Annotated in this window: 54 protein-coding genes and 3 pseudogenes (2 of these 57 cut by a window edge); 24 read left to right on the top strand and 33 right to left on the bottom strand. The window is 46.6% G+C overall.

Annotation, left to right across the window (positions count from 1 at the left end; translation table 11 throughout):
• Together FND36_00315 and FND36_00320 are read left to right on the top strand one after the other, a co-directional pair.
• Positions 1-578 carry the 3' portion of a DUF4367 domain-containing protein gene (locus FND36_00315; protein QDW72609.1) on the top strand. 280 nt of this gene lie to the left of the window's left edge, so the window shows 578 of its 858 coding nt (coding positions 281-858); its start codon lies off the left edge, out of view; the stop codon is at positions 576-578.
• Between the two features lie 69 nt (positions 579-647).
• Entirely contained in the window at positions 648-1151 is a 504-nt protein-coding gene (locus FND36_00320) for a hypothetical protein (protein QDW72610.1), read from the top strand.
• A gap of 296 nt (positions 1152-1447) precedes the next feature.
• Here the strand turns inward: FND36_00320 and FND36_00325 are convergent, their stop codons facing one another.
• Positions 1448-1693, bottom strand: a complete 246-nt coding sequence (locus FND36_00325; protein QDW72611.1) for a TIGR03905 family TSCPD domain-containing protein — start codon at positions 1691-1693, stop codon at positions 1448-1450.
• A gap of 153 nt (positions 1694-1846) precedes the next feature.
• Between FND36_00325 and FND36_00330 the strand changes: the two genes are divergently transcribed.
• From FND36_00330 to FND36_00410, 17 genes are all read left to right on the top strand, one after another.
• A complete protein-coding gene (locus FND36_00330; protein ID QDW72612.1) occupies positions 1847-2539 on the top strand; it encodes a 5'-methylthioadenosine/adenosylhomocysteine nucleosidase in 693 nt (230 codons plus the stop codon).
• A 130-nt stretch (positions 2540-2669) separates the two neighbouring features.
• A complete protein-coding gene (locus tag FND36_00335; protein QDW72613.1) occupies positions 2670-3593 on the top strand; it encodes a hypothetical protein in 924 nt (307 codons plus the stop codon).
• An 80-nt stretch (positions 3594-3673) separates the two neighbouring features.
• On the top strand, positions 3674-5023 hold the full coding sequence (locus FND36_00340; GenBank protein QDW72614.1) for a glucose-6-phosphate isomerase: 1350 nt from the start codon (positions 3674-3676) through the stop codon (positions 5021-5023).
• Positions 5023-6435 (top strand): aminotransferase class V-fold PLP-dependent enzyme, encoded by a 1413-nt coding sequence (locus tag FND36_00345; GenBank protein ID QDW72615.1) that lies wholly within the window; start codon positions 5023-5025, stop codon positions 6433-6435. Before FND36_00340 ends, FND36_00345 begins: the two co-directional genes overlap by 1 nt.
• Positions 6428-7015 carry a guanylate kinase gene (locus FND36_00350; GenBank protein QDW72616.1) on the top strand — a complete coding sequence of 196 codons (588 nt, stop codon included), beginning with the start codon at positions 6428-6430 and terminating at the stop codon, positions 7013-7015. The genes FND36_00345 and FND36_00350 overlap by 8 nt, the downstream gene beginning before the upstream one ends.
• On the top strand, positions 7002-7991 hold the full coding sequence (gene holB, locus FND36_00355) for a DNA polymerase III subunit delta' (GenBank protein QDW72617.1): 990 nt from the start codon (positions 7002-7004) through the stop codon (positions 7989-7991). Before FND36_00350 ends, holB begins: the two co-directional genes overlap by 14 nt.
• A 4-nt stretch (positions 7992-7995) precedes the next feature.
• Positions 7996-8907 (top strand): stage 0 sporulation family protein, encoded by a 912-nt coding sequence (locus tag FND36_00360; protein QDW72618.1) that lies wholly within the window; start codon positions 7996-7998, stop codon positions 8905-8907.
• On the top strand, positions 8879-9649 hold the full coding sequence (locus FND36_00365; GenBank protein QDW72619.1) for a tRNA1(Val) (adenine(37)-N6)-methyltransferase: 771 nt from the start codon (positions 8879-8881) through the stop codon (positions 9647-9649). Before FND36_00360 ends, FND36_00365 begins: the two co-directional genes overlap by 29 nt.
• A gap of 17 nt (positions 9650-9666) precedes the next feature.
• Entirely contained in the window at positions 9667-10503 is an 837-nt protein-coding gene (rsmI, locus tag FND36_00370) for a 16S rRNA (cytidine(1402)-2'-O)-methyltransferase (GenBank protein ID QDW72620.1), read from the top strand.
• A 138-nt stretch (positions 10504-10641) separates the two neighbouring features.
• Positions 10642-11754, top strand: coding sequence for a sn-glycerol-3-phosphate ABC transporter ATP-binding protein UgpC (gene ugpC, locus FND36_00375; protein QDW72621.1), 1113 nt, complete (start codon positions 10642-10644; stop codon positions 11752-11754).
• Positions 11755-12133: 379 nt separating this feature from the next.
• Complete coding sequence (locus FND36_00380; protein ID QDW72622.1) at positions 12134-12808, top strand: hypothetical protein; 675 nt, start codon at positions 12134-12136, stop codon at positions 12806-12808.
• Positions 12809-12968: 160 nt separating this feature from the next.
• Positions 12969-14057: a PucR family transcriptional regulator gene (locus FND36_00385; protein ID QDW72623.1), complete on the top strand. Its 1089-nt coding sequence runs from the start codon at positions 12969-12971 to the stop codon at positions 14055-14057.
• Between the two features lie 3 nt (positions 14058-14060).
• On the top strand, positions 14061-16340 hold the full coding sequence (locus FND36_00390) for a hydratase (protein ID QDW72624.1): 2280 nt from the start codon (positions 14061-14063) through the stop codon (positions 16338-16340).
• Positions 16341-16455: 115 nt separating this feature from the next.
• Complete coding sequence (locus FND36_00395; protein QDW72625.1) at positions 16456-16935, top strand: sigma-70 family RNA polymerase sigma factor; 480 nt, start codon at positions 16456-16458, stop codon at positions 16933-16935.
• A 15-nt stretch (positions 16936-16950) separates the two neighbouring features.
• Entirely contained in the window at positions 16951-18852 is a 1902-nt protein-coding gene (locus FND36_00400; protein QDW72626.1) for a hypothetical protein, read from the top strand.
• Between the two features lie 143 nt (positions 18853-18995).
• Positions 18996-19217 carry a hypothetical protein gene (locus FND36_00405; protein QDW75495.1) on the top strand — a complete coding sequence of 74 codons (222 nt, stop codon included), beginning with the start codon at positions 18996-18998 and terminating at the stop codon, positions 19215-19217.
• A 59-nt stretch (positions 19218-19276) separates the two neighbouring features.
• Positions 19277-24652 (top strand): hypothetical protein, encoded by a 5376-nt coding sequence (locus FND36_00410; protein ID QDW72627.1) that lies wholly within the window; start codon positions 19277-19279, stop codon positions 24650-24652.
• A 104-nt stretch (positions 24653-24756) separates the two neighbouring features.
• Here FND36_00410 and FND36_00415 read toward each other — a convergent pair whose 3' ends face one another.
• The 4 genes from FND36_00415 to FND36_00430 form a co-directional block, all read right to left on the bottom strand.
• Complete coding sequence (locus FND36_00415; protein ID QDW72628.1) at positions 24757-25305, bottom strand: biotin transporter BioY; 549 nt, start codon at positions 25303-25305, stop codon at positions 24757-24759.
• A 693-nt stretch (positions 25306-25998) separates the two neighbouring features.
• Positions 25999-26466 (bottom strand): hypothetical protein, encoded by a 468-nt coding sequence (locus tag FND36_00420; protein ID QDW72629.1) that lies wholly within the window; start codon positions 26464-26466, stop codon positions 25999-26001.
• Positions 26441-27637: a tyrosine-type recombinase/integrase gene (locus FND36_00425; protein QDW72630.1), complete on the bottom strand. Its 1197-nt coding sequence runs from the start codon at positions 27635-27637 to the stop codon at positions 26441-26443. Before FND36_00425 ends, FND36_00420 begins: the two co-directional genes overlap by 26 nt.
• A 79-nt stretch (positions 27638-27716) precedes the next feature.
• On the bottom strand, positions 27717-27920 hold the full coding sequence (locus tag FND36_00430) for an excisionase (GenBank protein ID QDW72631.1): 204 nt from the start codon (positions 27918-27920) through the stop codon (positions 27717-27719).
• A gap of 105 nt (positions 27921-28025) precedes the next feature.
• Between FND36_00430 and FND36_00435 the strand changes: the two genes are divergently transcribed.
• Both FND36_00435 and FND36_00440 read left to right on the top strand, forming a co-directional pair.
• The gene (locus FND36_00435; GenBank protein QDW72632.1) at positions 28026-28235 is read left to right on the top strand and encodes a hypothetical protein; all 210 of its coding nucleotides are present in this window, start codon (positions 28026-28028) and stop codon (positions 28233-28235) included.
• Positions 28151-28395: pseudogene (locus FND36_00440) on the top strand (hypothetical protein). Before FND36_00435 ends, FND36_00440 begins: the two are co-directional and overlap by 85 nt.
• On the opposite strand, the gene FND36_00445 reads toward FND36_00440, so the two are convergent.
• On the bottom strand, positions 28296-28544 hold the full coding sequence (locus FND36_00445) for a helix-turn-helix domain-containing protein (GenBank protein ID QDW72633.1): 249 nt from the start codon (positions 28542-28544) through the stop codon (positions 28296-28298). The pseudogene FND36_00440 and the gene FND36_00445 overlap by 100 nt on opposite strands.
• Positions 28545-28547: 3 nt before the next feature.
• On the bottom strand, positions 28548-28970 hold the full coding sequence (locus FND36_00450) for a sigma-70 family RNA polymerase sigma factor (protein QDW75496.1): 423 nt from the start codon (positions 28968-28970) through the stop codon (positions 28548-28550).
• A gap of 526 nt (positions 28971-29496) precedes the next feature.
• Between FND36_00450 and FND36_00455 the strand changes: the two genes are divergently transcribed.
• Positions 29497-29859 (top strand): helix-turn-helix transcriptional regulator, encoded by a 363-nt coding sequence (locus tag FND36_00455; GenBank protein QDW72634.1) that lies wholly within the window; start codon positions 29497-29499, stop codon positions 29857-29859.
• Between the two features lie 69 nt (positions 29860-29928).
• On the opposite strand, the gene FND36_00460 is transcribed toward FND36_00455, so the two are convergent.
• From FND36_00460 to FND36_00575, 24 genes and pseudogenes are all read right to left on the bottom strand, one after another.
• Complete coding sequence (locus FND36_00460) at positions 29929-30153, bottom strand: hypothetical protein (protein QDW72635.1); 225 nt, start codon at positions 30151-30153, stop codon at positions 29929-29931.
• 19 nt (positions 30154-30172) lie between these two features.
• On the bottom strand, positions 30173-30553 hold the full coding sequence (locus FND36_00465; protein ID QDW72636.1) for a hypothetical protein: 381 nt from the start codon (positions 30551-30553) through the stop codon (positions 30173-30175).
• A 2-nt stretch (positions 30554-30555) separates the two neighbouring features.
• On the bottom strand, positions 30556-31290 hold the full coding sequence (locus tag FND36_00470; protein ID QDW72637.1) for an ABC transporter permease: 735 nt from the start codon (positions 31288-31290) through the stop codon (positions 30556-30558).
• Positions 31287-32018: an ABC transporter ATP-binding protein gene (locus FND36_00475; GenBank protein ID QDW72638.1), complete on the bottom strand. Its 732-nt coding sequence runs from the start codon at positions 32016-32018 to the stop codon at positions 31287-31289. Before FND36_00475 ends, FND36_00470 begins: the two co-directional genes overlap by 4 nt.
• Positions 32015-32278, bottom strand: a complete 264-nt coding sequence (locus FND36_00480; GenBank protein ID QDW72639.1) for an AbrB/MazE/SpoVT family DNA-binding domain-containing protein — start codon at positions 32276-32278, stop codon at positions 32015-32017. Before FND36_00480 ends, FND36_00475 begins: the two co-directional genes overlap by 4 nt.
• Before the next feature lie 125 nt (positions 32279-32403).
• Positions 32404-32643, bottom strand: coding sequence for an AbrB/MazE/SpoVT family DNA-binding domain-containing protein (locus FND36_00485; protein ID QDW72640.1), 240 nt, complete (start codon positions 32641-32643; stop codon positions 32404-32406).
• Between the two features lie 78 nt (positions 32644-32721).
• Complete coding sequence (locus tag FND36_00490; protein QDW72641.1) at positions 32722-33615, bottom strand: conjugal transfer protein; 894 nt, start codon at positions 33613-33615, stop codon at positions 32722-32724.
• A 21-nt stretch (positions 33616-33636) separates the two neighbouring features.
• The gene (locus FND36_00495; GenBank protein QDW72642.1) at positions 33637-34644 is read right to left on the bottom strand and encodes a peptidase P60; all 1008 of its coding nucleotides are present in this window, start codon (positions 34642-34644) and stop codon (positions 33637-33639) included.
• Positions 34641-36782, bottom strand: a complete 2142-nt coding sequence (locus FND36_00500; protein QDW72643.1) for a YtxH domain-containing protein — start codon at positions 36780-36782, stop codon at positions 34641-34643. Before FND36_00500 ends, FND36_00495 begins: the two co-directional genes overlap by 4 nt.
• On the bottom strand, positions 36782-39229 hold the full coding sequence (locus FND36_00505) for an ATP-binding protein (GenBank protein QDW72644.1): 2448 nt from the start codon (positions 39227-39229) through the stop codon (positions 36782-36784). Before FND36_00505 ends, FND36_00500 begins: the two co-directional genes overlap by 1 nt.
• The gene (locus FND36_00510) at positions 39216-39605 is read right to left on the bottom strand and encodes a conjugal transfer protein (GenBank protein ID QDW72645.1); all 390 of its coding nucleotides are present in this window, start codon (positions 39603-39605) and stop codon (positions 39216-39218) included. Before FND36_00510 ends, FND36_00505 begins: the two co-directional genes overlap by 14 nt.
• A 108-nt stretch (positions 39606-39713) precedes the next feature.
• Positions 39714-40217, bottom strand: a complete 504-nt coding sequence (locus FND36_00515) for an antirestriction protein ArdA (GenBank protein QDW72646.1) — start codon at positions 40215-40217, stop codon at positions 39714-39716.
• A gap of 17 nt (positions 40218-40234) precedes the next feature.
• Positions 40235-40732: an antirestriction protein ArdA gene (locus tag FND36_00520; protein ID QDW72647.1), complete on the bottom strand. Its 498-nt coding sequence runs from the start codon at positions 40730-40732 to the stop codon at positions 40235-40237.
• A complete protein-coding gene (locus FND36_00525) occupies positions 40707-40943 on the bottom strand; it encodes a hypothetical protein (protein ID QDW72648.1) in 237 nt (78 codons plus the stop codon). Before FND36_00525 ends, FND36_00520 begins: the two co-directional genes overlap by 26 nt.
• A 98-nt stretch (positions 40944-41041) precedes the next feature.
• The gene (locus tag FND36_00530) at positions 41042-41479 is read right to left on the bottom strand and encodes a hypothetical protein (protein QDW75497.1); all 438 of its coding nucleotides are present in this window, start codon (positions 41477-41479) and stop codon (positions 41042-41044) included.
• A gap of 211 nt (positions 41480-41690) precedes the next feature.
• Positions 41691-41912, bottom strand: coding sequence for a hypothetical protein (locus tag FND36_00535; protein ID QDW72649.1), 222 nt, complete (start codon positions 41910-41912; stop codon positions 41691-41693).
• Positions 41909-42049: a DUF3789 domain-containing protein gene (locus tag FND36_00540; protein ID QDW72650.1), complete on the bottom strand. Its 141-nt coding sequence runs from the start codon at positions 42047-42049 to the stop codon at positions 41909-41911. Before FND36_00540 ends, FND36_00535 begins: the two co-directional genes overlap by 4 nt.
• 15 nt (positions 42050-42064) lie before the next feature.
• On the bottom strand, positions 42065-43255 hold the full coding sequence (locus FND36_00545; GenBank protein ID QDW75498.1) for an XRE family transcriptional regulator: 1191 nt from the start codon (positions 43253-43255) through the stop codon (positions 42065-42067).
• A gap of 85 nt (positions 43256-43340) precedes the next feature.
• Positions 43341-43486, bottom strand: a pseudogene (locus tag FND36_00550) (conjugal transfer protein).
• The gene (locus FND36_00555) at positions 43456-44850 is read right to left on the bottom strand and encodes an ATP-binding protein (protein QDW72651.1); all 1395 of its coding nucleotides are present in this window, start codon (positions 44848-44850) and stop codon (positions 43456-43458) included. Before FND36_00555 ends, FND36_00550 begins: the two are co-directional and overlap by 31 nt.
• Positions 44851-44912: 62 nt before the next feature.
• On the bottom strand, positions 44913-45518 hold the full coding sequence (locus FND36_00560) for a VanZ family protein (GenBank protein QDW72652.1): 606 nt from the start codon (positions 45516-45518) through the stop codon (positions 44913-44915).
• 113 nt (positions 45519-45631) lie between these two features.
• The gene (locus FND36_00565; protein ID QDW72653.1) at positions 45632-46018 is read right to left on the bottom strand and encodes a DUF961 domain-containing protein; all 387 of its coding nucleotides are present in this window, start codon (positions 46016-46018) and stop codon (positions 45632-45634) included.
• A gap of 16 nt (positions 46019-46034) precedes the next feature.
• The gene (locus FND36_00570) at positions 46035-46361 is read right to left on the bottom strand and encodes a DUF961 domain-containing protein (protein QDW72654.1); all 327 of its coding nucleotides are present in this window, start codon (positions 46359-46361) and stop codon (positions 46035-46037) included.
• 188 nt (positions 46362-46549) lie between these two features.
• Positions 46550-49594 carry an SrtB-anchored collagen-binding adhesin gene (locus tag FND36_00575; protein QDW72655.1) on the bottom strand — a complete coding sequence of 1015 codons (3045 nt, stop codon included), beginning with the start codon at positions 49592-49594 and terminating at the stop codon, positions 46550-46552.
• 443 nt (positions 49595-50037) lie between these two features.
• Here FND36_00575 and FND36_00580 point away from each other — a divergent pair, with 443 nt between their 5' ends.
• Together FND36_00580 and glgB are read left to right on the top strand one after the other, a co-directional pair.
• The gene (locus tag FND36_00580) at positions 50038-52908 is read left to right on the top strand and encodes a hypothetical protein (GenBank protein ID QDW75499.1); all 2871 of its coding nucleotides are present in this window, start codon (positions 50038-50040) and stop codon (positions 52906-52908) included.
• Between the two features lie 110 nt (positions 52909-53018).
• Positions 53019-54930: pseudogene (gene glgB, locus FND36_00585) on the top strand (1,4-alpha-glucan branching protein GlgB).
• Positions 54931-55155: 225 nt separating this feature from the next.
• Here the strand turns inward: glgB and FND36_00590 are convergent.
• Together FND36_00590 and FND36_00595 are read right to left on the bottom strand one after the other, a co-directional pair.
• Positions 55156-56403, bottom strand: coding sequence for an IS256 family transposase (locus tag FND36_00590; GenBank protein ID QDW72656.1), 1248 nt, complete (start codon positions 56401-56403; stop codon positions 55156-55158).
• Between the two features lie 100 nt (positions 56404-56503).
• Positions 56504-57671, bottom strand: partial view of a DUF1002 domain-containing protein gene (locus FND36_00595; protein ID QDW72657.1) — the 3' portion only. Its footprint extends 65 nt past the window's final position; 1168 of the gene's 1233 nt are visible here — the last part of the coding sequence; its start codon lies beyond the right edge, outside the window — the gene reads right to left on this strand; it ends in the stop codon at positions 56504-56506.

The following is a 57671-nucleotide window of genomic DNA, read 5'->3' on the forward strand; positions in this document are numbered from 1 at the left end:
GGCTGAGCAGAATGGGGTTGAATCTGGCGGCTGTCCTGGCTTTGGTCTTGATCCTTGGGATCACCAGTGTGGGCGGACCGGAGAGAATTGTGGAGATGGTTCGGACCATGGTCGGAGACCGAGAGGTAGTAAAGGTAAATTCAAACGAGGATAATTTAAAAATAGCTGAAGAGAAGGAGGAAGAAGCGTATCAGGAGATTAAGGATGCGTTTGGCGTAGATCCGGTAAAGATTATTATTCGTCCAAATGAAATGAAATTTTCTAGACTAGAGATGGATGAGATAATTCAGACAGCAGAACTGTTTTATCAATATAAAGGAGAAAACATAGTATATTTTGTAAATGCCTCTTATGCAGATGCTTCTTGGGGGATGGATGCAGAAGATGAAGTGACAGACACTTATTATAAAGAGCGCAAGGGACAGCGTATTGAAATTAAAGAATATCAAATAGCAGATACGGGAGGAAAGAGATACTCTGCTAGTTTTACGTATAATGGAGTAGAATATTTTTTAATTGGAGCCATGTCTAAAAACGAATTTGAAACAATTATCGATAATTTGCATTTTAATTTGTAAAAATGCGTCAGTTTTTATCGAGTTGTGTGTCTCACTATATGAGGGCGGGGGTAAGTATGGAGGTAATGGATGAAAAAGAAGATTTTATCATTGTGCTGTGCCCTTCTGCTGATGGCTGGGTTGTTCGGAGTTTCTTTTAATGAGGTCAAAGCGGAAGAGGGACGGCCGATGATAGACGGTTCCTATCTGACCCATGAGGACGAGTCGATTGGTTACGATACCAAGATAACCAAGGGCGCAGACTTGTTGGCCGGATATTCGAAATCCGTGCGGCTGGGGCCAGGAGTGCTGTATGCAGGCGGAAGCACCATTGCGGCTCACGTGGTAAAGGAAGTGGGAATCAGCGTGATAGTAGAACGGGCCCAGGAAGGCGATGAGGAATGGGAGTTCTACGATGGCTGGCAGAAATTCAATCAGAATATTGATAAAGTTTCTGATAACCGGAGACTGGAAGTAGAAGGCGGATATTACTACCGGGTACGGTGTACTCACTCGGCAAATAGTGATATGAGCAGCAGCTTTACCGATGGAGTCTTTATCGAAGAGCCAGAGATTATACCAGGCATTGACTAAAACATTTCATGACCCATATTTTACTCGGAAGTCCCGATAAGAAGCATTATGTCAGGGGACCTGCAGCGGACATCACAGTCGGTGCGAAGTAGAAACTATTAACAAATAATTTCGACCTTACATTGAGAAAATTGAGAAACCACGTAGGTCCACGTTACGGGCCAGAGACATCGCGGTGATGTCCGCTGCAGGTCCTCTGACGCCAAAAAATGAGAACGAATAAGCAGGGAAAGGATACCAGGCCGACAGGCTTAGTATCCTTTTTCCCTTCTATACAATCTTATAAACCGAGATCCTTATACCTGGCTAATGGCTTGTTTCAGCGCCCAGGCAAGCTGGTCGGGACAGGAAGTGGGCTTGTTCCCGCAGGTGATCCCCTCCAGGCGGGAAATCGCCTCGTGTACATCCATACCCTGGACCAGGCGGGACACGCCCTGGGTATTGCCGCTGCATCCGCCTACAAATTCTACATTTTTAATGATATTATCTTCTACGTCTACCCGGATAAGCTGGGAACAGACGCCGTGGGGTCTATAATCCATATTGTACCTCCTGAAAAAATTATGTTTTTGTTCGTATCCAATACATAACGGAACTGCCATAGCGGTATTATATCAAACTTGACGGGTAGTGGCAAATTGATTTTTCCTGTGGTAAAATCAGGGAAGAGACACAGGAAAGGACGTGAAAACGATATGATAGGTATTATTGGAGCAATGGAAGAGGAAGTACAGGCGTTAAAGGAAGCCATGACGGTGGAAGAGATACGGGAAAAGGCATCCATGACCTTCTGCAGGGGAAATCTGTGCGGCCAGGATGTGGTAATCGTTAGAAGCGGAATCGGGAAGGTAAACGCAGGTATCTGCGCGCAGATCTTGATCGATGATTTTCGGGTAGATGCGCTGATCAATACAGGGATCGCTGGATCGCTGGATGCGCGGATCGATATTGGAGATATGGTGATTTCTACCGATGCCCTACACCATGATATGGACGCCACTATTTTTGGAGATCCGGCAGGACAGATTCCCCGGATGGACGTATTGGCGTTTCCGGCGGACGCGGAGCTTGTGGAGAAGGCGCGCCAGGCGAATGAGAGGGCAAATCCGGAGATCCATACATTTCTGGGAAGAGTGGTGAGCGGAGATCAGTTTATCTCATCCCAGGAAGCAAAAGACCGGATACACAGCCAGTTCCAGCCGCTCTGCACAGAGATGGAGGGAGCCGGAATTGCCCAGGCGGCATACCTGAACAAAGTTTCGTATGTCATAATTCGGGCTATTTCTGACAAAGCTGACAACAGCGCCCAGATGGATTATCCGGAGTTTGAGCGCCGGGCGATCACCCACAGCGTGCGGCTGGTCAAGGAACTGCTGAGCAGTATGTAGCCGGAAACCATGATCATGACAGGTTAAAACAAGACAGAAACTGACAATGCCAGGTCGATTCCTGGAGAACGGTTTTTAAGCCCTCTTTGCGGATTTCCAGTATAATGCTAAGCAAAAGGAGGGCTTTTTTATGTTAGAGACAATACTGGACAAGCAGATTTTATTTGTGCTGATGGGGATTCTGACGGCGGTTGGGATCGCCAGCAAATGTGTGGCCAGCACATCTTTGAAACGGATGGCGCGGGCGGCGGGCAATATGGGGAAGAGCACCCATCCCCTGATGCGGCTGGTGAGAGCCAAATTCGAACATGCCTGCATGGTCAGCGAACGGGTGGAAAATGTGCGGGTTTTTGTGGACAAGTACCTGTACGAGTACAAAGTAGCCGGAGTGAAGCTCCATACCTGGAGACGGCTGGAGAAGGTCACAGCGGGATTGTGTCTGCTGCTTGGTCTTTTGGGAGCGGCCGCGTGGTACAGCGCAGGCGGAATGAGCGAGATGGTCCTGCGGACGGGAGCGGCAGGAGTCGGACTGGCAGTGCTGATCTACCTTGCGCATGTGTCCACCGATGAGGATTACCGGTTGGAGGCGGCAGGCAATTATATGGTGGATTACCTGGAAAACGTGTGTCTCCATCGATACGAGAAGGCGTATCAGAAGGAGATCCAAGTAATGGCGCCGGAAGCGCCGTCTGCCGGCGCGGCGGAGACCAGAGGGACTCAGCTATACCAAGAAAAGGAGATACCCGGAATCCAGGCGGAGCCGGAGCGTCCGGCAGGGCCGGAGGTACAGCCTCAGCCGATGCGGCCGGAAATCCGTCCAAATGCAGAACCGCAGCCGGAGAAAATACCGCGGCAGACGCCTCAGCCGGAAACGGTGATCCCAATCCGGGGAACCGCTCCGGAGAAAGACCTTTCGGAACCAGACCTGAATAAAGGGAGGGCGGCTGCACAGGCGAAGCGGCAGAATCCAGAGAGAAACCGGAAGGAAGAAGAGGAAGTACAGACTCCGAAAGACGTGCTGATCCGGCAGATCCTGGAAGAGTTTATGGCTTGATTAAAACATAGCGATTTGCTAAAATATAAGAGATATCTGGTAAATTTTACATTCAGCCATAGATGTGGAAAGGAGTCGTTATGGGAAACAGAGTGACATTCGATTATTCGAAGGCAGAGAAGTTCATTGGAAGCCATGAAGTTGAGGCTATGGAGCGGATCGCCCAGCAGGCGAAGGAAGTACTGGTGGAAAGAAGCGGGGCGGGAAATGATTTCCTGGGCTGGATCGATCTTCCGGTAGACTACGATAAAGAGGAATTCGCCCGGATCAAGGCGGCGGCGGAGAAGATCAAATCTGATTCAGAGGTGCTGATCGTGATCGGAATCGGCGGATCTTATCTGGGGGCAAGAGCCGCGATCGAATTTCTGCGTCACAGTTTTTACAATTCTGTTTCAAAGGAAGTCCGCAAAACCCCGGAGATCTATTACGCTGGGAACAGCATCAGCAGTACCTATCTGAAGGATCTGATCCAAGTAGTAGGAGACAGGGACTTTTCAGTAAATATTATTTCTAAATCAGGGACAACCACAGAACCAGCGATTGCTTTCCGCGTGTTTAAAGAACTTCTGGAGAAGAAGTACGGCAAAGAAGCGGCGGCAAAGAGGATTTACGCCACAACGGATAAAGAGAAAGGCGCCCTTAAGAATCTGGCGGATGAGGAAGGCTATGAGACCTTTGTAGTGCCGGATGATGTAGGCGGAAGATTTTCCGTGCTGACGGCAGTAGGTTTGCTGCCGATCGCGGTGAGCGGCGCGGATATCGACCGGTTGATGGAAGGCGCGGCCAGCGGAAGGAAGCAGGCGTTGGAGAATGGATTTGCCGACAACCCGGCGCTCCAGTACGCGGCTGTCAGAAATATCCTTCACAGAAAAGGGAAATCTGTAGAGATCCTGGCTAATTATGAGCCAAGCCTCCATTATGTATCTGAATGGTGGAAGCAGCTCTATGGAGAAAGCGAAGGAAAAGATCAGAAGGGAATCTTCCCGGCATCGGTGGATCTTACGACAGATCTTCACTCCATGGGACAGTTCATCCAGGACGGAAGCCGGATCATGTTTGAGACGGTGATGTGTGTGGAAGAGTCGAAAGAAGAAGTGGTGCTCCAGGAAGAACCGGTGGACCTGGACGGATTGAATTACCTTGCGGGGAAAACGGTGGACTTTGTAAATAAAAGCGCTATGAACGGGACGATCCTGGCCCATACGGATGGAAACGTGCCGAATCTGCGGGTAAATATCCCGGCCCAGGATGAATTCTCTCTGGGAGAGCTTTTCTACTTCTTTGAGTTTGCCTGCGGAGTCAGCGGCTATATTTCCGGGGTCAATCCATTTAACCAGCCGGGAGTTGAGAGCTATAAGAAGAACATGTTTGCTCTGCTTGGCAAACCGGGATATGAAAAAGAAAGAGAAGAATTGTTAAAAAGATTGTAATGGATACACTATACGATAAGCTGAGAAAATACGGAGAATCTGATCATTATGGGTTCCATATGCCCGGCCACAAAAGGCGGCCGGGCATAGCGGGCCTGGAGAAACTGTATCAGATCGACATTACAGAGATCGAGGGATTTGACGATCTGCATCATGCGAAAGGTATCCTAAAGGAGGCCCAGGAGCGGGCGGCAGAAGTCTTTCACGCGGAGGAGACCCATTTCCTGATCAATGGAAGTACGGTGGGGATTTTAAGCGCCCTCGCCGGAGTAACGAAAAAAGGTGATACTGTACTTGTGGCAAGAAACTGTCATAAGTCTGTATATCACGCGGTCTATATGAAAGAATTGAAGCCCATCTATCTATATCCGAGCTTTGATCAAAAAGCTGGGGTGAATACGCAGATTGCCGCAAAAGATGTGAGGGCGGCTCTGAAAAGGCATCCGGAGATCCGGGCAGTGGTGATCGTATCCCCCACTTATGAGGGCGTCGTTTCTGATGTGGCGGACATCGCCAGAGAAGTCCATGAGAAGGGGATTCCGCTGATCGTAGATGAGGCTCACGGAGCCCACTTTGGCTTCCACCCTTATTTTCCTGAGAATTCTAACACGAAAGGCGCCGATCTTGTGGTGCACAGTCTTCATAAAACTCTCCCCTCTTTAACTCAGACAGCCCTTCTGCATATCAATGGACCGATCGTGGACCGGGCAGAGGTCAGACGTTATCTGGATATGCTGCAGACCAGCAGTCCTTCCTATGTTCTGATGGCCAGTATCGATTACTGTATCCATCAGCTGGAAACCTGCGGCGGAAAGCTGTGGCCGCCTTATGTGGAGCGACTGGAACGTCTGCGAAAAGAACTGGCAGGACTGCGGCGGCTTAAGCTGGTCCAGCGGCCGGATCAAGACCCTTCTAAACTGGTGATCCAGGGGACAGGAGCAGGGATGAATGGGCGGGAGCTATATAAGCTTTTGCTGGACAAATACCAGCTTCAAATGGAGATGGCGGCCGGCGGCTACGTGCTGGCCATGACTTCGCCAGGTGATACAGATGAGGGGATGGAACGGCTTTCCAGGGCATTATTTGACATTGATGAAATGTCTGGTTTGATGTATAATGCTAGCAAGCCTTATAGTGAAGTACAGTATCCGAGGCTGGAGCAGGTGTTTACCAGCGCGGAGGCTGCCAGAAGGCGGGAAGGCGGCCATGGGCGGAGCATCTCCTGGGAAGAGAGCGAGGGCGCTGTTTCGATGGAGTACGCCTACTTGTATCCTCCCGGAATTCCGCTGATCGTGCCGGGAGAGAGGATCAATGCCGAGGCGGTGGAAATCCTGAAACGCCGCCGGGAGCAGGGCTTCTTCGTGGAAGGTCTGGAACAAGACGGACGGATCGAGGTTTGGACAAATGGGTAAAATATACTATATCATGGGGAAAAGTTCTTCTGGAAAGGACACCATGTATAAAGAACTGCAAAAACGTTTTCCGGCTCTGAAACGGGTGGTTCTATATACCACGCGGCCGGTCCGGGAAGGAGAGCGGGATGGCGTAGAGTATTTCTTTGTTTCACAGGAACGGCTGGAGCAGTTCCAGAGAGAAGGCAGGCTGATCGAGCTGCGCACGTATCATACGGTGTGCGGAGACTGGAAATATGCTACTGTGGATGACGGACAGATACGGCTTGATGAGGCGGATTACCTGATGATCGGGACATTGGAATCTTATCAGAAGATGAAGGAATATTTTGGTGAAACGGTTTTGGTTCCTATCTATATAGAAGTAGAGGATGGGGAGCGGCTAAGCCGGGCGCTGGATCGTGAGAGGCGCCAGATGGTCCCAAGATATGACGAACTGTGCAGACGGTTTCTGGCGGACAAGGAAGATTTCTCCGAAGAGAATCTGAGAAAGGCCGGGATCACCAGAAGATACAGAAATCAAGATCAGTTACAATGTTTAGAAGAAATTGCAGAGGGAATACAGTATGGGAAGTTTTAAAAATGTGGTGGGCCATAAGGACATCATCAAGTATATCCAAAACGCGGTGACAGAAGATAAGGTATCACACGCTTATATTTTGAATGGAGAGAGGGGATCCGGGAAAAAGATGCTGGCCAATCTTTTTGCCGCCACTCTTCTGTGTGAAAGAAAGGGGCCGGATCCGTGCAATGAATGCCATTCCTGTATCCAGGCGGAGAGCGGCAATCATCCGGATATTATCCGGGTGGTCCATGAGAAGCCTGGAAGCATCAGTGTGGACGATATCCGTGAACAGGTGAATCAGACGGTTTCCGTGAAACCTTACCAGGGTCCGTATAAGGTCTACATCATTCCAGAAGCAGATCTCATGACGGTCCAGGCTCAGAACGCGCTTCTGAAGACCATTGAAGAGCCGCCGGAGTATGTGGTGATCCTGTTGCTTACGGAGAACGCGGATCTGCTGCTTCCTACCATTACCTCTCGCTGTGTGATGTTAAAGCTTAGGAATATCAAGGATACATTGATCAAAAAGTATCTGATGGAAAAGCTGGAGGTGCCGGACTATAAAGCAGATATCTGTACAGCATTTGCCCAGGGGAATATGGGACGGGCGATCATGCTGGCTGGTTCCGAGCATTTTAATGAGATTCGGGAGGAGGCGCTCCAGCTTCTGAAATATATCCATGAGATGGAGATGGACGAGATCATCGAAGCGGTAAACCATATTACCACATATAAGCTGGAGATCAATGATTATCTGGATATCCTGATGGTATGGTACCGGGATGTGCTGATGTATAAGGCCACCAAGGACGTAGAGAAAGTGGTGTTTAAGGACCAGATCAATGTGATCAAGGAACAGGTGAAGAAAAGCTCTTACGAAGGGATCGAGCTGATCCTGGAAAGCCTTGAGAAGGCAAAGACCAGGCTGAAGGCAAATGTGAATTTTGAACTGACCATGGAGCTTTTGTTCCTGACGATAAAGGAGAATTAACGGTATGACAAATATAATAGGAGTAAGATTCCGCACAGCCGGGAAGATCTATTACTTCTCGCCGGGGAAATTCAATCCCAAGCTTGGCGATAAGGTGATCGTAGAGACCGCAAGAGGCGTAGAGTTTGGATCCGTGGTACTGGGGCCAAAAGAGGTGGAGGACAGTAAGATCACCCAGCCATTGAAATCGGTGATCCGGCTGGCCACAGCGGAAGATGTGAAAAAAGAGGAGAAAAACCGGGAGAAGGAAAAAGAAGCGTTTGGAATCTGCCTGGAGAAGATCCGTAAACACGGACTGGAGATGAAGCTGATCGATGCGGAATATACCTTCGACAACAATAAGGTGTTATTCTATTTCACCGCGGACGGGCGGATCGATTTCCGTGAGCTGGTCAAAGATCTGGCCAGTGTATTCCGCACCAGGATCGAGCTGCGGCAGATTGGCGTCCGGGATGAAACGAAGATCAGGGGCGGGATCGGTATCTGCGGACGGCCTCTTTGCTGCCACACTTATCTGACAGAATTTGCCCCTGTATCTATCAAAATGGCGAAAGAGCAGAATCTTTCCCTGAACCCGACGAAGATCTCAGGGGTCTGCGGGCGGCTGATGTGCTGTCTGACTAACGAGGAAGAGACCTACGAAGAACTGAACAGCCACCTTCCATCCAACGGCGACCATGTGATCACGCCGGAAGGCCTGAAAGGGGACGTGCAGGCAGTCAATGTGCTGCGGCAGTTGGTAAAAGTGGTAGTAAACCTGGACAACGACGAGAAAGAAATCCGGGAATATAAGGCGTCTGAACTGAAATTTAAGCCGAGGCGGAAGAAAAAGGACGCTAAGCTGTCAAAAGAAGAGATGGCACAGTTAAAAGGGCTGGAAGAGAAAAATGGAAAATCAAAACTGGACGACGCCTGATCTAAAAGACGGAGAACGTGTGGACGACCTGCAGATCAAAGGATATAAGATCATTCAGAATCCTGGGAGATTCTGTTTTGGAATGGATGCGGTACTGCTTTCTTCTTTCGCGAAGGTGCGCAAGGGAGAGCGGGCGCTGGACCTGGGGACAGGGACAGGAATCCTGCCTATCCTGCTGGAAGCAAAGAACGAAGGCGGTTCTTATGTAGGTTTGGAAATACAGAAGGAAAGCGCGGATATGGCAAAAAGAAGCGTCCGGCTTAACCATTTGGAGGATCGGATCCAGATCGTGACAGGAGATATCAAAGAGGCGGCAGCAGTATTCGGCGCGGCCTCTTTTGCCGTTATTACAGTCAATCCGCCTTATATGATCGGAGATCACGGATTAAAAAATGAGAAGGAAGCGCTGTATATTGCCCGGCATGAAGTCCTGTGCACGCTGGATGACATTTTAAGACAGAGCAGTAAAGTCCTGAAGGATAAAGGAAGATTTTACATGGTGCACCGCCCGTTCCGGCTGCCGGAGATACTGAGAAAGATGTGGGAGTATAAGCTTGAGCCAAAGCGGATGCAGCTTGTCCACCCGCAGATCGGCAAGGAACCCAATATGGTGCTTTTGGAAGGCGTGAAAGGCGGGAATCCCCGACTGAAGGTGGAACCGCCGCTGATCGTTTACCAGGAGGATGGAAACTATACGCCGAAGCTTTTGGAGATTTATTCCCAGGGAATTAAAAACGGGTAGGAGAAAGGGAGAAAAAGATGGCAGGTACGCTGTATTTATGCGCGACACCAATTGGAAATCTGGAAGATATCAGTTTCCGCGCTCTTCGGATCTTAAAAGAAGCAGATCTGATCGCGGCGGAAGACACCCGCAACAGCATCAAACTGCTGAATCATTTTGAGATCAAGACGCCAATGACCAGCTATCATGAATACAATAAGATCGAGAAGGGAAGAAAGCTGGTAGAAAGACTCCAGAAAGGAGAGAATATTGCCTTGATCACGGATGCGGGGACGCCGGGGATCTCGGATCCAGGGGAGGAATTGACTGCTATGTGCCACGAGGCGGGAATCCAGGTAACGGCAGTTCCCGGCCCGGCTGCTTGCGTGACGGCCCTTACCATATCCGGTCTGCCAACGAAGCGGTTTGCCTTTGAAGCGTTCCTTCCCGCAGAGAAGAAACCGCGCCAGAATATTTTGGAAGAATTAAAAGAAGAAACCCGGACGATCGTACTCTATGAGGCGCCTCATCGCTTGGTGAAAACGCTGGAAGCGCTTCGGGATGCGCTGGGCGACCGGCGGATGAGCCTCTGCCGGGAATTGACGAAAAAGCATGAAGAAGTGTTCCAGACCACACTGGAAGCAGCAATAGAAAGATACCGGGAACAGCAGCCCAAGGGAGAATATGTTCTGGTGATCCAGGGAAAAGATCAAAAAGAGATCCAGCGAGAACGGGAAGAGAGTTGGAAAGAAATGGACTTAAAGGAGCATATGGACTATTATCTGCGGCAGGGGATGGAAAAGAAGGAAGCCATGAAGCAGGTGGCCAAAGACAGGGGAGTAAGTAAAAGAGAGATTTACCGGGAGCTTTTATAGATTTCGTCAACTTGTATAGAAAATAAAAAAAAGATTGTTCAACTTGGGCATGGCTCAGGTTGGACTTTTTTTATATACTTTTTACCAGAGTGATCGATAGCAAAGAGATTCTTAGAAACGATTAGGAGGAAAATTGAAATGGCAAGTTTATCATTGAAGCACATCAATAAAGTCTATCCAAACGGATTTGAGGCGGTAAAAGATTTTAATCTTGAGATCGAAGATAAAGAATTTATCATCTTCGTAGGACCTTCAGGATGTGGAAAATCAACGACGCTCCGTATGGTAGCCGGCCTTGAGGATATTTCTTCCGGTGAACTGAAGATTGGGGATAAGGTTGTAAATGATGTAGAGCCAAAGGATAGAGATATCGCCATGGTATTCCAGAACTATGCGCTGTATCCACATATGACCGTATATGATAACATGGCTTTTGGTCTGAAATTGAGAAAAGTACCAAAAGATGAGATTGATAAGATGGTTCGTGAAGCCGCAAGGATCCTGGATCTGGAAGCTCTTCTGGACCGTAAGCCGAAGGCGTTGTCCGGCGGACAGAGACAGCGTGTTGCTATGGGACGCGCGATCGTTCGTAATCCTAAGGTATTCCTGATGGATGAGCCTCTTTCCAACCTGGACGCAAAACTGCGCGGCCAGATGCGTATTGAGATTTCCAAGCTGCATCAGAGACTGGGAACTACGATCATCTACGTAACACATGACCAGACAGAAGCTATGACGCTTGGTACCAGAATCGTTGTTATGAACGCCGGTGTTGTTCAGCAGGTAGACACGCCGCAGACACTGTACGATTATCCATGCAACCTGTTTGTGGCTGGATTTATCGGATCTCCGCAGATGAACTTTGTAGACGCGACCTGTAAAGTACAGGGCGATAAGGTATATCTGGTGGCTGGACCTTCCGAGATCGAACTGCCGGCAGCGAAGGCAAAGAAACTGATCGACGGCGGTTATGATGGAAAGACAGTCGTACTTGGAATCCGTCCGGAAGACGTACATGACGAGCCGGCATTCCTTCAAGCTTCTCCGAATACCGTAATTGAGGCGAAGATCCGTGTATATGAGATGCTTGGAGCAGAAGTATTCCTGTACTTTGACTATGAAGGCTCCAGCATGACGGCAAGAGTTGATCCAAGAACAACCGCAAGAACAGGCGACACCGTGAAATTTGCTCTGGATGCAGAGAAGATCCACGTATTCGACAAAGAGACAGAGCAGACGATCACAAACTAGGAAAGAGTTTAAGACAGAAAAGACAGCTCCCGGCAGAAATGCCGGGGGCTTTTTTCGTACATGGCGCTGCCAAAGGGCAATGACTGCCGCCCGCTTGCGGTATACGCGGAAACCGCTTGCCAGTAAACGGAATGTATGTTATACTCAGACCACTCAGATGACGATTCGAGTCATCCCTTATTTCAACCTGTGAAAGACAGGTCAGGCGGTTCTGCCAAATAAATCACATGAGTAGTAAAAAGGAAAAGAGGTGCTGCCCTTGAATGAATAAAACCATACAAATTTTGCGGACAAAGTTTGTATAGAAATACATAGATTTTCATCTTGTGAACCTAGGAATAAAAAGCTATAATAGGAAAACACAAAAGGAGACAGTGCCATGACAGAGGAAAGATTTATAGGAATTCTGGAAGAAAAACTAGATCAAAAACTAGAAGAAAAGCTGGAAAAAGTACTAGAGGAAAAGCTAGAAAAGGTATTAGAAGAAAAGTTAGAAAAGGTATTAGAGGAAAAGCTGGAAGAAAAATTAGAGCAAAAATTGGATCAGAAATTGGATCAGAAATTGGATCAGAAATTGGATGAAAAATTGTCCGGCTTGAAGGCAGACGTAGCAGATCTGAAGACGGACGTGTCCGGCTTGAAGGCAGACGTGGCAGGCCTGAAGACGGATGTGGCAGTTTTAAAGGCGGATGTAGCAGTGCTAAAGACGGATGTGGCGGAGTTGAAGACAGATGTGGCGGCACTAAAGACAGACGTGACGGTACTAAAGACGGACGTGGCGGAGTTGAAGACAGATATGGCGGATGTAAAAGCCCGTGTTACGGTACTTGAGGATGGTCAGGAGCATCTGCGGCGGGATCTCCATGATTTCCAGGTAATGGCGGAAAATGATATTCGGCATCCGGTCGCATTGCTGTGTGAAAATTTATATCCTACGTCGCAGGGATGGATCAAAAATGAAAAACGGCTGGCAAGTCTGGAAGACGATATGAAAGTAGTTAAACTGACGGTTCAGGAACATAGCCGCCAGCTGCAGGAAATAAGAGAAGGTTGATGTTATTATAGTGAGAAGCGGGACAGTTTCTGTAAAAAGAAAAGTCCCGCTCTTTTACTCTTTTGCGGCAATTCTAAACATGGACAGACTTTAGATCCTATGATAAAATGATTAAATGATACCGGAATTAAAAGGTATATGCCGGATGGGAGGAGTTCCAGTGCTGTCAAATCAGATATTGCACAAAACGGTGCAGGATATACGAGAGATCACGGGATTTGAGTGTTCCGTCTGGGATGTCCAGGGAAGCTGTCTTGTAAGGACCAATGAGAAAGCGATCGAAATGGAGAAATCAGTCAAAGATTTCTGCGCGGCTGGAAAAGAACAGCAGATCAGCGAAGAAGAGGGACTGTTTCTCATATGTGATGATCAAGAGCCGGCGTATGTTCTGGCGCTGCGGGGAGAAGGAACGCAGCTTTCTCTTTCTGGCAGGATGGGAGCAAGCCAGTTGGCGAATCTGATCCTGGCCAATAAGGAACGAATGGACAAAAATCGTTTTATTCAGAATCTGCTGTTGGACAATCTGCTGTTAGTAGATGTATATAATCAAGCCAGAAAGATGAAGATACCGGTGGAACTAAAGAGAGCAGTCTTTCTGATCGAGGCAAAAAACGAGGGCGACAACCTGATCATGGATACGCTGAAGGGACTGTACGCCACAGGAACAAAAGATTTTGTGACGGCAGTGGATGAGAAAAATATCATTCTTGTAAAAGCCCTGGAAGAAACGGAAGACTATCAAACACTGGCCCAGACAGCCAGAATTCTTGTGGACACCCTAAATATGGAAGCAATGGTGAGTGTGCGTGTTTCTTATGGGACGATCGTGAAAGAACTCCGGGAGGTGTCCAGATCTTATAAAGAGGCCGGTATGGCCATGGAGGTAGGAAAAGTATTTTATGTAGATAAAAATATTTTTGCTTACAATGAGCTGGGAATCGGCCGGCTGATCCATCAGCTTCCGCCATCTTTATGTGAAATGTTTCTAAGCGAAGTCCTTGAGGCTGATGAACGAGAGACTTTTGGAGAAGAAGAGCTGACAACGGTATTTACATTTTTTGATAATAACCTGAATATATCGGAAACAGCCCGGCAGCTGCATGTACACCGGAACACGCTGGTGTACCGGCTGGAGAAGATTGAAAAGAAAACAGGGCTGGACGTCCGGATTTTCGAAGATGCGCTGACCTTTAAAATTGCGATTATGGTGGCAGATCATATGAAAGATATAGAAAATAGGAGGAGATAAGACATGATCAAATTGTATGACAAGGGAGTATATCTCTTAAATGGCAGGGAGATCGCAGAAAGCACAGAAGCAGCAAAGGCAAAGACTGGCAGAGAGATTTCCCAGGAAGAAGCGGCGAAACAGACGATGGCTTACAATATATTGAAGGATCATAATACGTCTGGAAATATGGAGCAGCTTCAGATCAAGTTCGACAAGCTGACTTCCCACGATATTACATTTGTAGGTATCATCCAAACAGCGAGAGCCTCCGGCCTTGAGAAGTTCCCCATCCCATATGTTCTGACCAACTGCCACAATTCTTTGTGCGCGGTAGGCGGGACAATCAACGAAGATGACCATATGTTTGGACTGACCTGCGCGAAAAAATACGGCGGCGTATATGTTCCGCCTCATCAGGCAGTCATCCATCAGTATGCGAGAGAAATGCTGGCTGGCGGCGGAAAGATGATCCTTGGTTCTGACAGCCATACCAGATACGGCGCCTTGGGCACAATGGCAGTGGGAGAAGGAGGACCAGAGCTGGTAAAACAGCTGCTGAATAAAACCTACGACATTAAAATGCCGCGGGTGATCGGCATTTATCTGGATGGAGAACCGGCCAAAGGAGTAGGTCCTCAGGACGTGGCCCTGGCGATCATCGGGGCAACCTTCGCAAATGGATATGTAAACAACAAGGTTATGGAATTTGTCGGCCCAGGTGTTGAGAAGCTGAGCGCGGATTTCAGGATCGGAATCGATGTTATGACTACAGAGACAACCTGTCTGTCATCTATTTGGAAGACAGATGAAAAGATCCGGGAATTCTATGAGATCCATGGAAGAGAAGAAGAATATAAAGAATTGAATCCGGGAGAGACTGCTTATTATGACGGCATGGTCTATGTGAACTTAAGCGAGATCAAACCAATGATCGCAATGCCGTTCCATCCATCTAACGTATATACGATCGATGAGGTAAACGCCAACCTGGAAGATATCCTTCATGATGTAGAGAAAAAGGCCCAAGTCAGCTTGGATGGAGCTGTGGAATATTCTCTTCAAGATAAGATCGTGAACGGGAAATTATATGTAGAGCAGGGCATTATTGCCGGCTGCGCGGGCGGCGGATTTGAAAATATTTGTGCTGCCGCGGATATTATCAAAGGCCGTTACATCGGAGCGGATGAATTTACCTTCAGCGTTTATCCGGCCAGCACACCAATCTATATGGAACTGGTGAAGAACGGAGCGGTCGCGGATCTGATGGAAGCGGGAACGATTGTGAAGACTGCCTTCTGCGGTCCCTGTTTTGGAGCTGGAGATACTCCGGCCAACAATGCGTTTTCTATCCGTCACTCTACCAGAAACTTCCCCAACAGGGAGGGTTCAAAGCTCCAGAGCGGCCAGATCGCATCGGTGGCACTTATGGACGCGCGGTCCATTGCGGCTACAGCGGCCAATAAAGGATTCCTGACGCCGGCAACAGATATGGACGTAGAGTATAAAGAACGGAAATATCACTTTGATAAGAATATTTACGCAAACCGTGTATTTGACAGCAAGGGAAAAGCGGACCCAAGCGTGGAGATCAAGTTTGGCCCCAATATCAAGGATTGGCCGGAAATGCCGGCGCTGCCGGAGAACTTGATCTTAAAAGTGGTATCTGAGATCCATGATCCGGTAACTACTACAGATGAGCTGATCCCATCGGGAGAGACCTCCTCCTATCGTTCCAATCCTTTGGGCTTGGCAGAATTTGCCCTGTCCAGAAAGGACCCGGCATATGTAGGAAGAGCAAAGGAAGTGCAGAAGGCGCAGAAGGCGCTGGAGGCAGGAGAAGATCCGGCGGCAGCGCTGGAGGAACTGAAGCCGGTGCTTGAGAAGATCACTGCGGCTTATCCAGAGGCCAGCAGGGAAAATATCGGCGTTGGAAGTACCATATTTGCGGTAAAGCCAGGAGATGGGTCCGCGAGAGAGCAGGCGGCTTCCTGCCAGAAAGTCCTGGGCGGCTGGGCAAATATCGCCAATGAATACGCGACGAAGAGATACCGTTCCAACCTGATCAATTGGGGAATGCTGCCGTTCATTACAGAAGAAGAGCATAGTGCGTTGAGTTTTAAAAATGGCGATTATATTTTTGTGCCGGGAATCCGGACGGCGGTAGAAGAAAAAGCCAGCCAGGTCAAAGCCTATATTGTAGGAGAAGAACTGAAAGAGATCAGCTTAAAACTTGGAGATATGACAGATACAGAGCGTGAGATCATCCGCAAAGGCTGTCTGATTAATTATTACAGAGGATAATTTTCATTAGGGCCGGGGGATTTTTAAAAATCCCCCGGCCCTAATGCATCATTTGGCTCCTTTATTGACTCTAATACATAGAACAGAGAACCATATCTGACAGGGAGGGTGGGATATGAAGTGCGATGCGGATATATTTGCGCGGATGTATGAGGCAGTCTATCAAGATCTGTACCGATTTGCGCTCTGTCTGCTGAAGGACCGGCATGAGGCGGAAGACGCGGTGGGTGAGGCTGTGCTGGCGGCCTATGAGAATATCCGTAAGCTGAGAGATGAGAAAGCCTTTAAAAGCTGGATCTTCACGATCCTGGCAAATGTGTGCAGGAAAAAGCTAAGGAAACGCGGATTGGAGATCAGCCTGGACCAGGAGGATACCTTTTTTAACGTTCCAACGGCCCAGGAAGATCACGGGCTGTCAGTGGATGTGAAAAGGGCGTTTCTCATCCTGTCTGAGGAAGAGCAGATGATCGTGGCCTTATCGGTATTCGGCGGTTACACCAGTCGGGAGATCGGCAAAACGCTGAAGCTCAATGAGAATACCGTCCGATCCAAGAGAAGCCGTGCGCTGGAAAAGATGGAGTGCGTGTTGGAGTAGGAAAGGAGTGTCTTTATGAACAGGAAAGAGCAGGAGATTCTTGAACGCATCAGGACAAAGACAGATCAGATAAAGACGCCGGACAGCCTGCGGCCGGAAGCTGTGCGGCAGCAGCTTGCGGAAAGGAAGATAAGGGAAAGCGGAACATGGAGAAAGGCGGTTCTGCCCGTGGCGGCCTGTCTGGTTCTGGCTGCGGGACTGGCTATTTACGGAAATACACAAAGATCAGGAGATAAATCCAGCGGTGAGGCCTCCAGCACAGAGTCGGCAGAAGTCAGCCGGAGTAAAACGATTGCCAGCGCGGAAAGCTATGAGGAAATCTATGGGTATTTGAAGGCCCAGGAGAAGCAAACGGAAATGTCGGAATGGAGTATGGAAGAGTCGGCAGATATGGTGTCAAATGAGTCGGCAGAGAGTGCTGCCTCAGAAAGCGCCTCTGCAAAAGCGTCCGAATATGGCGGAGATTATTCTGGAACAAACCTTCGCCAGCAAGGCGTGGATGAAGGAGATATTGTAAAAACAGATGGAAAATTTCTTTATATCGTGGGAAATGGCGGTTCTGAGGTCGTGATCGTGGAAGCGGGAGAAGAAATGAAAGAAACCGGAAGAATCCAGGCGGAGGATGGGCGCTGCGTTGAAGAAATATACCTGCTTCCAAAAGAGAAGAAAGCTGTGCTCATATGCTCTTTTGATTCCGAAGATGATTATGGGATTTATCCACTAGAAAGTTCCGATCAGGAACAGACAGAAGTGCTGACTTATGATATCAGTGCGCCTTCTGACCCACAGCTTTTGGGGAAGGTGTCTCAAAGCGGCTGGTATCATTCTTCACGCTTGGTTAACGGCTTTCTGTATCTCTTTAGTCAATATTATGTAGGGGCAGATATCCGAGAAACAGAGCCGGAATCCTTTATCCCGGCAGCAGGCGAACGGCTTCTAGAAGAGACAGACATATTTATGCCTCAATATCAAGCCGGAAATATGTATGAAGTGATTACGGCTGTAGATCTTGAGAACCCTGATCAGACGAAAGACAGCAAGGCGATTTTTACGAAAGGGGGAGAACTGTATGTAAGTGAAAATAGTATTTATTATTATGAAATTGAATGGGATCAGAAAACAAACATGGAAATCACCGCGCTTAGGAAGCTGTCATATGAATCAGGCGTCATAGAACCGGAAGCGCAGGGGACTGTGAATGGATACATCAATGATTCCTTCTCCATCGATGAATATAAAGGAAATTTAAGGATCGTGACAACGGTAGAGGATACCAATTCCGTATACGTGTTAGATGAAAAATTAGAAATCATAGGAGAAATTGAGGGTCTGGCGGAAGACGAGCGGATTTATTCGGCCAGATTTCTGGGAGAAACAGGGTATTTTGTCACTTTCCGGGAGACAGATCCGCTGTTTTCCGTAGATTTTTCAGCTCCGGAGAATCCGAAGATCATTGGACAGCTAAAGATTCCTGGATTTTCTGATTATCTGCATTACTATGGAGACGGGAAACTTCTGGGTATTGGAATGGATGTAGAGGAGGAAACCCAGATTACCGGGGGAGTAAAACTTACGATGTTTGATGTGAGCGACCCAACAGATGTAAAAGAGGCGGATACTTATGTATTGGAAAATGTATACAGCACAGAAGTATCCTATGATTATAAGGCGGCGCTGATCGACCCGGGAACCAATAGGATTGGCTTTCCCGCAGATTCAGAGGGAGGAGAAGCATATTATCTGTTCAGCTATGACGAGGAGCAAGGATTCCAGTGCAACCTGGAAGAAGAGATTAATGGAGGCGGCGGAAGCGCCAGAGGAGTATATATAGGAGAGAGATTGTATGTGATACAGGGGAATGTGATCGAGGCGTATAGCTTAGAGAATTACGAGAAAGTGGGAGATTTGATTTTATAGAAGGTTTGGTGAAAGCAGCCCGTACGCCAGATCGCAGCGCCTGTGAAGAAAATTCTTGAAAGGGAAAATGCTATATGATATACTTTTTCTGTATATACAGGTAAAACAATTGAGGGGGCTTGACAAAAATGAAAGGGAAAAACATGCTTATTAGCAAGCAAGCAAGCAAGCAAGCAAGCAAGCAAGCAAGCAAGCAAGCAAGCAAGCAAGCAAGCAAGCAAGCAAGCAAGCAAGCAAGCAAGCAAGCAAGCAAGCAAGCAAGCAAGCAAGCAAGCAAGCAAGCAAGCAAGAGGATAACTTTGTCTTTTTTGTCAAGCGGACGGAAAGTTTATACAAATCTCAAAAGCATATTCTGTTTATTTTAGAATAGACAGAATATGCTTTTTGCGTTTTTCGCAAAATTTTAAGGAAAGGAAAGGTGAATATGAAAACGGGACAACGCAGAAAATGGCTGGCTCTCTTTCTTGCGTTTGCGATGGCGCTGACGTTCATGCCGGGTACGGCATGGGCGGAGGGGAATGACGCCGCCGGTACGCAGACAGAGCCGCAGCCGGGAGAAACGGAGGTCAGCGAAGAGATCACCGCGCTGCGGGAGCGCATCGATGCCCTGCCGGATGCGGACATGCTCGAGAGCATGACGACGGGTGAGCGGGACGCGGCATATGCTGAGGTGCTCGCTGTCTATGACGCCATTGACGCCCTGGCGGAGGGTGCGGATCAGCTTGATACTGCCAGGCTGGACGCCGCAGCGGAGTGGTTCAACAGTCAGACCGCGCCGGCAGTAAATGAGAATACTGTCGCTACAATCGGCGAGGATGAATACACATCGCTGGCGGATGCGATCGCAGCGGCGCAGGAGGGCGAGACTGTCGTTCTCCAGCAGGATGTGGAGGTGGGAACCCCAATTGCTGTTGCGGCCAGTATTACTCTGGATCTGAACGGCAAAACGATCACCAACCTGGTAGAAAAGGAACGGCTGTTTTCCGTCACGGCGTCCGGTTTCACCGTGGACGGTACGACGGCGGGCAGCGCCATGACGATTCCGGAGAGCAATACAGGCTCCTATGGATTTATCAAGATTGCCGCCAAGAGCACGGTTACGCTGAACGGCGGAACCTACAGCGGCAATACGGATAACGGCGCTTTTGTGAAGGTATTTCATAACGATGAACTGGACGCCGCCGGTTCAACCGTTGTTTTCAACAACACCGAGATGACCTCCAATAATAGATTCTTCAGTACGGATACGCTTACTACAGACGCTGAAACGCCTACGCTGCAGGTGACCGGCGGGACCTATACCACCACCGGACAGGCTTTCGGGATGGACGTCCTATATCACAGCCCGGTTACGTTCACCGATGCAACCGTAATGGCAGGCACTGGTCCCTGCATCGAAGTGTGCGGCCCGGCGGCGACCTTTACAGACTGCAAATTTACCGTGACCGGAGAGAACAGCAACGGCTTTGGAACAACTGCCGTTGCCGTGAGTTATGGTGGCAGCGCCGTAATAAATGGCGGCACATATAGTGCGGAAAACGGCTATGGTGCGTATGTTTACAACAGTGGCGGGAGCATCACCGTGAAGGACGGTACAGTATCCGGCGGAGATGCGGCGATAAAGGCGGATAAAAGTATACAGAGTGGGACGTCTTCCATAATTACAGTAGAGGGCGGCAGCACGGAAGGCGCATGGGAGACCAATGATGCGGAAAACGCGCCGCTGGTTGTTATGGGCGGTACGCATACTGTTGACGTGACCAAGTATCTGGCGGAAGGCTGCACCCTGACAGAAAACGAAGGAACTTATACTGTGCAGGAGGATCAGGCTGTCCAGGTAGGAGACCAATACTACGGAACGCTGGAGAGGGCCTTTGCAAATGCAGGACAGGGAGACACGGTCAAACTGCTGGCGGACATTGAGCTGACAGAGACGCAGGACGTCACTGTAGCTGATATCACTCTGGATCTGAACGGCAAGACCATCAGCGGCTCGGTTTCATCCACGGGGCTGATCCGCGTGGGGAACGGCGCGTCGCTTACGGTTACCGATTTAAGCAGTGCTGAGACAAAGGGTACGATCACAAATACCGCCTCATCTCTCCCATACTGCCTGCGTATTGAAGAGGGTTCCACTCTCACACTGGAGAGAGGCGTAAATATTACGGATGCCGGAGATAGCCCCAGCGGCGCGGCGGTGTACGTATATCCAAATACAAGCGGAACAAACCTGCCGGTTTTGACGGTGAAAAATGCAAATCTCACATCAGCAAAGGGTTTCCCGATAAAAGGGCGTAGTAGCTTTTATGTTGCGACCGTAAACATTGAGGGAGGCTATTTTGCGGCTGCGGGCAAAAACGCAACCACGTCGTTGTGCAACAGCTTTGCTGCGGGCAGCGTCACCCTGTCCGGCGGTACGTTCGCCAACTGGAGTTCCTCCACAGACAACGCCAGGCTTGCAGATGGGAGCATACTTGTGCTCGATGAGAGCGGCAACGTCACGGTTGCCTCACAGACACCTGCCCAGTATCTGGCCCGTGCGGCTAAGGATGACCTCAAAGCTTATCTAACCGATGGCGATCTCTACAATCTGATCCAGGTTCTTGGCGTTACCAACCAAGACATCGAGATTGAGGTTGCCAGTGATGTGGCGCTAACCTATCCAGAGGACAAATACTTTGGTTCGGAAAACGAAAGCGCTTCCAATGCCACTATGACGCTGAACATCGCCGCCGACGCAAAAGTTTCCGGCACCATGCGTCTCAGGGTGGCAGATGTGGCCGTTAAGGGAGAAGGCTCCCTGACTGCTCAGGTACTGCCTTACAGCGATCAATTTGAAGTAACAAAGGAGGGAAATACGTGGAAGGGGCGTATTGCCGGCGATGAGATTGTGGCAACTGTAAGCTATGACGGCAACACCTATGCCTATACGAACTTTATCAGTGCGTGGGGCAACGTCAGCGGCTCAAGCACAGCTGAGGAGTATACGATTACGCTTTATCAGGATGTCACGGCTACTGCTAATCGTGGCCTTTCAACTGCCAACCTGACGCTTGATCTTAACGGACACAGCTACATCTTCACTGGCACCGGCAATGGCATTACGGTATATAGCGGCAGGTCGCTGAATGTCACTGATTTTTCGGAAACTGGCGGTGGCAGGCTTGTTGCGACCAACGCCAACGTTAATTCCATGCTTTATACGCAGACCAACTCTTCCGGCGCCGCTATCACTGTTGGGGAAAGCGTGACGGTAGAGGGGCCCATACTTCTTCTTGGCGATAATTCGATGCTGGATGTCTACGGAACTATAGATACAACCGCTCTTAACAGCGGCGCAATTTATAACAATGGTTCCGATACAACAAACAGCACCATCAACCTGTATGACGGCGCAGTCGTTCAATCTGACAGCCACGCCATCTACCACCCAGGTACCGGCACGCTGAATGTGTACGACGGGGCCACAGTTTCAGGCGGCAATGTAGGTATCGAGATGCGCTCCGGCACGCTGAATGTATATGACGGGGCCCAGATCAGCGGCGGAGATGGCAAGCCTTCGAGTGCTGCCAACGGAAGCGGTACTACCACGAATAACGCGGGCATCGCAGTGGCGCAGCACACGACAGGAAATCCGGTGGTCGTGAACGTCTATGGCGGAACGATCAGCGGCGGTTCGGCGCTTTATGAATCGAACCCGCAGGGGAACGACGCGGACAGCACAGCGCTTATCGAACTGAATATACGCGACGGTATGTTCAGCAGCACACATGAGGGCAGTGCATCTGTATACAGCGCGACACAGACGGGGTTTATCTCAGGCGGCAGATATTCAGATCAGCCTGCTGGAAACTATATCTATACCGGACTGTCGGCTGTGAAAACGGACGATAATACGGGCGACTATATCATCAACCGTCTCCAGAATGTGTACCTGGATGGGGTGAACGGCAGCGACTCGAACAGCGGCAATGACAGTTCCCATGCGGTCGAAACTCTGGAGCACGCCATGAATCTTGTAGCCGACGATGGCGTCATCTATATCTGCGGCACAGTGACCGTGGATGATGAGCTACTCGTGGATGGCGTGACCATCGAGCGTGCGGACGGCTTTACCGGACAGCTTATCTCTGTGTATGGCGCCGATGCCAGGCTGAGCCTTTTAAATACTACGATCGATGGCAAGAAAGCGGCCGGGACGGAACGCACAGGCTACCTTGTCTTCGTGACAAACGGCGGCACGCTGAACATCGGGGACGGAACTACGCTCACCGACAACAACACGACAGCCGTATATGTAAACAACAACAGTTTCATGAACATGACCGGCGGAGCGATCCAGAACAACACTATCACAAATCCGACACCCGACGGTTTCTATTATGGAGGCGCAGGCATCTCCAACGGCGGTACGACCGTTATCTCCGGCGGAGAGATCTCAGGCAACTCTGTGACGGATTATGGCGGCGGCGGAATCAGCAACGAGAGAGGAACGGTTACGCTCAGGGGAGATGTGGTCATCAGAGACAACACCGCGACCTGGGGCGGCGGCGTTGCTACAACAGGTGCAAAGACAGTACTCAGTGAAAACGCGTCGATCACAGAGAATCAATCCCAGCGTAACGGCGCCGGCGTTTATTTGGAGGGATTCAGCAATTTCGACAATGTGCCGGGAGTCTTCGAGATGACAGGCGGTTCCATCACCGGAAACCAGGTGACAGACGCCGGATGGGGCGCCGGAATCTACGGTTACGATATTGATGGTAATACGATAATTCGCATTTCCGGAGGTGCGATCGAGGATAATCAGTCCGATTATGATGGCAAAGCCATTGCCATAAGCGGAGAGGGCAGTTATTACGCCAGACTGGAGCTGAGCGGCGCCCCTGTTATTTCGGGCGATGTCTACTATCAGGGAGAAGATGCGGATGGCTATGTCATCCATGTGACAGATGAGTTTGATCCGACAGAGCCGATCACGCTTAACAGGGAGATCGAGACAGTCGGAATCACCGCTGTAGAGTATGCGGCCAGGCTGACGCCGGATACAGCGCATTTTACAGGCTCCAGAGCGGGCGATATCCTGGAAGTCAATTCCGCGGCCAACTCTCTCGACTGGGCATTCGCGGCGCCGCAAGTCCGGGTGGAGGCGAGCGGGACGACCCTCCACGGCGGGGGAAACGCGACTCTGACGGCAATAGCGTCTCATGCCGCAGGGGGCGTTACCTATACCTATCAGTGGTACAAGGACGGAACGGTTATCACCGGACAGACGGGCGATACGCTGAATGTATCTGAGAGCGGAAACTATACGGTGAAAGTAACAGCTCACAAGGGAGCGGATATTGCATCCGCAGAGACAGAAAGCGTGGCTGTTGTAGTTACTGCTGAGGGTCATGTTTACGTTCCGACCGTAACTAAGCCTACGTGTACGGAGCGGGGATATACCACATACACCTGCAACTGTGGAGAATCCTACGTAACAGACTACACGGAAGCCACCGGACATTCCTTCTCTGACAAGTGGTTTTCTGACGGCAAGAACCACTGGCATGAATGTACCGTCTGCGGAGCGAAGAAGGACGTCTCTGCCCACACCTTTGAGTGGGTGAAGGTGAAGAATTCCTCCGATGCGGATGCGAGCCATGAGATCTGCAATGTCTGCGGATACGATAAGACGGCGGCAGAACTGTCGGCAAAGACGGGAGACAACCCATATCTATTCCTTTGGATTTTGCTGTTTGGCGCGGCAGGGATCGCGCTGACAGGAGCGATCGCATACCGCCGGAAGAGACGGTGAACAAGATAAAATAAGGGGGCTGTCGGGAAATAGACAGTCCTAAACAGTGGGCAGGTGTGATCTCATGCGAGATCACACCTGCCCACTGTTCCTGGATATGGATATTATTGGAACTGGGCCAGACGTTTTTGAAGCCTTGGCCCAGTCAGGGTCGCAAGGAGGATCTTCATCGCATCTCCGGCTAGATAAGGCAGGACGCCGATAGAAAGCGCTTCCGGGAGGGAAAGATCCATTTGCGCGGCAAGCCAGAGAGTTCCGAATCCATAAGTAGCAGTCATGCCAAGGATGATACCAAGAGCTGCAAAAAGCGAAGAGGAAGGAAAACGATCAATGAAAAAGCCGGCGATCAGGACAAGGAAGATAAAGCCGATCAGGTACCCGCCCGTAGGTCCGGCCAGCTTCCCTAAACCGCCTGAGAAGCCGGAAAAGACAGGCAGCCCTGCGATTCCAAGCGCCAGGTAGACGAACAGGCTGGTAAGGGCTTCGTGATATCCAAGGATATAAATGTTAAGCAATATGACAAGATTGGTCAAGGTAATCGGAACAGGGCTGACAGGAATCGGTATGGAAAGCGGTCCCAAGATGCAGGTCGCGGCGGCGGCAAGTCCGATCAGAGAAAGTTTTTTGGCAGAAAAAACGGCAGTTTTACGCATGGACAGTTTCCCCTTTTTAGTAAAAATAATCTATTGGTAGTATATTTTATAAGTCGCAAAATGTCAACATAAAATATAATCGGGTTTACAATCTGAAATTTTGAAATAAATATATTGTGTGAAATTAGAATAAAAATCAAATATTTCAGAAAATAATTAAAATAATAAAATAAAATGAATTAATAAAAATAAAATTTTAAAATAGTGTTGACAAATAAAAAACGCAGTGATATTATAATATCAATCCAAAGGAAATCCCAAAAGAAAACCTGACGAGAAAGGGTTTTTAAAACGAAGAAGAAAAGATTCGTTAGAAAAGGATTTCAAAGATATTTCATATGTCGGTGAGATATCAAGAATTTGGAAAATGATCAGGAAAAGGAGGCTTAATCCATTGGACAATGTAATTGATTCAACAACTCAATATGTTAGTGGTATGGCAGAGCAAAGGTCCCATAGAATAGGCCTTGATAATAATAGAAGGTAAGTAACCGGTAAGAATCTGGATGAAACGAGAAGTCGGAGAAGAAAAAGAAGCCGGGTAAGAAAGATTAAGATCTGCGGACATATTGAAAAGATACCACATAAGATTCAAAGAAATTTAGAAAATGTGTAAAGAAACATGGACTAAACGATCAGGATTTATATGGAGCTATATAAAACAAAGGTTATAGAAGGAATAACTTAATACGATTACAGACAAATAATAAGGGCACTGGCTGTAATAGAAACGGTTATAGATATAAATAGCCAGGATGAATGTTTTATATAGAGGATGAGGGATATAAATAATGAGATTGAGGATTTTAAAAATCCGAAACTTTGAGTTGAAGTTGTCTGTAAAAGGGCAAAGGGACCGATAATCAAAATTCCTCCGATTGATATAAAATATGATAAAATTAAATAGAAAATAGCCATTATCTTCTTAGAGAACATAGTGGCTATTTTTTGCAACTTTTTATAATAAAAACTCACTAAATTTCTGATTATCTTTTCATAAGCTGGTAAATGTCGGTATAGCCTGTATTTTAGGGCTTTATCGGCATTTTCCTTTTGGAAGATACTCTGCATAAGCTGGCATTTACCAGCATGAAAATGCAACCAAAAGTAGTAAATGAGTAGTACAATCACCGATTTAAGAAGCAAGAGCCAGTCTTTCAATTTCTGCTTTTGCTGAATTGAAAGTACCGTGTGCGTAGTACCCTAATGTCATGGTGATGTTTGAATGTCCCATGATGTATTGCAGGGTGTTCGGGTTCATTCCTTTGTTTGCCATGTTCGTGCAGTAGGTATGTCTGAATGAGTGCGGTGTGATGTTTGGTAGCTGGTCTTTATGTGTCTTGTTGTATTTCTTCACAAGCCCACGCAACATACTTTCGTAGTTGCCAGCCACTTTAGGGAAGCCCTTTTGGTTTAGGAACAGGAAATTGCTGTAACCATTGATAACGATAGGCTCTGCCTTTCCTCTGTTCTGTAACACTCGCTTAAAGGCTTGATAGGCTCTTTCTGTCATTGGAAGCTGGCGTTCTCCTTTTTTGGTCTTAGGTGTTTCAATGTAGTAGCCGATTTCAGTATCTTTCAATAGCTGGTGGTCTACATTGATGATACGGTTTGCCATATCTATATGGACTGTCAGACCGCAAAATTCAGAGATACGAAGCCCCGTTTCCAGAAGAATAACCACTTCATCATAATACTTGCTGTACGTCTTGTCCTGTTCCATAAAGGCAAGCATTTTTTCTTCCTGCTCTGGCGTGAGAATAACTTTAGGCTCTGAATTATCTTCCAGAACATCACTCAATTTGAAGCTGAAAGGATTTTTTCTGATACAGTCGTCCTCAATCGCCATATAGAATGACGCTTTCAGTGAACGCTTGTAATTGCTAATCGTCTTGTAGGAAAAGCCATTCTCATACATTCGCATAGCCCATTCCTTACCGTCCGATAGCTTCACCGTATCAATGCTCCTTGCACCCAGAGGGTCGTTTTCCAGAATTTTCATAAGATACTGGCGACCTTTTTCTGTGTTGCGTTTCACATTCTTTCTCTGGCTGTTCTTCTTTGCGTAGAGCTGGCAGACTGTCATTTTCCCGCCTATGGTATTGATACCGTCGGCAAGGTCTTTCTTAATCTGCTTTTCTTTTTCTCTCAACGACAAATCTTCATGTTTCCCAGCGGGTGTCTTGTCTGTCGGAACAAGTTTCCAAGCATACTTAAACTGTGGTTTCCCGTATATATCGGTATATTTGTAAACGTATCTTCCGTCTTTTCTCTGGCTCTCTCCAAGTCGTAAATTGCGTCCCTTGCTGTCTTTTCTCTTTACATTAGACATAGTGCGAAGCTCCTTTCCGTCAAGGAATGAGCCGTTGATACGCTATACTTTATTATACCATACCTACGGCTCGCTGACATTAGATTTCGTCCAATGTATCAATGATTTTTTCAAACTGTTTTCGCTTAATCTGTACACGGTTTCCGTTGACAATCACCCAGCCAGCGTCGAGATTTTCCTCTGCCAGCTTACGCAATTTCTTTTCCCCGATACGGAAGTATTTTGACGCTTCCTCAATCGTCAGCGTGTACTTCTCCCAGATAGGCACATCAGTATTGTTCATAAGTATGCACCCCCTTTACTGTGTGTCTTATGGAAGCAGACAGACGGCTTTGGAAAGCTCCACTGGCATTTCAGCCATTCCCATTCCTGTGGGCAGAACCGCACCATGCGGGTGTATCATTATCCTGTGAATACAGGTCGTGGCAAAACGACTTTTCCAACGGTCGCTCTCGGATCACTGCATGGGTCGCTCGCTTCCCCTTATGGAAAAGGTCGTGGCGTACAGTCCCCGTGGCTCGCTGTATCACAAACGTATCTGTCTGCTTTATTCACTTGTCAAAGAACAGTGGCGAAAGCCATAGGCTCTCATGTGTAAAAGCAGAGGGCAGGACAGGAAAGAGGGGATTTCAACAAATCATGCCCTGCCATAATTGCTTTATTCTTCTGTTGGAACAGTACCGATATCGAAGTCTAAAATCATTTTGATAATAGCTTCTCTGATACGCCCTTTAAGCTCCATATCTACTACGATATAAACATTACCGTATTCATCATATAGAGGACGCAAACAGCATTTTGATATGTACGGGTCATAAAATGCCAGTATTCTTTCAATAGACTGTTCATTTCCGTCCACAGCAGATGAAATAAGTCGATAGGGTGGAAGTTTGTACCCTTTTTTCATGTTTTATTCACGCTCCTTTGTCAGTGTTTTCTTCAAATTTTGTAAAGCTCTGTAACGGTTTTTAAAAACTCCTGCTCTGGAAATTTTCTGTGCTTTTGCAATTTCTGTATCGCTCATTTCCAGAAAGTAGTACATCAGAAGATTTTCACGGTTGCGTTCCGATAATTGCTTTAACGCTTCTGAAAGTTCTTCATCAAGCACTCGGATTTCAACGCCGCATACTTCAAACACGGTATAGTCACTCATGTACTCGTCCCATACAGCCAGCTTTTCAACAACGATTTCTGGAAGTTCACAGAAAGGAATTTCTTTATCTTTACGACGTTTTAATTCCTTTTTATAATTCCAGATAACGCCCTTAACAGTACGTTTGAGCTTACAGTCAAACTGACACTGGATTGTCTTTTGGAAGTCAGACGGTTTCATCATCTCACCCCCTCTCTGTCCAGACGTAAAAGGTATCTATCCCTCTTTCCGCCCCACATCGGTACAGGAGTGGGTGATTTGCTAACCTGTATAAGAAAGAAATTCAAAAAAATATTGAACTTCTCATAAATAACAAAAACAGTCAATCAGCACATGAATGTACCAACAGACTGTTTTTGCTATGTTTGCGATATGAATTTTTAACTCATGTTTAGGGTGTGCTGACTGGATAACCATTGTAAGGCGGTTATTCAGTTGTGAATACTGGCGTGTTCGCTGATACGCAATCATAGCACACCCCCCTTATCCAGAGCTGTGCCGTGAGTGCAGAAGAAAAGGACAGCTCTGGTTATCCAAAACCGTCCTAATCAGATTGAAAGACATGGAAAAAGATATTACCTTAGAACGGTTTTTTTTATTTACCGTCAAGGTAATATTGATACGAATTACTAACGCATAATATATGCGCTTTTAACACATTCTAATCATGTGCCATGAAGTATAAACTCATGACAGGTGATTTGAAATGAGGAAAAAGAAAGACACGCACAGCTTTGATTTCCGTCCGTTAGGACTGGCAATCAGAGAAGCGAGAGAAAAAGCTGGGCTTTCCCGTAATGATTTAGGCGATAAGGTCTTTTACGGAGAACGTCATATCGCAGATATTGAGAATATAGGGAAACACCCCAGCTTCCAGTTATTTCATGATTTAGTGACAATGTTCCATATCTCTGTTGATGAATACTTCTATCCGCAGGAGAAAGCGGAAAAATCTACAATCCGCAGGCAGATAGACGTATCGCTTGATGAACTGACAGATGAAGAACTCAAAATCATTCAAGGAACAATCGACGGTATCATGAAATACAAGGGGACGGGAAGCAAATAGGCTTCTCGTTTTCTTTTTCCTCGCATAAGCTATCCTGCTGATCTGCTTTGCAGGAAGCAGGATAAGCACCTAAATCTTAGTTTTCTTTGTAATTGTGTAAATGTATTCTTCTGGTGTAGGTATCTTATTACCAAAATACTTTTTAAATCGTTTCTGTACCACTGGGTCTTGACTATTCATAGAGTTGTCAATATTCTCCTGTATTTCAGCCCTAAACTCTGGTAGCGACAATCCTCTGGCTTTTGCCCCAGCTTTTAAAATAGTTCTCATATCTCGTTTTTTAAGACCAATCATTTTGTCACCTCATTACCGATTAGATTAGAAAAGAATTTATAATCGCTATAACAGATTTATCAAATACGCTAACTTTATGCCTTGTTACTAAATTGATAGTATCGTTAATTGAAGTCAAGTTACCATTTTCCAAAAAAGCTAGGCAATTACATTCTAATGCAATGATAACTTTGTCTAATGTCCAGCAAGAGGATAAAGCTATCCTATGAAAGATTGCACATTCTTGTAGTTCACTTAAAATAATATCTTTATCAGCGTCCATATCTAAAATTGCAATATTCTCTAAAGAGCCGTTATTTATCGGGAGTAAATAATTCTGTATCTGTTGAAAAATCGCTAACCCTTGATAATCTGTAATATATTCAACGTTTAAATTTGTAAGAGAGAATACCTTAATCATTATTAGCCTTTCATTCTGCGTTTAAAGATAATAACAGACGGAATGATAAGTACCAGAGCGTATCCTAAAACCCATACAAGCTGTAATGGTATATCTGAAAAATTACCGTTTATTGCATAATTTACCGCATTTACTGCATGACTGAATGGTAGTAAATCGCAGACCGTTTTGAATGTACCACCAATCATATCCAATGATAAGACAGCACCACTTAAAAACACTGTTGCATTCACTAAGATTGTTCCAAATCCATTGACCGCATTATTTGTTGAAAGTACACTACCAATAAATAAGCCAAAACTGATAAATAATATCGCCACTGGAATTAAGGTCAAAATAGCTATAAAAATATTTATATTTAATTCTAATCCGAAGAACAGAGCTACACCAAAACAGCAAACAGCCTGTAAAATTGCAAGCGGAATTATAGGTATAGAATATCCTAAGATGTAATCAATTCCCTTCATAGGTGACGCAAATAATCGGGTTAGGAAAGAACTATTCCTATCGGTGGACATCAACGTACCTACAAAGGTACTTAGAAACGCCATTCCTAAAATCGTCATACTCGGTGCAAAATTTTGGACTTCAAATACATCAGCCATTCCACCGATACTTTCTTTCATCAAAGCTAACGCAATAATCAGCAAAACAGGAAATCCGAGACACATGAGAATACTCATGGGATCTCGCACAATTTCTTTAAAATTACGTCCTGTAAAAATAGTAAATCTCATAATTCAGTACCCCTTTCTGTATACATCAAAAATGCTTCTTCAAAATTTCTAGCACCAGATACCTTGATAATTTCATCAGCCGTACCAAGAACCTGCACAACACCCTTATCCATAATACAGATACGGTCAGCTAATTCCTCTGCTTCTTCAAGATAATGTGTTGTTAAAATCAAAGTTAATTTTCCTTTCAATTTTTCCATTGTTCCCCATAATTCTCGTCTTGCTCTTACGTCAAGCCCGATTGTCGGTTCATCAAGGAAAAGAATTTTAGGATTACTTATCAAAGCCATTGCGATACTTAATTTTCTCTGCCAGCCACCCGATAACTGTTTTGCTCTGTCATTTTTTCGGTCAGTTAGTTCAAAAGTTTCCATGATTTTGTCGGCTTTTTCCCTTGCTTCCTGTTTAGAACTACCATGTAAGCGGGCAATCATCATCAGATTTTCTTTAACTGTCAGCTTTGGTGCAACGGCTGTTTCCTGTGGAGAAAGGTTGATAATATCTTTTACTTTATCTGCCTGTTTTCTCAAACTGTTTCCTAACATAAGGGCATCACCACTTGTTGGCTCTGTCAGACAGCTCAACATTTTAATAGTTGTTGTTTTTCCTGCACCATTTGAACCAAGCATTGCGAAAAATTCTCCTTGTTTGATATTAAGCGAAAGAGAATTAACTGCTGTTAAATTTCCATATCGCTTTGTTAAATCTCTAATTTCTATTGCATTCATTCTTTGTCCTCCTTTTGAAATGCCATTTGAAACGCTTCGTTACAACCGTCCATTTTCTGTAAGGCAATTCCTTTGTCTTTATCAGCAAGTAACACTAATAGCTCGCCGATATGAATACCAAAGAAATCCCTTACCTCTTTTGGAATAAGAATTTGTCCTTTTGTTCCCACTTTTAAGGTGCCTAAATATCGTCCATTGTGGGAATAGTGTTCTGTAACATCTCTATTCACTATATCTCCTCCTTTTGGTATAACAAGTATTACTTGTTATACCAATATTAACACCAGCAGAGTAAAACGTCAATAGAAAAGTATTACTTTTCCTACTTTTTGCTAAAAGTTATAAAAAAGACGGTGCCATAAAAGCACCGTCTTAATAATTTAATTTATTCTGACTTCGTAGGTGATTGCCCAGAGTTAAACACTTGTTCAAAAAAATCTTTGTAAACCTCATATTTTTGAACAGCGATACCTTGTTTTGCGTCTGCTAATAAGACCAAAGTATCACCTGTACTGATATTTAGCATTTCTCTTGCTTCTTTGGGTATAACAATCTGTCCCTTTGGACCTACTTTCACAGAGCCGACAAATTTATCATTCTTTGTTTTTTTGTTTTCATCAGACATGAACTCGCTCCTCTCTAAAATCGTATAACATTTCCTACTTATTATACAACTCGAACAATAAAAAAACAAGTACTGGTTTTACTCTATTATCTTCCAGTTACTATCCTTATGAAGCGTCAACTCATACTGTGATACCTGTGTTGCCTTTGTCTGGTTATCAATGAACTTCACAGATACCTTGACATTCACATTATCTCCGTCCTTTGTAAATACTGGGTTTACTAGCTCGGAAAAGAGATAGTCCCCGTTTATCGGTTCAAGAGCGTTTCCCTCTACATAGTAGGCAAGCTCCTTATCCGTTGCGGTCGGGTACAGCTTAAAGAATGTTTCCAGAAACGCCGTAGCGTCATTTACCGTATCAGCGTCCACGCTGTTGTCTGCTTCCTGTGCCTTTGGTTCATAGCTGGATTTTTCCATAGCGGGGGCAAGGGTAGGGTTCTGTATGATAACCATATCCCCGTCGGCGTCCACATGAACGGTCACGGTATAGGTTTCTGATACGTTCCTTGTCTGGTCGCCCTCTTTTATCTGCTGATCTACTTCGTAGGTAACAGAAAAAGCGTTCTCCCCAAACTGTTCCACGTCCCAGATAAGTACATCCGTGACCGTGGAGCTGGTCGGTATATCCGTCCTTACCGTATCAACATTCAAATCCTGCAATTCCTGTGTCAGATAGGCACTGATAGCCTGTGTCCTTGCTTCGATTGCTTCCTTGCTGTTGCACCATGTGTAGTAGGATTTACAGAAATTCTTCACGAAATTTTCTATCCCGTTGGTGTCATTCAAGCGGAGCTGTATGGTTTCTATCTCATGCGTGGTGTGCTGGTCGATAGCGGTAAAGTTCTTATACACACCAAAGCTCACGCTTGCGATAAGCACCACCCAGAGGGCAATGACGGATTTCTTATGCGTCCCCACTTTCATAGTGCGGACTTTCTTTTCCTTTATCGGTTTTTCTTTCTTCTTGAACATGATATTTCCATTCCTTTCTTTCTATTGCTTAATTCTGCCAGCCCCGATAAGGTGCTGTTGCCAGTAGGAGCTTGTAAGGTCGGTGTAGCCTATCGGGTCGCCAGCGTGGTACATCTGATTGTTTCCTACATAGATACCGACGTGCGTTACATACGTTCCCGCATTGTAGGTACTGTGGAAGAACACCAAATCCCCAGCCTGTGCCTGTGAAAGCGGGATATGCTGGGTAGCGTCATACTGTGCCTGTGCCGTTCTCGGCAGACTGATACCAGCCTTTCCATAGCACCATTGAACCAGTCCCGAACAGTCAAAAGAAGTGTTAGGATTGCTCCCGCCGTACACATAGTCCCAGCCTTGATATTTCAGTGCTTCGTCCATGATTTTTTGAACGGTCGCATTATCGAATTTTGTAATCGTTAAATATTGGTTGACTATCTCTACATAGAACATATTCCCGTAGGCATATCGCCAGCCACCGTTGCGGGCGACAGCAATAGGGTTCGTGTAGGTGACTTTCTTCCCGCCAGACTTGTCACGGGCGAAATTCTCTGCCAGCGTGAAGCTGTGCTTTTTCCCATTGGAAGCCACATAGCCGATATAGCCACCGCCATAGTTATAGGACTGTATCACCACGTTTATATCCTCTATGCCTTGATTTTCTGCTGAAGAAAGCAGGGACGCAAAATATTTGCACCCCTGCTTGATTGAACTTTCCGTATCAAGGGAATTAGGCGGTAAGCCCATGCTCTCGGAACTCTGCATAACGTCCTCGGCTGTCCCGCCACTTTCCACCTGTATGATTGCCAGCAGATAGGGGACGTACTCGGATATGCCGTACTCTTTAGCGTATTTCTCTACCATAGGCTGATGTTTCAAGACCTCTGCGGACAGGTTCATGCCCGTTACCCATGAGGAAGAACCACCGCCCCCGTCGTCGTCCTCGGCACTGATAAGCACACCAAAGAAAAGCACTATCGCAAGAAGAAAGGGAAACAGACTGCCGATAAGGGCGATATGTCTTAGCTTCATTTCTTATGTCCTTTCTTTCCTGTCATGTTTAGGGTCGCTTTCTTGATGGTTCGCTCTTTTCTGGTGGTCTGCTGGTTCAGCTCTACACCATTGAGCCTTGTTCCGTGTTTCTGCAATACAGGTTCAGCAGATTTTGAAGCAAGCGGACGCTCCTTGACAGGTTGTGCTTTCGTCGGCTCGGTATGTACCTTGTCCGTAGTGACAGGACGCTTGATTTCCTGTGCTTTTCCTGTATCTGTCTTTGACGCAGGAGAAGCAGTCACAGGTCTGTCATGGGGACGGGTAGCTCCTGTTGTCGCTGATCCGTCCGTCGCTTTGCCAGACTGCTTTGCTTCCTGTGCCTTTTGAAGTTCTATACGCTTGTCAGCGATATTCTGTCTGTGTTGCTCACGCTTATCGGCACGCTGGCTCTGTCTAGTTTCCTGTCCCTGCACAATGCCACGCTTGAAGTCGGACACATTTTCCTTTGCCTTTTCCTTAGCGGAGTGCAGGGCATAGGCGGTCTGTGTCGGCATATCCTTGATATTCTCCTTGACAGCCGTTGCCTTGTCCTTGACCTTGTTTTTTGTATCAAGCACCGCACCTATGGCTGAACCCGCTCGGCTTCCAAAAGAAGTATTTTCTCGGCGTTCTTTTCTGCCCGTACCAGCTCTAGTAGATTTCCCAGAACCGTCATTCATGGTTGTTCCTGCTACTGTGCCAGCCACCGCACCAGCAACGCTTCCAGCACCGACAGCCCTTGCGATACGGTGTTCCATACGCCTAGCCCTGTGTCGCATGAACATGTACGGGCGACGGAATATCCTGCGTCCCATGCTCTGGCTGTCCCCAGCGTTTAAGCTGAACATACTCATAAGGTCGCCCAGCTTCATGTAGATACCTGCAAAGCACACTATCTGTAAGAACGCAATCATAAAGAACGGGTAATCCGTGGAGATATTGTAGAACATACTGGAAATACTGAAAGCCACCGTGACAATGAGCGTTATCCCAGCCCTTGTCATAATCGTATTGAACACTCGGACGATTGCCTGTTTTGCCATGTTCTCATAGCTGGGTATCATGGAGAGCAGGAAGCTAATCGGCAGGAACATAGCGAAGATGATAAATAGTATCTGGGAAAATATCATCATGCCCGTAAGCAGGAATACGAATATCGTTATCCCCAGATTGAAGATAAGCAGGAAGAACACCATTCCCAGACGGTTGATGACCTGTGGTATCGTCAGATTGTCGTTGTCGTTATCCTCGATTTCCGTTTTCACCACGTCCTCACGGGTCGCCCCGTCGTCGGCAGAGGGACTAGCCGATACCAGAGCTTCCACACGGTCAGCCCCGATTTCCTCTATATCGCTGTTTCCGAACTGCAAAAGTAGCCACGGCTGTTGCACCTGTATGGAGAACAGGCTGTCCCTTATCAAGTCCACGCTGTCTTTTCCCGCACTGTCGCTGTCGGGAAGCATTATCTTTGTCCCCAAATTCAGCGAAGCCGTGGAAATGTCCGAAGAAAAGTCATTGATTTTTTTGATGTAGTCGGGAGCGTAGGCGATAAAGGAAGCGGACAGCACGAACACCACAACGAAGTTGATAACGGCGTGTAATGCCTTGCTGGTTTCTCGCTTTATCAGTCCCGTGTAGGCTACATAGATACCCACGATAAGGATAATGAGAAGCAGGAAGCCCACATAGAAGCCCGTACTTCCAAAGCCGTTTTCCGTCACGCCCGCTAGGGTCTGTATGCTCTTTCCGATACTGTCTGCCATGTCGTTGATGAAGTCCAGCTTATATGCCTGCTGGACGACGTACCCTGTGGCGTTACTTAGATACAGGCTGATAGTCCAGATAAAGTTGGTGATACAGTAAAGCCCGTATTGTACGGACTTCCCGATACCGTCCAGCCAGTTCCACGGAAGCCAGCCCCAGCTATTGTCCACATAGAAGTCAAGCTGGTAGTTTTCCAGCGGGTACTGTGAATACAGGTTGTCCGCATTGACCGTATCATCAACCAGCCCCGTGGCATGAGCCACCGTCCCGAACAGGGAGAGGAACACAACAGAGGTAAAAATGACTATCAGAGCAATCTTGAAAAAGCGAAAGAGCTTCTTTTTTGTCAGAAGCCCCTTTATCCTATCTATCATCACTCCACCTCGCTTTTCACGGGCGGTCTGGTATCAAAGGCGTGCAACAATTCTTCAAAGACAGGGTGTATCTGCACCACGCCCACACGCCCGTACAAATCTTGAAGCAGGCATTGTCCGTTCTCCAAGTCACGAAGTCGTTTCTGGTTGTTCTCGTCGTCCTTGTCGATACCGAAAAATTCAAGGGTCTGCTTTATCTCGTTGATGTCGGTACTTCTAAAGGCAAACTTCAAACCGATATTGTTTTTCAAGCTCTCCTTTGACACGTCGCCAGAGGATTGTGTGACGAAGTACACGCCCGCCTGCATAGCACGTCCAGCTCTTACCAGCTTGTTTGAGAGGGTTTCGCCCTGTGCCACGTTGAGGAACGCCCACGCTTCATCTAAATCCACGATTTTAAAAATGCTTCTGTCACTGTGGATAAAATCAAGGGCAAAGGTGGAAATGACAATCAGCATAGCCACGGACAGCAGTTCAATGGTGGTGTATTCCTCAAAGGTCGTGTCCTTATCGGGGAGTACCAAGTCTGCCACCTGTATGATGTTGAGCTGGTTGTCCAAGCTGATAGCGTTCTTAACCGTTCCGTCGGAGAACAGCAGATGTGCAAAGTCATAGTCCGTAAAACTGTCGATATGGTCGGCAATATTGCGGGCAATCGCCGTTTCCTCTCTGCGTAGCTCGTCTATCACATGGAGAAGTCCTCGCTGATCGCTCTGGGTCACGGCTCGCACCGCTTTTCTAAGGACAGGGAATTTCTCGCCGTCCCTAGAGGAAATCCCCGTAAGGAATGTGAGAATGTCTATCGCCAGACTTTCAGCATCCTTTACATTCTTCATAATCACGAACGGGTCAAGAAGCCCAGCGTTTTCCTTATCGCTGGTAAGGTTTACGATATTGATTTCATGGGCTATCTCTAGGAGCGTTTCTTTCCAGTTGCCACGCTCGCTCTTAGGGTCGAGAATGACCGCCTGTCCGCCAAAGAGGACGGAATAATAGACAATCAGATTGTTGCAGAATGATTTTCCACCGCCAAGACTTCCCACAAAGGCAGAAGCCAGAGCATTGGTGACTGTCCCCTTGATACCCTGTGAAGCAAGGGACGGCTGTAAATAGACGTTTCTTCCCGTGTCCACGGAATAGCCGATATAGATACCTGTATTCTCGCCAAGCTGTTGTGTCGCCCCAAAGCCAAGCCCAGCCAAGAAGTCCGATTTCACATACTGCACATAGTCATTGATATAACGCTTGCTGGCGGGGAGAAATTCAGAGTGAAGCCCCAGCATATCCCCAGCAGGTCGGACTAACTTTACATTGAGGTCGTCGTAGAAGTCCTTGACCTCATCACAGCGTCGTTTCAGCTCGTCGAGGTCGGGAGCAGACACACGGATAACGTAAGAAAGTTTATACATACTTTCCTTGCTCTGGTCGAGGTCGGTTTCCAATTCGTCCACGCTGTCTAATGCGTCCACCACATTTGAGCTTGTTTCACTCCCAGACTGATAGGCGTGGTTGTCCAAATCTTTCAGCTCTTTCTTCTTGTTGCGGACAGTCGATAAGGCTTTTCTGTTCCCGACGATTTCCACATTCATGCTCGTATCAACAGGGAAAGTGAACTGCTGTTGCTGGAAATAGAAGATTTCCGACGACGGAAAATCCAGCTCGCCCACAATCGCATTGACGGTAAAGTAGGACACGAAGCTCTCGCTGTCCTCATGTTCCAGCCTTATGTATCGCTGGCTTTCCTCTATCAGACAGCGGGTCGGACGGATAAGGTCATACTGCTTAATGAGCGTTGCCTTTTTCAGCTTCTTCTTTGGAAGCGAATACTCGTAGTCCTCATACGCCACGCCGTCCCTGCCGTAGATATGCTCGATAAGATAGCCGAAGTCGTTCTTGTCCAAGCGTCGGAACTTGAAACGGCGGGAGATTTTATTTTCCAGCAGTTTTTCCATTTTCATGTAGCGGTTGATTTCATCATCTGGCATGGAGATAAAGTCGTTCATCAGCGTATGGTTGACCTCATTCAAGAACTCTTTGAACGTCATAAACGCCGATTTTTTCATGCTTTCAAGGCTGACCTTTTCCTCTGTCACAATGAGCTTGAAGCCGATAAAAAAGCGGTAGTCCACTTGATTGTCCCCAATCATGGAAACAAGGGCTTCTGTCTGTTCGTCTATCTTCTGTATCGCCACATCACGAAGTCGCCCCGTTACCAGCTTCTTTGACTGTTCCTGTATGCTTCTTACGGAGCTTTCCGTTGCTATCTGCAAGGCGTGTATCTTTCCCTCACGGGACTGTGCGATAAGCTGACGGAAGCTGTCATGGACGATAAATTTCTGTTCCGCAGAGAGGAAACTGTAATTATACGGTATCAGCTCATAGTAGGCGAACACCTCATTGTCCTTGTTCCAGACAAGGTTGTTGTCGATATACTTAATCGGGAACATACATCACACTCCTAACCGCCGTGACAGTTTCGCTGAACACTCCCTTTTCCAGCTTCACGGCTTTTCCTGCATAGGTCACTTTTGGTCGCAGGGCAAACGTAATCTGCGATTTCAAGAAGCTGTAAGGCTTCTTGCCGTCAAAGGTCTTTTGGCTCATGAACCATGTGAGGGCAACGGGAATACCGAAGTATTTTAGAAACGCTCCCTCGATAAGCGATAACGGCGGTAAGTCCCCTAAGAGAATGACGGCAAATTCCGTAATGACAAACCACGTTATCTGGGTAAAGGTAACGGGAAACGGAAGAGTAAAGTCATTGATTGCGTATAAGACTTTCTCCACGTTCCAGATACCCGTGTAGCTCTTAATCTTCTTCAATTCGTTTCAGCTCCTTTCGTTGTAATGGAAAAGGACAGCCATTTTTCAGACTGTCCTTGATAGAAAAAGCTGACAGTAGCGACTTAATCTGTCGCTGATCTGCCAGCTCTAATATGGTATCTCGCATATTCCTCGGCTTGTTTCAATGAATGTCCCCTCTATGGATAAGTCCCTGCCGTATGCTTCATAGTCGATATAGTTCTGCAACGGTAGCGGTATCTCGCCCAGCACTTGTAACTCGTCAATGAAGTAATAGGCAATGTCGGTCATGTCCTCACAGTCTGGATAGAAATAAATGTCGTCCTTGTGTTCGTAGACTTCTTCCAGACTTCCATAGTGGGAAACAAACTCGTCCAGAGCGTCCGTGATATAGTCGGGAAGCTCACAAATCATGTCGTACATCTCGTTGAGTTCTTCAATGGAGATATACTCCCCGATTTCAATAGGGAAGTTGTCGGTATCGTGGACAGCGTATTCCTCATAATAGCTGTTCAGCCCGATACGCTCCGCAACATCTTCCTCGTCGATAGGGAAAGAGAACCAGTCCCCGACAAGTTCACCCTCGTTGTACTTGCCAAGATTAGCGATATACACCCTCATGTCGTCCACCACAGGCACACACCTCTTTTCTATGGAAGCTCATAGATACCGTGGTCGGTTTCCACAAAGCGTCCGTTGTCGTCAAGGTACTGCCCGTAGGCTTCATAATCGAAATAACGGATAACATTCTCACTTAGGGAAGTAAAGTCTGGGTCATTGTTCAGAATGTGGCGGGCAACGTCCGTCATGTTCTTACACCATGAATAGTGGATAATATCGTTTCTGTATCGGTGCAGTTCGTCAAGGTCGGTGAAATAGCACATCAGCTCCCCGTAGTCCTCTTTCAAGTCAGAGGGTAGGCTTTCATAGGTATGGTACAGGTCGTCGAGTTTTTCAATGGTGGTATCTTCCTGCACTTCATCAGCAAAGGGAAGCTCCTTGCCCGTGATAGAGTAATAGTCCGTATCTACATCAATCCCCAGCAGTTCTTCCACCTGTTCTGTGTCGATAGGCAGGGTGAACCAAAAGGCTCTGATTTCTCCGTCTGTTGGTTCTCTTGCTTCAATCTGCACACGCATTTCTTCCATGTTTCATCACGTCCTTTCTTTGTAACGCTTCCTGTATGACGGTATAAGGCACACCGAATACATAGCGTGAAAAATCTTCTAACTGTTTCTTAGGGTAGTCAGACAGGCAAAGGCGTTTCATCTCAAACCAGACCGCACGCTTGTAGTAGGGCAGGTCGGAGAGATACGGACAGCCGATTTTTGCCTGCATATCGGTAAAAATATCTTTCAATCAATCACTCCAATCTGAAATTTGAGTATAGAAAAAAGCGGTTGATCTCCAAAGGAGTAACCGCTTTGTGTCGGGATATGAAATTGTTAAATTAGGATTTATACCCTCGTTTTTTTCTTACTTTTTGCAATATAGATAATTGTGCTGATTAGAGTTAGTAAGATGAGAATATGTAGTATTGTATGATAAACATCTGGTATGTATTTTCCCTCAATCCTTATCCATTGAAGTGTTCCTGAAAAGTATTCTATTTTTCCTTCTATACTGCCCATAATGCCACTATTAAAAATACTATACCATTCATGACATAAAAATTGAATTATAAACCATAAAGAAGTCCAAACAGCAACAAACCACTTTCCAATTTGAACTTTCACAATAAACAATATGACTGTAACAAGATAAATCAGAAAAAATACTCCATCCTCTTTATATGACTGCGTAACTAAACTCTTGTTCCCGAAGGAAACTCCTATCATATCAAGGAAAAACCACATCAAAAGTAACATCTGAAATATAATACAAGTATTTTTCATCTTATTTGCTTTTTCCAAATTACCACCTTCAAAATTCCAATTTGTTGATTTCTATACTCACATTATATCAGTTGAAATTCAACCATTCAATGAAATTCATAGCGTGACTATCTTTTATCTGAATACCATTCCGTCACCCCCTTTCATTCCCCCTATGCCCGAACTCCCATAGGGGGATAGGTAAGTTTGCTTGACCGCAAACTGCTGATTGTTACGCTCCAATGATACGGTTGAACAGCTCTAACAGCACGTCCTTGACACCGCCTGCATTGAATACCAGCCCGACAGCGATTAAGGCAATCACAAGGAAGCCGATTAACTTAGAAAACTCTCTCTTAAATCCTAAGTAGATACCGATTACCACGATTGCCATTAACACAAGGCTCTGTGCGTTGCTTAAAAACCAGTTGTACAAATTCTGTCCGAAATTCATTCTTTATCAATCCTTTCTTTCTTGATTTCTTCCATTTCCTCATCAGCCATTTTACTGACCTGTGCGATACACATAAGGACGACACCGATACCCATTCCCAGCGATACCAGCACCAAGTCCTTGACAAGTTCTGCCATAATCTCAATTCTCCTTTATTCTGTAATAAGCTCCTCTGTGTTCGCTGTCTGCTGTTTGATTATCTGCAAGTGCTTTTCCGTCAGCTTTGCGTTGTCCTCAATCTCTTTCAGATAGCTTGTGCTGTTGCCAGCGTCTATCTTTTTCAGCATTTTCAGCGTAGGGGCGACCTGTCGGCTTATCCAGCCCAGCGTCCTTTCCAATGTGTAAGGCTCTGGGTCTGTCGTCAGCTTGACAGGCGGTCGGTCTTTTCCGATAAACCACGCCCAGCGGTCATTGAGCTTCCAGTCTGTCTTTCGCTTCTCCGGTTCTCTGTCCACGAAGCGGATATAGTGATTGATGATAGAAAATGCCGTCTGTTCTGCGTCATAATGGGTCAGCAGTTCACGAACGGCATAATAGGCTCTTTCATCTTTCAATCGTATCTCGAAGCGGTTCTTTATCGGTGCTTCCTCAATCGGTATTCCCAGCTTTGCGTACTGTTCGTAGTTTTTCTCATAACAGCAGAAGTACACCTCGCTTTTCAGAGAGCCGATATACAGCGTGTGTCCCATGCCCGCCTTGTCCTGCTCGTTGTGCTTCACCAGCTCGCCAGAAGCATAGGACTTGAAAGAGCGGAACAGGGAAACACATTCCTCACGGTTGCATTTGGCGGTCAGATCTGGAATATCCAGTATGCCCGCCCTGTCGTTAATCGCAAGGTCAAGGCGTTTCATCACACCGCCCTCAATGAGTGCGTCTATGAGGAAGTCATACCAGCTACGCCCCTGTGCCAGCAGATAGCTTTCAAACTGGCGACAGCCTTTTCCTTTCAGTTCCAGAAGCGTGCCTTTTTCCTCGTCCTGCGAGGTGTAGACGAACACATCACCCAGATAGTAATGCTCTGTATATTTGTAGTGTCCGTAGTCCTCATGGAGCATATAGTCAACATTGAGCTTCAATATATCTTTGATAACGTGCTGTATATCCAGCGTGGGGAAACGGATACGCACATAGTCGAACAGCAGGAACATGGGAGCGTCGGGATTGAATTTCTCGACCGCTTCCATGAGCTTGTCCTGCATATCGTCCGTGAGCGTTACCTTTCCCGCTTCGATACGGTTCAAATGTTCACGGCTGATACCAGCCATGATTGCAAGCCTTGTCTGGGACACGCCATAAGATTGACGTTTCTCTTTCAAGGCGGTTATAAAGGTGCTTTCATTCAGCCTGCATACCCCCAATCGTGTATTTTTAGAAATCTGTGATATTTTCCGCCGATTGTCACAGTCAGCCATGAGTGAGCGAAAACCCTTATGCCAAGCGGGATTTCCAGAGTTTTTGACCGTAGTTTCCAGCGGAATTGTGCCCCTCTGTTAGATACCGAGGGGCTTCTTTCGCTGGCGTGGCTGACGCCACACCAGCAAGGCTAGTCCGTTCCGTCGCCTTTCGCTTCGCACGTCGCCGTCCCGTCCTGCCTTGTGAGGACGAGTGAGCCGATAGTCTGTAAAAAATCATGCCCCTTTGGTACAAGGGGAGTGTAAAACTCTGATATGACGCTCGTACCCACGTCACAATAGCCACGCCCTTTGATACGCTTCTGGAAGAACTGCTTCTTTACGTCGCTTCCGAAAAGCATACCGTAGCCCAGCTCACTGATACGTCCCAAGCCCACACGAAAGTTGAAGTTATCTCTGATACCGTCTGAAAAATACTTTGCGTCGGGACGCTGGCAGGCGACAATGAGGAAATAGCCCGCCTGTCTGCCAAGCATGACGATTTTCTTTAGCTGGCTAAGTAGGCTCATGCTTTCCTTTGTCCCCAGCATTTCCAAGAACGCCACATACTCGTCAAAGATAAGGAAGCAGGGCGGTAAGCCCAGATAGGCATAATTCTCGCCCGTCTTATAGTCTGGGTGGTGCTTCATTTCCTCGCTTCGCTGTACCATGCCCTCATAGAACGCATTGACGCACTCTATCATATCTTCTTTGGTATGGTACACGTTATCCATGACCGTACCCAAGTCCGCAAGGTCGGCGTTCTTTGGGTCTAAGATGTAAAGCTGGGCGTTGGTCTGCAAGAGGGCTTCAATGATTGTCAGCAGGAAATAGGTCTTTCCACCGCCAGTCCCACCACAGATAAGAGCGTGAGGGAGTGCGTCGTATTCCCATGTGAGGTTCTTCATCAGACGCAAACCCCCGTTTTCAGCCTTTACTTCGTCAATCGTGATACGGTTCGCTATCATGTCATAGAGCAGGGTGTATTCGATATAGCCGTCATGGAGCGTCTTGTCGGTCAGCTCACAGTAAAGCCCGCTTTCCAGCTTATCTTCCAATCTAAGGAGTTTATCTTGATACTTTCCCAAAGAGATTTCACAGCGGATATGGAGCAAGCCCGTTTCCATTTGATAATAGATTTTAGGAAACCAGATGATTTTTTCCCTTGATCTGCTCTGCAGGTCAGTGAAAAAACCGCTGTCCTGTACGGTCTGGGCTTCATACCACTTGTTATCCAGTATCATGCGAGAGAGCTTTTGACGGTGTAATAGCTTCTTGAAGCTGTCATAGCGAAAGTGGTAATAAAGGAAAGCGACCAATGCACAAACACCAGTCGCTATCCCTACGGTTATGAAGTTGTATATAGAAAGCGTCACGCCATTATCAAGCAGGCTGAAATGCTCCCAATCGGTACGCATAAGCTGTCCCAAGTTCAGTAGCAGAAGAACCGCCACGAACAGGAGCAGGAGCGTACCCCCACAGAAACGGTACACAAGGTACTTGTCGCTGGCTCTGATACGATGTCCTTTATATTTCAAAATGTTCATATATACCTCTTTTCTGAATATAAGAAAAGCAGTCAATCATATAGATTAACTGCTTCTAAAACTTAAAAAAACCATGTCCAATTATATAACAGGAAATTACAGATACAGGCTAAAGATAAATAAATAACAGGCTCACATTTTCCCAATGAAGTAGTGCGTTGTTCTTCTTTCTTATTGAAAAAATATTTTCCTATCATTTTCCATACTACATAGCCTAAAATTGCACCTAATGTATTCATCATTAAATCATCAATATCCACTAACCTGTTAGTTGGTAACTGTGCAAATTCAATAAAGATAGAAAATGAAAAACCTGTTAAAGCTACTTTCAAAGGATTTCTAAAGTTCTTCCAAATATAAGGAAGTAAGAAACCTAAAGGCATAAGCATGATTACGTTCATACAATATGTGAACATACCCTCTGATTGAAAAGGTATCAAACTAATATTAGCCTGTTGAAAAGTAGCTATCAACCCACCTTTTGAAATCATATCCCATATAGAGCCTATTCCAGTAACAGAAATAACAAGCCATATATAAATCATCATAATATATGTCCATACATAATGTGTAGATGTAGACTTTTTCTTACCTAGTAACATGACTGTTTGATATACCATTACTGGGGCTACGGTTAAAATAATTGGAATAATTAACATTAAAAGCATTTCCCCCACTCCTTTCTTGCATTGTCAAGCTAAGTGTACCACATATATTTGAAAGAATTTCTAAAAAACATGAAATTCTTTCTTAAATTTTCCTAAGAAGCAGGGGAATAAAATTATTTCTTCGCCTGTCCCTGCGGAGCATGGTTCTGTGGATTGCCTGCGGGCTGACCGCCTTTATTTTTCAGTACAATGTCGTCTGCCTTGATGTACCATTCCACGTCTGCCCCTCGGTAGTTGGCGTTTGCCACCGTATCGGCAACAGGATTGATAAGCTCCACCTCGGCATTGTACGGGTAGTCCTTGACAGGGATTTCCGCTGGGATAGATACCTGTATCGTGCGTTCCTGCTGACTGCACTTCAAATCATAGGTTCTACGCTTGATTTCCTCGCTGGTCGTCCCGTCCTCATTCTCCACTCGCACTTCATGTCTAAGTGCAGAGAATTTCAGCACTCCAAACGTCTTTTCCTTATCTAACACAATTCCATTCGCTAATCTCATAATCTGTTATCCCCCTTTACTTACTTTCCTCGACTGGAAGCATATCATCAGCCGTTAAGATATAGTTTGTGTAGCCACGACCTCGCACGTTCTTTCCCTCGGCGGTAATCTTAGGATTGACGAGCTTGACTTTCTGCTCATACTTGAAACGCTTCTCCCCAGTCTTTGCGGGAAGCACCACGATAATGTCGTCGGCTCTCTGAATGTCGGAATACAGGTTATAACTTCTCGTTACGGGGACAAAGCGACCATTGACACGCTGTTGCTCCACGTCATTTTCTCCTGCAAACTCCAAGTTACCAAAAGTCTGTGCCATGTTAGGCACGATATATTTCAATTTCATGTGTTCATACCTCATTTCTTTCTGTGATTAATATGTGGGGAGCTACACTCCCCACGCCCCTAGTGGACTGTTCTTTTCCGTCAATCCGCAAGCAGATTAACAGAAAAGGAACAGTTTAAATTTTCATTTCCTGTTATAAGTACATACGGCGGGGAACGTGATTTCTTCATCATAAGCAGACCATTCGATTATGAACGTCTACGCTTGAAGAAATATGTTCCTGCCACGCCTGCACCAGAGAGAACAAGAAGCCCTAAGAATAAGGCAATGTTTGTATTATCGCCTGTCTTTGGAGCGTCTGTTGTCTTGTTCGGTGTATCTGGTGTGGTCGGCTGTTCCGGTTCTGTTGGTTCTTCCGGTGTTTCTGGTACTTCTGTGATTGTCACCGTCTGCCCGTCGTCCTCAATGTCCTTATGCTCTGTAACCTTAGTCGGTTCATCTGGATTGCTCAAATCGTATAATTCCTCAAAGGTCACAAGTTCTTTCCCGCCAAGCTCGGAAGCGTCGAATGTAAAGGCAATCTGGACTTCCATGCTTTCACTGTCGGCAGTAAAGGTATAGTCATTCTCGACACGTTCACCATTGATGATAAGTTCTGCATTTTCGTCCTTAATCATCTGCCAGCCTTTGAGCTGATACTTTGTGCCGATTTCCAAGCCGTCAAGAGTAACGGTATCAATGATTGTCACGTCTTTTCCAGCTTCAATCTCTTTCTTTCCGTCCTCGCTGGTCGCTGTGGTATGGATAGAGATGATACGCTCTGTGATAAGCACAGTCTGTCCCTCGTCGTCAATGTCCTTGTGTTCAGCCACCTTTACAGGCTCGTCCTCATTGGAAAGGTCGTAAAGTTCCTCAAAAGTTACAAGGTTCTTGCCACCTAAATCAGACGCATTGAATGTATAGGAAATTTCCACTTTCATTTCTTCATCATCAGCAGTAAAGGTGTAGCTGTTCTCTACACGCTGACCGTCAATAAGAAGCTCGGCATTTTCCTCTTTCAACATCTGCCAGCCTTTCAACTGATACTTTGTGCCTTTTTCCAGCCCATCAAGCGTAACCGTGTCAACGATTGTTACCTTTTTACCTGCCACGATAGATTTCTCGCCGTCCTTGCCTGTGGCTGTGGTATGGATAGAGATTTCTTTCTCGTATTCATCAGTAAGCGTCCCTAAGTCAACGGTCACATTGTTTCTGGACACCACGATTTCAAAAGGTGGGATAAGCTCAAAGCCCTTGTTGCTCTCACAGCGTAATTCCTCAATGATATAGGTATCGTAAATCAAAGCACCTTTGCTGTCGTCTGGCTCGCTTGTTCCAAACCAGATACCGTCCTCGCTGGTCTTTCCTGCGTTGGTGTTGTTCTTATGGGAAGCCCAGTCGGAAGAAGTGGAGAACTGCCCGTTATCATCAGTTACGATAATGTGGCTCTCACCTGTGGTCTTGCTTGTGATCCTAAACGGAACTCCCGCAAGACGTTGGTGTGTGCCAGCACCAATCTTGACACCCTCTAGGTCGCCACGCTTCACTTGATTGTAGATTGATGTGTCTGTCCCTGTAAGGTCAACGATTTTTCCGTCCTCTGTGATTTCAAATTCAATCGGTTCTGCACCGTCCGTCAGATAGCCCTCTGGAGCTTTGCTTTCCTCGATACGGTATTTTCCGTAAGGTAACAGGTCGGCAGAAGTAGAAGCCACGCCCTCAATGTCGGTAAGGATTGTCTTTACCACTTCATTCTTGCTGTAAAGTTTCCCCTCGACAAGTACAGCGTTGTCATTCAGAGAAATGATTTCAAATTCAGCGTCTTTCAAAGTCGCACTTCCTTGACCTTTGGTATCGCTGGTTTCTAAATCTCTTTTCTGGATTTTTACACCGCCACGGATAACCTTGTCTGATACATGGTACTGATTGCTTCCAGACAGTACGGCAATGTCGCCGTCCTCGGTAATCTGTGTAAGGTACATTCCTTTAATCTGTTCCTCGCTTCCGTCAGTCTGCATATATGCACCGTCAAGAAGATAGCCGTTAGGTGCTTTCGTTTCCTCAACGGTCAGCGTTCCTAAAGGAAGCACGTTCTTTCCGCCCTGTGTATAGAAGCTGTCCCCAGATACCTTGTATTCATCAGAAAGGCGGGAAACATAATGGATAGTGCCGTCGCTGTCCTTTTCAGCGATTGTCTTTGTCACCCATGTTTTTGTAGGCTCACTAGGGAGATTGTCAGCGGTATAGTGTCCCGCATAGAATTTCCATGTGAACTCCGCACCCTCTAAGGAAGCGTCGCCCTGTGGAGCGTCTTTCTGTGTTTCCATGTCAATCTTGAAAAGCTCGATAAGGGTGTCTGTGACCTTTGGCGTATCTGATACATTGAGTGTCGCTGTCTTGCCAGCTTCCACATTTAAGGAATAGACAGTGTTGTCCACCTTATAACCAGCAGGAGCAGAAAGCTCTTTGATGTAGACTGTTCCAGCCTTTACTTCCACGGTATCAGTATTTCCGCTGTTATCAGTCGTAAGGGTGGCAAGCTGTTTCGTACAGTCCTTATCAGAATAGACACCATATGTCGCACCAGCGATAGAGTAAAGCCCGTTTCCGTCGGTAATGCTGGCATTACTGGAAGTCTTTTTAAGGGTGGCATTTCCTACGGCAAGTTTCGCCCAGAACTGTCCAATGTCCTGTCCCTCGCCAGAGTAGATATAACCGCCACATTCATAGCGTCCCTTGTTCTCGCTGGCAAAGGCTTTCGCCCCAGCGTAAACTTCGTCCTGTACGGCTTTTGAGATTTCATCATAGGAAGCTCTGACGTTATCGCATTGCCAGCCAAGATGAACGCTCAATCTCTGCCATACGACGCACTGTTTCAAAAGATAGATATGCTGACTGCTCAATCCGCTGTGGCTCTGCACATACTGATTAACATACTCGATTGAGAGGGCAACATCTGAAATCTGGTCGTAGCTCATGCGTGTGCTTGCGTCGGCTCTGGTCTTATAACCGTTGCGGAAGTTGGTGTTAATATCCACGCAGAAAGCGTCCTCGCCCTCAACGGTCATGTGTCCCTCATTGAATGTCGAACCGATAGAACCGTCATTCATTACTTTTTCAACGATACCGACACGCTCTGCACTTTCTGTCCAATATTGCTTCTCGGAAGCGTGGACTGCCGTTGTCGGCAAAGCGGTAACGATAGTCGCAAAGGCAAGGAAGCCTGTGGCTAATCGCTTCAATATCTTTTTCATAGCTTTTAAAATTCTCCTTTCGTTTGGATATAGAAAAAGCCGTCCATTTCTGAACGGCTGGTAATAGAAAAGGAACGTCAATATCGGCGTTCCATAATCTACTTGCGATATTCAATTTTAATCTTTTCAATACTGATGTGCTGTACCATATCTTTGCATATCTGGGATTTCTAACGTATCAAGGCTCATTCAATGGTAGTAAAATCGTAGTAATTTGAAGTATTTCAATCCTTGAATGTGCTGATAAGTACAGTGTTTTAGCGGACAATCAGATTTTTAGTTGTTTTTATTGGAAAAAGTTACATTATTACCCGTATATTTTGACAACAGCTATTCCATTATGATACACTGATATCAGTGAAATTATAGGAATTTTGTCTATAAAGAATATTTTTGAGGTGAGAGACTTGGATAAATATGAATATCGGGTAAAAACAGAGCAGATGCTCGGACACATGGAGAAAAAGCAATACAAAAAAGCGATGGAGATTGCGGATACCATAGATTGGAGACGGGTAAAAAGCACTTCTATGCTGAATACAGTCAGCGAGATTTACGAATTGTGCGGAGAATTCCAGAAAAGCAGAGATGTTTTGTTTATGGCATTTGACCGTGCTCCGGGAAGCAGAAAGATTATTTACCGGCTGGGGCTTCTCGCGTTGAAGATCAATGATATTGAGGAAGCGTCGGATTGTTATGAGGAATTTGTAAAGGCGGCGCCGAAAGATCCCAATCAGTATATTTTGAAATATAAGATTTTGAAAGCCCAAAAAGCGCCATTAACAGAACAGATCGCAGCGCTGGAAGACTTCAAAAAGGCGGAGTATGTCGAAAAATGGGCCTATGAGTTAGCTAATCTGTATCATGAAGCCGGAATGACAGCGAAGTGTCTGGAAGAATGTGACGACCTGATTCTCTGGTTTAGTGAAGGAAAGTATGTCTATCAGGCGATGGAATTGAAAATGAAATATAAGCCTCTTACTCCGCTTCAGCAGGAAAAGTATGACAGCAGACCGGGAGCGCCTAAGATTCGGAAGCCGTTAAAGAGGACCGCGCCGGAAGAAAACGCGTTCCGAAGAGGTGAGACACAGAATTATGTAAGGGCAGAAGAGGTTAAAAGCGAGGAAGAGAAGTCAGCAGATGAGACTGCGCAAGAGACAGCGGCAGCGGGGGAGAGTGTTTCTGCTGAAACATCAGAAGATTTTGAAGCTGCAAAGGAGACCTTGGAAGAAACCGCATTGAGTATGGAAGAAGGGAAAGAAGAACCCGCGGAGGACGTCAGTGAAGGCGCGGAAAAAGCTGTACAGACAGAAGAAAAACAAGCGCCGATCAAGCGAATGGTGAAGGGAGCAACACTAGAAGAAGCGCTTGCCAATGGCGTTGCTATTGCAAATAGTATCAATATTGAAGAAAAAGCAATGGCAGAAAAAGATGAAGAGCTTCGTATCGGCGGACAGATGAAAATTGAGGAGATTCTGCAAGAATGGGAAGAAAAGCAGAAGGCTAACGCAGAAGCTATTGAAAAGCAGAAACAAAAAGATGACGAAAGGTTAAGAAAAGAGAGAGAAGAAGCGAAAAAGCGCCAGGAAGCAGAACGTTTGGAAGTAGAGAGGAAGGCAGCGGAGGCGGAAGCAGCCCGGAAGGCGGCGGAAGAAGAAGCGGCTCGGAAAGCGGCGGAAGAAGAAGCGGCTCGGAAAGCGGCGGAAGAAGAAGCGGCCCGGAAGGCGGCGGAAGAAGAAGCAGCCCGGAAGGCGGCGGAAGAAGAAGCGGCGATAAGGAAGGCAGCGGAAGCGGATGCAGCCCGGAAGGCGGCGGAAGAAGAAGCGGCCAATAAGGTGCCGGACGGAAAAACACAGCGTCTGCCAGACGATATCATGGAATTGGTGGATCAGCTGGAAAGCCGTGTGGCGCGGGCCGAGGAAGATGATCCGGAGGATGATTCCTTTGATATAGAAGAAGAGCTGGAATTAGCAACCGCTGAGGATGAATTTGAAGACGAGGAATCTGACTACGAAGTGGCTGATCTCGACAGCGAGGGTGATTTTGCGGAATCCGATTACGAGGACTACGAAGAAGCCGACTACGAGGAGGAAGAATTCGAGGACGAGGACTACGAAGAGGCTGATTACGAGGAGGAAGAATTCGAGGACGAGGACTACGAAGAGGCCGACTACGAGGAGGAAGAATTCGAGGACGAGGACTACGAAGAGGCTGACTACGAGGAGGAAGAATTCGAGGACGAGGACTACGAAGAGGCCGACTACGAGGAGGAAGAATTCGAGGACGAGGATTATGGCGATGAAGACGACTTTGAAGAAGCCGACTTGGAAGACGAAGATTTTGAAGAAGCCGATTTTGATAAAGATGACTTCTTTGATGACGATTTTGAGGTAAAAGAAACGCCGGAAGAGCCGCTTGAGATTGAGGAACCCTCAGAAGAAGAGATCCAGCGCAGGATCAAGAAATCAAAAGGCGGCGGAGTTCCATTTGACACAGGTTTTGTCGTTACTGGGCGCTATGACTTGAGCGCTACCAGCGAGATTGGACTTAAAGCCGGATTAACAGAGGAGCAGAAGAAGCTGTTCTCCTATTTTGTCCCAGTCAGAGGAATGAGCGAGCAGATCGTCGAAGTGCTGGATAATGACCGGCGAGCCAGAAGAGAAGGGACCTCTAAGACGGGAAATCTGTTGGTAGTGGGAAGAAAAGGCTCCGGAAAGACCGTTCTTGCGGTAGATATTGTGAAAGCGATCCAAAAACAGCGAAACCTGAGACAGGGAAAAGTTGCGATTGTTACAGGTGAATCTTTGAATAAGAAAGAATTGACGAATATTATCCAGAAGCTGAAAGGCGGAGCGATCATTATTGAGAAAGCCGGGAAGCTGAATTCTAGAACGATCAAAGAGCTGAACCACTTAATGGAGAGAAAGACAGGAGAAATGCTGTTTGTTCTGGAAGACCAGAGGAAACCGCTGGAGAGAATCCTGACCGCGAATCCGGACTTTAAGAAAAAGTTTACTTCAAAACTGGAACTTCCGGTATTTATTAATGATGAGCTGGTAACATTCGGCCAGACCTACGCGAAAGAAAATGGTTACAAGCTGGATGAGATGGGAATCCTGGCATTGTACAGCAGGATTGATGTTATGCAGAGAGAAGACCACGCGGTTTCTGTCGCTGAGGTAAAAGAGATTATGGATGAAGCGATCGCCCATTCCCAGAAAGCAAATGTAAAACATCTTGCAAGAAGGGTATTTGGAAAGAGTACAGATGCTTCAGACAGAATCATACTAAAAGAAGAAGATTTCAAAATTTAATAAGGTGATGACGGGGTTTTGGCAGATAAGATTTGCCAAAACCCTTTCTTTTTGCGACGCTGTAAAGTATAATAAGTGTAAATTATCATGGAACATAAGAGGGTGAAAATATGTCAAAGAGAAGGAAACGACCCTATGAAATCGGAGAACTTGACCAGTACCTTTTTGGACAAGGGAATCATTATGAGATTTATAAAAAGCTGGGATCTCATATTGTTTCCGATGGGAAAAAAAACGGGAGTATATTTTGCTGTCTGGGCGCCGCACGCAAAGGCGGTTTCTGTAGTGGGAGACTTTAACGAGTGGAACATGGAAGTCAATCCTATGGAGAGAGAGGAGCCGCTGGGGATTTATACATGTTTTATTCCGGGAGTAAGGGAGAACACTCTGTATAAATACTGCATCGAGACTTATACGGGAGACTATATATTTAAAGCGGATCCTTTTGCAAATTATGCGGAGTTAAGACCCGGAACGGCTTCCAAAGTCACAGATATCGAGCATTTAAAATGGTCGGATATACAGTGGATGGAGCAGAGGAAATCCTGGGATCATACGAGAGAACCGATGTCTATCTACGAAGTGCACATCGGTTCCTGGAAACGCCATCCAGGCCGTGAGGACGAAGGGTTTTACAACTATCGGGAATTCGCGAAAGAAATCGCGAAATACGTAAAAGATATGGGGTATACCCATATTGAGATCATCGGAGTTGCGGAACATCCTTTTGATGGTTCCTGGGGATATCAGGTGACGGGATATTACGCGCCGACCTCCAGGTATGGGACGCCGGAAGATTTCGCGTGGATGATCAATTACCTGCACCGGAATAAGATCGGAGTGATCCTGGATTGGGTTCCAGCTCATTTCCCAAGAGATGCGCATGGTCTTGCGGATTTTGACGGGACCCCGACCTATGAATACGCGGATCCGAGAAAGGGCGAGCATCCGGATTGGGGAACAAAAATCTTCGATTATGGGAAAAATGAGGTGAGAAATTTCCTAATCTCCAATGCGCTGTTCTGGATTGAGCATTTCCATGTGGATGGACTTCGGGTAGACGCGGTCGCGTCAATGCTCTATCTGGATTATGGAAAGCAGGACGGACAGTGGGTTGCCAATAAGTATGGCGAAAATAAAAATTTGGAGGCGATCGACTTCTTCAAACACCTGAACTCCGTTGTCCTTGGAAGGAATCCGGGAGCATTGATGATCGCGGAGGAATCCACTGCCTGGCCGAAAGTGACTGGGAATGTGGAAGATGATGGTTTAGGCTTCAGCCTGAAATGGAATATGGGCTGGATGCATGATTTTACAGAATACATGAAGCTGGATCCCTATTTCCGGAAAGATAATCATAATCTGATGACATTTGCAATGAGCTATGCCTACAGTGAAAATTATGTTTTGGTTTTGTCACATGATGAAGTAGTGCATCTGAAATGCTCCATGTTAAATAAGATGCCGGGACTTGGATTTGATAAATACGCTAATCTGAAAGTGGGTTACGCTTTTATGATGGGACATGCGGGGAAAAAGCTTCTGTTTATGGGACAAGAATTTGCCCAGCTTAGAGAATGGAGCGAAGAGAGAGAACTTGACTGGTATCTTCTTGCGGAGAAGGAGCATCAGGCTATCCAAAATTGGGTAAGAGATCTGCTGCATATCTATAAACGGCACAAAGCGATGTATGAAATGGATCAGTCCTGGGAGGGATTTGAGTGGATCAACGCGGATGACGGATACCGCAGTATATTCAGCTTTATGCGCCACTCTAAAGGCGGGAAGAGGAATCTTCTCTTTGTATGCAACTTTACTCCGGTGGAGCGGCCGGATTACAGGGTAGGCGTTCCAAGAAGAAAACAGTATAAGCTGATCTTAAACAGCGATGAGGAAAAGTATGGCGGGAATGGAGAGAAGCGGCCGCTGATCTATAAGGCGGAGAAAAAGGAATGTGACGGAAGGCCATACTCCTTTGGGTATAAGCTGCCTCCGTATGGAGTAGCGGTGTTTGAGTTTTAAAATAGTGTCTATCAATAAGACGAACGGGAAAGGCGGCCAATTGGCCGCCTTTCCGAGACCGTTTCAAGTTTTGTGTAAACTAAAAAAACTGATATAAGATATGTTATTAGTTACTTTGGGCAGAGCCGATTTTTTGAGGTCCTGCCCCTGCTTGTATTATAATGCAGTTTCCAGACATGTCAAGCAGAGCTGGCTTGGCCAGCCCTGCTTGACCACAGAAACGGCTTATAATCCAGATAATCGTTCTTCAAAAAATATCTCCAGCTGCGAATGGATCTGTCCCCAATCCTGTCGGTGGCCTGTCCATTTTTTCGTGATATCCATCATGGCCAAATACAGCATTTTTAAAAGGCTCTCATCGGAAGGAAACACTGTCTTGGATTTTGTGACTTTCCGGAGCTGGCGATTAAATCCCTCAATTGCATTGGTAGTATAGATCAGACAGCGGACCGCTTCCGGGTACTTAAAATAAGTCGAAAGATTCACCCAGTTATCTTTCCAGGATTTCGCTATTTTCGGGTATTTTCCGCTCCATTTGTCATCAAAGCTGTCCAGCTCTGCTAATGCGATTTCTTCTGTTGGAGCCGCATATACACGTTTCAGATCAGCCATCAGGGGCTTGAGTTCCTTATAGGAAACGAACTTCGTTGTATTCCGAATCTGATGAATGATGCATTGCTGGATTTCTGTCTGGGGAAATACCGCCTCAATTGCCTGAGGAAATCCTGTCAGCCCATCCACACATGCAATCAGGATATCTTCTACCCCGCGGTTCCTTAGCCCGTTCAAAATGGAAAGCCAGAATTTCGCGCTTTCGTTTTGGCCCACATACATGCCAAGCACGTCTTTATGTCCTTCCATGTCAATCCCAATGGCGATATAAACCGCACGTTTTACAATCCGGCCTTCATTGCGCACATGGTAATGGATGGCGTCCATGAAAACCACGGCATAAATCTCTTCCAATGGCCTTTCCTGCCATTCTTTCACAATGGGAAGGATCTTATCAGTGATTCGGCTGATGGTGCTGTCAGAGATTTCGATGTCGTATAGTTCACGCATATGGCTTTCAATATCATTCGTGGTCATTCCTTTGGCATACATAGAGATGATCTTTTCCTCCATGTCCTGAGTGACAGTATTCTGGTATTTCTTGACAATCTGCGGTTCAAACTCGCCTTTCCTGTCCCTGGGGATGTCGATTTCCATGTCTCCATAGCTGGTATGCATTGTTTTCTGAGAATGTCCATTTCTGGAATTATCCGTTTCCTTGTTACGATAATCATACTTAGAATAACCTAAGTCCTCGTCCATCTCCTGGTCCAGAACACCTTCCAGAATGATGGACATCATGTCCCGCATGATAGAGTTAACATCTGTCCCATCTTTGACTTTAACATTGTTTTCTTTCATGTAGTTGCCCATCATTTCTCGAAGGGCTGCTTTTTGTGGGGTATCCTTTTTCCTTGCCATAAAATAAACCTCCAAACTGGTAAGTCTATCTTACATCAGTTTGAAGGTTTACACAAACTTTGGGATACTCCCGCCTTTCCCGTTTCATCTCATAACTCATTTACTCATTCACTGTTCCATCGGTATTTTCTTCTGTGCCGCTGTCCTCAGTCTGTGAGGAATCAGAAGCGCTTCCGCCATCTTCAGAGCTTTCTTCTGAAGAGGAGCCGCTATCGCTGGAGCCGTCATCCAGAGTGTTCTCTTCTGCGGAAGCGTCATCGCTGCTTTCGCTGTCCGGCGAGGTTGCTTCATCGCCGGTATCGGATGTTTCGCTATTTTCTTCTGTGGATGTTTCTTCAGAGTCATCCCCGCCAAATAATCCTTGGAAGAAGTTGACGACTTTATCCCACCAGCTTTCGCCTTCAGCGCTTTCCGCGGCATCCTTTACGGAATCCAGCGTGCTGTCGATCACAGCGTTGTCACCAAGGATTTCATCGTTGGTATCGTTAATGATGCCGCCGTCGCTATCGCCGCCGGTAAAGAAATTAGTGATAGAATTCCACAGATTCGCGAAGAAACCATCGTCCTTTCCGGCCAGGTTATCCAGTGTATCTTTTAAAGCATTTACGTCATAATCAAACTGAGAAATTGTCTGCATAAGAGAGACAATCTGGGCCATCTGTTCATCCGTGAGAGTAATACTTAAGCTGTCGGCCGCTTCCTGTACGGAGTCCTGGATTTCGCCTTCTTCCGTCAGGCCATTTTCGATTACGTCCTGCTTGACATCGTTCATCAGATCAGCAGCTTCTTTCTGCCCAACAGAGTCTGCCAGGTCGCCGGTGGTAACGAGCTCTTCTACAGCAGCTTCCTTCTGCTCTTCGCTTAATTCTTCTCCGCTGGCGGTTTCATAAGCCATCATGATCCCCGTTAAGGCTCCGGTTCCGGAGACTTCGATAGGAGAAGCGGCCACGACGTTACAATTCTCCATGCCGGATGTAAGAAGAGTGCTGGCGATCATGGAGCTGGTGACAAAGGTAAGATTGGCAACTTTTACCTGGATACCGCCGCTGTCTGTAGGTTCTACATAGGAACAGCTGTAGGTCCGGGTCCCAATCTGAGATTCTGTGGCGATGCCTTCCATATATTCCCGTTCGTCCGCGTTAGTAACTTCAATAGTCTCTACCTGATCAGCCGAAGTTCCAAAGTATTCATACATGGAATTCTTCTGGTCTTCCGAGAGATTAGCGCCCAGAGTCACTACTTTGGCGCTGTCCGCCTTGGCAGCCATA

It is taken from the genome of Lachnospiraceae bacterium KGMB03038 (assembly GCA_007361935.1).
Taxonomy (GTDB): domain Bacteria; phylum Bacillota; class Clostridia; order Lachnospirales; family Lachnospiraceae; genus Massilistercora.

What these genes read in the sequence shown, in the direction of transcription:
- FND36_00320 (QDW72610.1), top strand. Translation starts at nt 648, where the DNA reads ATGAAAAAGAAGATTTTATCATTGTGCTGTGCCCTTCTGCTGATGGCT.
- FND36_00325 (QDW72611.1), bottom strand. Translation starts at nt 1,693, where the DNA reads ATGGATTATAGACCCCACGGCGTCTGTTCCCAGCTTATCCGGGTAGAC.
- FND36_00330 (QDW72612.1), top strand. Translation starts at nt 1,847, where the DNA reads ATGATAGGTATTATTGGAGCAATGGAAGAGGAAGTACAGGCGTTAAAG.
- FND36_00335 (QDW72613.1), top strand. Translation starts at nt 2,670, where the DNA reads ATGTTAGAGACAATACTGGACAAGCAGATTTTATTTGTGCTGATGGGG.
- FND36_00340 (QDW72614.1), top strand. Translation starts at nt 3,674, where the DNA reads ATGGGAAACAGAGTGACATTCGATTATTCGAAGGCAGAGAAGTTCATT.
- FND36_00345 (QDW72615.1), top strand. Translation starts at nt 5,023, where the DNA reads ATGGATACACTATACGATAAGCTGAGAAAATACGGAGAATCTGATCAT.
- FND36_00350 (QDW72616.1), top strand. Translation starts at nt 6,428, where the DNA reads ATGGGTAAAATATACTATATCATGGGGAAAAGTTCTTCTGGAAAGGAC.
- holB (QDW72617.1), top strand. Translation starts at nt 7,002, where the DNA reads ATGGGAAGTTTTAAAAATGTGGTGGGCCATAAGGACATCATCAAGTAT.
- FND36_00360 (QDW72618.1), top strand. Translation starts at nt 7,996, where the DNA reads ATGACAAATATAATAGGAGTAAGATTCCGCACAGCCGGGAAGATCTAT.
- FND36_00365 (QDW72619.1), top strand. Translation starts at nt 8,879, where the DNA reads ATGGAAAATCAAAACTGGACGACGCCTGATCTAAAAGACGGAGAACGT.
- rsmI (QDW72620.1), top strand. Translation starts at nt 9,667, where the DNA reads ATGGCAGGTACGCTGTATTTATGCGCGACACCAATTGGAAATCTGGAA.
- ugpC (QDW72621.1), top strand. Translation starts at nt 10,642, where the DNA reads ATGGCAAGTTTATCATTGAAGCACATCAATAAAGTCTATCCAAACGGA.
- FND36_00380 (QDW72622.1), top strand. Translation starts at nt 12,134, where the DNA reads ATGACAGAGGAAAGATTTATAGGAATTCTGGAAGAAAAACTAGATCAA.
- FND36_00390 (QDW72624.1), top strand. Translation starts at nt 14,061, where the DNA reads ATGATCAAATTGTATGACAAGGGAGTATATCTCTTAAATGGCAGGGAG.
- FND36_00395 (QDW72625.1), top strand. Translation starts at nt 16,456, where the DNA reads ATGAAGTGCGATGCGGATATATTTGCGCGGATGTATGAGGCAGTCTAT.
- FND36_00400 (QDW72626.1), top strand. Translation starts at nt 16,951, where the DNA reads ATGAACAGGAAAGAGCAGGAGATTCTTGAACGCATCAGGACAAAGACA.
- FND36_00405 (QDW75495.1), top strand. Translation starts at nt 18,996, where the DNA reads ATGCTTATTAGCAAGCAAGCAAGCAAGCAAGCAAGCAAGCAAGCAAGC.
- FND36_00410 (QDW72627.1), top strand. Translation starts at nt 19,277, where the DNA reads ATGAAAACGGGACAACGCAGAAAATGGCTGGCTCTCTTTCTTGCGTTT.
- FND36_00415 (QDW72628.1), bottom strand. Translation starts at nt 25,305, where the DNA reads ATGCGTAAAACTGCCGTTTTTTCTGCCAAAAAACTTTCTCTGATCGGA.
- FND36_00425 (QDW72630.1), bottom strand. Translation starts at nt 27,637, where the DNA reads ATGTCTAATGTAAAGAGAAAAGACAGCAAGGGACGCAATTTACGACTT.
- FND36_00430 (QDW72631.1), bottom strand. Translation starts at nt 27,920, where the DNA reads ATGAACAATACTGATGTGCCTATCTGGGAGAAGTACACGCTGACGATT.
- FND36_00435 (QDW72632.1), top strand. Translation starts at nt 28,026, where the DNA reads ATGCGGGTGTATCATTATCCTGTGAATACAGGTCGTGGCAAAACGACT.
- FND36_00445 (QDW72633.1), bottom strand. Translation starts at nt 28,544, where the DNA reads ATGAAAAAAGGGTACAAACTTCCACCCTATCGACTTATTTCATCTGCT.
- FND36_00450 (QDW75496.1), bottom strand. Translation starts at nt 28,970, where the DNA reads ATGAAACCGTCTGACTTCCAAAAGACAATCCAGTGTCAGTTTGACTGT.
- FND36_00455 (QDW72634.1), top strand. Translation starts at nt 29,497, where the DNA reads ATGAGGAAAAAGAAAGACACGCACAGCTTTGATTTCCGTCCGTTAGGA.
- FND36_00460 (QDW72635.1), bottom strand. Translation starts at nt 30,153, where the DNA reads ATGATTGGTCTTAAAAAACGAGATATGAGAACTATTTTAAAAGCTGGG.
- FND36_00465 (QDW72636.1), bottom strand. Translation starts at nt 30,553, where the DNA reads ATGATTAAGGTATTCTCTCTTACAAATTTAAACGTTGAATATATTACA.
- FND36_00470 (QDW72637.1), bottom strand. Translation starts at nt 31,290, where the DNA reads ATGAGATTTACTATTTTTACAGGACGTAATTTTAAAGAAATTGTGCGA.
- FND36_00475 (QDW72638.1), bottom strand. Translation starts at nt 32,018, where the DNA reads ATGAATGCAATAGAAATTAGAGATTTAACAAAGCGATATGGAAATTTA.
- FND36_00485 (QDW72640.1), bottom strand. Translation starts at nt 32,643, where the DNA reads ATGTCTGATGAAAACAAAAAAACAAAGAATGATAAATTTGTCGGCTCT.
- FND36_00490 (QDW72641.1), bottom strand. Translation starts at nt 33,615, where the DNA reads ATGTTCAAGAAGAAAGAAAAACCGATAAAGGAAAAGAAAGTCCGCACT.
- FND36_00495 (QDW72642.1), bottom strand. Translation starts at nt 34,644, where the DNA reads ATGAAGCTAAGACATATCGCCCTTATCGGCAGTCTGTTTCCCTTTCTT.
- FND36_00500 (QDW72643.1), bottom strand. Translation starts at nt 36,782, where the DNA reads ATGATAGATAGGATAAAGGGGCTTCTGACAAAAAAGAAGCTCTTTCGC.
- FND36_00505 (QDW72644.1), bottom strand. Translation starts at nt 39,229, where the DNA reads ATGTTCCCGATTAAGTATATCGACAACAACCTTGTCTGGAACAAGGAC.
- FND36_00520 (QDW72647.1), bottom strand. Translation starts at nt 40,732, where the DNA reads ATGGAAGAAATGCGTGTGCAGATTGAAGCAAGAGAACCAACAGACGGA.
- FND36_00530 (QDW75497.1), bottom strand. Translation starts at nt 41,479, where the DNA reads ATGAAAAATACTTGTATTATATTTCAGATGTTACTTTTGATGTGGTTT.
- FND36_00535 (QDW72649.1), bottom strand. Translation starts at nt 41,912, where the DNA reads ATGAATTTCGGACAGAATTTGTACAACTGGTTTTTAAGCAACGCACAG.
- FND36_00540 (QDW72650.1), bottom strand. Translation starts at nt 42,049, where the DNA reads ATGGCAGAACTTGTCAAGGACTTGGTGCTGGTATCGCTGGGAATGGGT.
- FND36_00555 (QDW72651.1), bottom strand. Translation starts at nt 44,850, where the DNA reads ATGAACATTTTGAAATATAAAGGACATCGTATCAGAGCCAGCGACAAG.
- FND36_00560 (QDW72652.1), bottom strand. Translation starts at nt 45,518, where the DNA reads ATGCTTTTAATGTTAATTATTCCAATTATTTTAACCGTAGCCCCAGTA.
- FND36_00565 (QDW72653.1), bottom strand. Translation starts at nt 46,018, where the DNA reads ATGAGATTAGCGAATGGAATTGTGTTAGATAAGGAAAAGACGTTTGGA.
- FND36_00570 (QDW72654.1), bottom strand. Translation starts at nt 46,361, where the DNA reads ATGAAATTGAAATATATCGTGCCTAACATGGCACAGACTTTTGGTAAC.
- FND36_00575 (QDW72655.1), bottom strand. Translation starts at nt 49,594, where the DNA reads ATGAAAAAGATATTGAAGCGATTAGCCACAGGCTTCCTTGCCTTTGCG.
- FND36_00580 (QDW75499.1), top strand. Translation starts at nt 50,038, where the DNA reads ATGCTCGGACACATGGAGAAAAAGCAATACAAAAAAGCGATGGAGATT.
- FND36_00590 (QDW72656.1), bottom strand. Translation starts at nt 56,403, where the DNA reads ATGGCAAGGAAAAAGGATACCCCACAAAAAGCAGCCCTTCGAGAAATG.